Source organism: Nonomuraea sp. NPDC001699, from assembly GCF_053596455.1.
Genome location: NZ_JBSFGF010000005.1, coordinates 225,765 through 283,435 on the forward strand (window position 1 = coordinate 225,765; position 57,671 = coordinate 283,435).

43 protein-coding genes and 2 tRNA genes (2 of these 45 cut by a window edge) are annotated in these 57,671 nt (G+C 71.6%); 16 read left to right on the forward strand and 29 right to left on the reverse strand.

What is annotated here, in order from left to right; genetic code table 11:
* The 3 genes from ACWCSU_RS17630 to ACWCSU_RS17640 form a co-directional block, all read right to left on the reverse strand.
* On the reverse strand, positions 1 to 3,294 hold the beginning of the coding sequence (locus ACWCSU_RS17630) for a hemopexin repeat-containing protein (protein WP_449936037.1). It extends 9,846 nt beyond the left edge of the window; the window shows 3,294 of its 13,140 coding nt (coding positions 1–3,294); it begins with the start codon at positions 3,292 to 3,294; the stop codon falls past the left edge of the window.
* A 158-nt stretch (positions 3,295 to 3,452) separates the two neighbouring features.
* On the reverse strand, positions 3,453 to 4,562 hold the full coding sequence (locus ACWCSU_RS17635; protein ID WP_357702169.1) for a serine hydrolase domain-containing protein: 1,110 nt from the start codon (positions 4,560 to 4,562) through the stop codon (positions 3,453 to 3,455).
* 132 nt (positions 4,563 to 4,694) lie between these two features.
* Positions 4,695 to 5,543, reverse strand: a complete 849-nt coding sequence (locus tag ACWCSU_RS17640) for a helix-turn-helix transcriptional regulator (protein WP_357702167.1) — start codon at positions 5,541 to 5,543, stop codon at positions 4,695 to 4,697.
* A 104-nt stretch (positions 5,544 to 5,647) separates the two neighbouring features.
* Between ACWCSU_RS17640 and ACWCSU_RS17645 the strand changes: the two genes are divergently transcribed.
* A complete protein-coding gene (locus tag ACWCSU_RS17645; protein WP_449936039.1) occupies positions 5,648 to 6,421 on the forward strand; it encodes an alpha/beta fold hydrolase in 774 nt (257 codons plus the stop codon).
* A 74-nt stretch (positions 6,422 to 6,495) separates the two neighbouring features.
* Here ACWCSU_RS17645 and ACWCSU_RS17650 read toward each other — a convergent pair whose 3' ends face one another.
* The 3 genes from ACWCSU_RS17650 to ACWCSU_RS17660 all read right to left on the reverse strand — a co-directional run bounded on the left by ACWCSU_RS17650 (position 6,496) and on the right by ACWCSU_RS17660 (position 8,883).
* Positions 6,496 to 7,005, reverse strand: a complete 510-nt coding sequence (locus ACWCSU_RS17650; RefSeq protein ID WP_364084006.1) for an RICIN domain-containing protein — start codon at positions 7,003 to 7,005, stop codon at positions 6,496 to 6,498.
* A gap of 227 nt (positions 7,006 to 7,232) precedes the next feature.
* Positions 7,233 to 7,306: transfer RNA gene (locus ACWCSU_RS17655), tRNA-Thr, on the reverse strand.
* A 56-nt stretch (positions 7,307 to 7,362) separates the two neighbouring features.
* Positions 7,363 to 8,883 (reverse strand): alpha/beta hydrolase, encoded by a 1,521-nt coding sequence (locus ACWCSU_RS17660; RefSeq protein ID WP_449936041.1) that lies wholly within the window; start codon positions 8,881 to 8,883, stop codon positions 7,363 to 7,365.
* Positions 8,884 to 9,090: 207 nt separating this feature from the next.
* Here ACWCSU_RS17660 and ACWCSU_RS17665 point away from each other — a divergent pair, with 207 nt between their 5' ends.
* Positions 9,091 to 10,923 (forward strand): glycoside hydrolase family 15 protein, encoded by a 1,833-nt coding sequence (locus ACWCSU_RS17665; protein ID WP_449936043.1) that lies wholly within the window; start codon positions 9,091 to 9,093, stop codon positions 10,921 to 10,923.
* Between the two features lie 10 nt (positions 10,924 to 10,933).
* Here the strand turns inward: ACWCSU_RS17665 and ACWCSU_RS17670 are convergent, their stop codons facing one another.
* From ACWCSU_RS17670 to ACWCSU_RS17680, 3 genes are all read right to left on the reverse strand, one after another.
* Positions 10,934 to 12,301, reverse strand: a complete 1,368-nt coding sequence (locus ACWCSU_RS17670; protein ID WP_357702158.1) for an MFS transporter — start codon at positions 12,299 to 12,301, stop codon at positions 10,934 to 10,936.
* A 160-nt stretch (positions 12,302 to 12,461) separates the two neighbouring features.
* On the reverse strand, positions 12,462 to 12,980 hold the full coding sequence (locus ACWCSU_RS17675) for a hypothetical protein (RefSeq protein ID WP_364083946.1): 519 nt from the start codon (positions 12,978 to 12,980) through the stop codon (positions 12,462 to 12,464).
* Between the two features lie 85 nt (positions 12,981 to 13,065).
* Positions 13,066 to 13,560 carry a DUF1269 domain-containing protein gene (locus ACWCSU_RS17680; RefSeq protein WP_357702154.1) on the reverse strand — a complete coding sequence of 165 codons (495 nt, stop codon included), beginning with the start codon at positions 13,558 to 13,560 and terminating at the stop codon, positions 13,066 to 13,068.
* Between the two features lie 275 nt (positions 13,561 to 13,835).
* On the opposite strand from ACWCSU_RS17680, the gene ACWCSU_RS17685 reads away from it, so the two are divergent.
* The gene (locus ACWCSU_RS17685; protein ID WP_364083940.1) at positions 13,836 to 14,195 is read left to right on the forward strand and encodes a hypothetical protein; all 360 of its coding nucleotides are present in this window, start codon (positions 13,836 to 13,838) and stop codon (positions 14,193 to 14,195) included.
* A gap of 32 nt (positions 14,196 to 14,227) precedes the next feature.
* Here the strand turns inward: ACWCSU_RS17685 and ACWCSU_RS17690 are convergent, their stop codons facing one another.
* The 9 genes from ACWCSU_RS17690 to topA form a co-directional block, all read right to left on the reverse strand.
* Entirely contained in the window at positions 14,228 to 15,403 is a 1,176-nt protein-coding gene (locus ACWCSU_RS17690) for an AI-2E family transporter (RefSeq protein WP_449936048.1), read from the reverse strand.
* A 215-nt stretch (positions 15,404 to 15,618) separates the two neighbouring features.
* A complete protein-coding gene (locus ACWCSU_RS17695) occupies positions 15,619 to 16,479 on the reverse strand; it encodes a PSP1 domain-containing protein (RefSeq protein ID WP_449936409.1) in 861 nt (286 codons plus the stop codon).
* Positions 16,480 to 16,599: 120 nt separating this feature from the next.
* On the reverse strand, positions 16,600 to 17,631 hold the full coding sequence (locus tag ACWCSU_RS17700) for a permease-like cell division protein FtsX (RefSeq protein ID WP_449936050.1): 1,032 nt from the start codon (positions 17,629 to 17,631) through the stop codon (positions 16,600 to 16,602).
* Positions 17,632 to 17,639: 8 nt separating this feature from the next.
* Positions 17,640 to 18,167 (reverse strand): SigE family RNA polymerase sigma factor, encoded by a 528-nt coding sequence (locus tag ACWCSU_RS17705; RefSeq protein WP_449936051.1) that lies wholly within the window; start codon positions 18,165 to 18,167, stop codon positions 17,640 to 17,642.
* Between the two features lie 219 nt (positions 18,168 to 18,386).
* On the reverse strand, positions 18,387 to 19,565 hold the full coding sequence (locus ACWCSU_RS17710) for a DNA polymerase III subunit delta' (RefSeq protein ID WP_357702144.1): 1,179 nt from the start codon (positions 19,563 to 19,565) through the stop codon (positions 18,387 to 18,389).
* Between the two features lie 9 nt (positions 19,566 to 19,574).
* Positions 19,575 to 21,611, reverse strand: a complete 2,037-nt coding sequence (gene tmk, locus ACWCSU_RS17715) for a dTMP kinase (protein WP_449936053.1) — start codon at positions 21,609 to 21,611, stop codon at positions 19,575 to 19,577.
* Positions 21,612 to 21,750: 139 nt separating this feature from the next.
* Complete coding sequence (locus ACWCSU_RS17720; protein WP_449936054.1) at positions 21,751 to 22,326, reverse strand: helix-turn-helix transcriptional regulator; 576 nt, start codon at positions 22,324 to 22,326, stop codon at positions 21,751 to 21,753.
* 72 nt (positions 22,327 to 22,398) lie between these two features.
* Positions 22,399 to 23,619 carry a metallophosphoesterase gene (locus ACWCSU_RS17725; RefSeq protein WP_449936055.1) on the reverse strand — a complete coding sequence of 407 codons (1,221 nt, stop codon included), beginning with the start codon at positions 23,617 to 23,619 and terminating at the stop codon, positions 22,399 to 22,401.
* Positions 23,620 to 23,767: 148 nt separating this feature from the next.
* Complete coding sequence (topA, locus tag ACWCSU_RS17730) at positions 23,768 to 26,452, reverse strand: type I DNA topoisomerase (protein ID WP_449936056.1); 2,685 nt, start codon at positions 26,450 to 26,452, stop codon at positions 23,768 to 23,770.
* 189 nt (positions 26,453 to 26,641) lie between these two features.
* On the opposite strand from topA, the gene ACWCSU_RS17735 reads away from it, so the two are divergent.
* Positions 26,642 to 26,827, forward strand: coding sequence for a DUF5703 family protein (locus ACWCSU_RS17735; RefSeq protein ID WP_125641854.1), 186 nt, complete (start codon positions 26,642 to 26,644; stop codon positions 26,825 to 26,827).
* A gap of 120 nt (positions 26,828 to 26,947) precedes the next feature.
* Here the strand turns inward: ACWCSU_RS17735 and ACWCSU_RS17740 are convergent, their stop codons facing one another.
* Both ACWCSU_RS17740 and ACWCSU_RS17745 read right to left on the reverse strand, forming a co-directional pair.
* Complete coding sequence (locus tag ACWCSU_RS17740) at positions 26,948 to 29,080, reverse strand: chaplin family protein (protein WP_449936057.1); 2,133 nt, start codon at positions 29,078 to 29,080, stop codon at positions 26,948 to 26,950.
* Between the two features lie 208 nt (positions 29,081 to 29,288).
* On the reverse strand, positions 29,289 to 29,852 hold the full coding sequence (locus ACWCSU_RS17745) for a hypothetical protein (protein WP_449936412.1): 564 nt from the start codon (positions 29,850 to 29,852) through the stop codon (positions 29,289 to 29,291).
* Between the two features lie 369 nt (positions 29,853 to 30,221).
* Between ACWCSU_RS17745 and ACWCSU_RS17750 the strand changes: the two genes are divergently transcribed.
* The 6 genes from ACWCSU_RS17750 (at position 30,222) to ACWCSU_RS17775 (ending at position 38,169) form a co-directional block, all read left to right on the forward strand.
* Positions 30,222 to 30,307: transfer RNA gene (locus tag ACWCSU_RS17750), tRNA-Leu, on the forward strand.
* 848 nt (positions 30,308 to 31,155) lie between these two features.
* Positions 31,156 to 31,572 carry a hypothetical protein gene (locus ACWCSU_RS17755; RefSeq protein WP_449936058.1) on the forward strand — a complete coding sequence of 139 codons (417 nt, stop codon included), beginning with the start codon at positions 31,156 to 31,158 and terminating at the stop codon, positions 31,570 to 31,572.
* Between the two features lie 35 nt (positions 31,573 to 31,607).
* On the forward strand, positions 31,608 to 33,224 hold the full coding sequence (locus tag ACWCSU_RS17760; RefSeq protein WP_449936060.1) for an outer membrane protein assembly factor BamB family protein: 1,617 nt from the start codon (positions 31,608 to 31,610) through the stop codon (positions 33,222 to 33,224).
* Positions 33,221 to 34,078, forward strand: a complete 858-nt coding sequence (locus ACWCSU_RS17765) for a hypothetical protein (protein ID WP_449936061.1) — start codon at positions 33,221 to 33,223, stop codon at positions 34,076 to 34,078. The genes ACWCSU_RS17760 and ACWCSU_RS17765 overlap by 4 nt, the downstream gene beginning before the upstream one ends.
* Positions 34,060 to 36,483 carry an outer membrane protein assembly factor BamB family protein gene (locus ACWCSU_RS17770; protein ID WP_449936063.1) on the forward strand — a complete coding sequence of 808 codons (2,424 nt, stop codon included), beginning with the start codon at positions 34,060 to 34,062 and terminating at the stop codon, positions 36,481 to 36,483. Before ACWCSU_RS17765 ends, ACWCSU_RS17770 begins: the two co-directional genes overlap by 19 nt.
* A gap of 279 nt (positions 36,484 to 36,762) precedes the next feature.
* Positions 36,763 to 38,169, forward strand: coding sequence for an MDR family MFS transporter (locus tag ACWCSU_RS17775; RefSeq protein ID WP_449936065.1), 1,407 nt, complete (start codon positions 36,763 to 36,765; stop codon positions 38,167 to 38,169).
* Here ACWCSU_RS17775 and ACWCSU_RS17780 read toward each other — a convergent pair.
* From ACWCSU_RS17780 to ACWCSU_RS17790, 3 genes are all read right to left on the reverse strand, one after another.
* Positions 38,166 to 38,819, reverse strand: coding sequence for a response regulator transcription factor (locus ACWCSU_RS17780; RefSeq protein WP_364083877.1), 654 nt, complete (start codon positions 38,817 to 38,819; stop codon positions 38,166 to 38,168). The genes ACWCSU_RS17775 and ACWCSU_RS17780 overlap by 4 nt on opposite strands.
* Complete coding sequence (locus ACWCSU_RS17785; protein WP_449936067.1) at positions 38,804 to 40,135, reverse strand: sensor histidine kinase; 1,332 nt, start codon at positions 40,133 to 40,135, stop codon at positions 38,804 to 38,806. The genes ACWCSU_RS17780 and ACWCSU_RS17785 overlap by 16 nt, the downstream gene beginning before the upstream one ends.
* Before the next feature lie 154 nt (positions 40,136 to 40,289).
* The gene (locus tag ACWCSU_RS17790) at positions 40,290 to 41,195 is read right to left on the reverse strand and encodes a LysR family transcriptional regulator (protein WP_449936068.1); all 906 of its coding nucleotides are present in this window, start codon (positions 41,193 to 41,195) and stop codon (positions 40,290 to 40,292) included.
* Positions 41,196 to 41,306: 111 nt separating this feature from the next.
* Between ACWCSU_RS17790 and ACWCSU_RS17795 the strand changes: the two genes are divergently transcribed.
* From ACWCSU_RS17795 to ACWCSU_RS17810, 4 genes are all read left to right on the forward strand, one after another.
* Entirely contained in the window at positions 41,307 to 42,185 is an 879-nt protein-coding gene (locus ACWCSU_RS17795) for an NmrA family NAD(P)-binding protein (protein ID WP_357702113.1), read from the forward strand.
* A 79-nt stretch (positions 42,186 to 42,264) separates the two neighbouring features.
* Positions 42,265 to 42,924 (forward strand): TetR/AcrR family transcriptional regulator, encoded by a 660-nt coding sequence (locus ACWCSU_RS17800; RefSeq protein WP_357702111.1) that lies wholly within the window; start codon positions 42,265 to 42,267, stop codon positions 42,922 to 42,924.
* 9 nt (positions 42,925 to 42,933) lie between these two features.
* The gene (locus ACWCSU_RS17805) at positions 42,934 to 44,136 is read left to right on the forward strand and encodes a cytochrome P450 (RefSeq protein ID WP_357702109.1); all 1,203 of its coding nucleotides are present in this window, start codon (positions 42,934 to 42,936) and stop codon (positions 44,134 to 44,136) included.
* Positions 44,137 to 44,312: 176 nt separating this feature from the next.
* A complete protein-coding gene (locus ACWCSU_RS17810) occupies positions 44,313 to 45,092 on the forward strand; it encodes a hypothetical protein (RefSeq protein ID WP_449936072.1) in 780 nt (259 codons plus the stop codon).
* Between the two features lie 67 nt (positions 45,093 to 45,159).
* Here ACWCSU_RS17810 and ACWCSU_RS17815 read toward each other — a convergent pair whose 3' ends face one another.
* On the reverse strand, positions 45,160 to 45,375 hold the full coding sequence (locus tag ACWCSU_RS17815; protein WP_449936075.1) for an endo-1,4-beta-xylanase: 216 nt from the start codon (positions 45,373 to 45,375) through the stop codon (positions 45,160 to 45,162).
* Positions 45,376 to 45,562: 187 nt separating this feature from the next.
* Here ACWCSU_RS17815 and ACWCSU_RS17820 point away from each other — a divergent pair, with 187 nt between their 5' ends.
* Together ACWCSU_RS17820 and ACWCSU_RS17825 are read left to right on the forward strand one after the other, a co-directional pair.
* On the forward strand, positions 45,563 to 45,787 hold the full coding sequence (locus ACWCSU_RS17820; protein WP_449936077.1) for a hypothetical protein: 225 nt from the start codon (positions 45,563 to 45,565) through the stop codon (positions 45,785 to 45,787).
* Positions 45,787 to 47,925 (forward strand): peptidase domain-containing ABC transporter, encoded by a 2,139-nt coding sequence (locus tag ACWCSU_RS17825; RefSeq protein WP_449936078.1) that lies wholly within the window; start codon positions 45,787 to 45,789, stop codon positions 47,923 to 47,925. The genes ACWCSU_RS17820 and ACWCSU_RS17825 overlap by 1 nt, the downstream gene beginning before the upstream one ends.
* Positions 47,926 to 47,928: 3 nt before the next feature.
* Here the strand turns inward: ACWCSU_RS17825 and ACWCSU_RS17830 are convergent, their stop codons facing one another.
* The 5 genes from ACWCSU_RS17830 to ACWCSU_RS17850 form a co-directional block, all read right to left on the reverse strand.
* The gene (locus ACWCSU_RS17830) at positions 47,929 to 50,160 is read right to left on the reverse strand and encodes a polysaccharide lyase 8 family protein (RefSeq protein WP_449936079.1); all 2,232 of its coding nucleotides are present in this window, start codon (positions 50,158 to 50,160) and stop codon (positions 47,929 to 47,931) included.
* 46 nt (positions 50,161 to 50,206) lie between these two features.
* Positions 50,207 to 51,181 carry a zinc-binding dehydrogenase gene (locus tag ACWCSU_RS17835; protein ID WP_449936082.1) on the reverse strand — a complete coding sequence of 325 codons (975 nt, stop codon included), beginning with the start codon at positions 51,179 to 51,181 and terminating at the stop codon, positions 50,207 to 50,209.
* A gap of 90 nt (positions 51,182 to 51,271) precedes the next feature.
* The gene (locus ACWCSU_RS17840; RefSeq protein WP_449936083.1) at positions 51,272 to 54,058 is read right to left on the reverse strand and encodes a BTAD domain-containing putative transcriptional regulator; all 2,787 of its coding nucleotides are present in this window, start codon (positions 54,056 to 54,058) and stop codon (positions 51,272 to 51,274) included.
* A 90-nt stretch (positions 54,059 to 54,148) separates the two neighbouring features.
* Entirely contained in the window at positions 54,149 to 55,864 is a 1,716-nt protein-coding gene (locus tag ACWCSU_RS17845) for an acetolactate synthase large subunit (protein ID WP_449936085.1), read from the reverse strand.
* A gap of 94 nt (positions 55,865 to 55,958) precedes the next feature.
* Positions 55,959 to 57,671 carry the 3' portion of a BTAD domain-containing putative transcriptional regulator gene (locus ACWCSU_RS17850; RefSeq protein WP_449936086.1) on the reverse strand. It continues 1,563 nt past the right edge of the window, so only the last 1,713 of its 3,276 coding nucleotides appear in the window; the start codon falls outside the window, past its right edge; the stop codon is at positions 55,959 to 55,961.

Consider the following 57,671-nt stretch of genomic DNA (forward strand, 5'->3'; position numbering starts at 1 on the left):
GATCAGCGGCTTCGGCCGGGGGTCAGCCAGTTCGTACGTGGTCCCCGAGTACACCCAGTAGCCGCCGGGCGCGAACAGGTAGATGTTCCCGTCGCCGCTCCTGAGCACGGCGTCGATGGTCTCGACGTTCGGCGGCAGCGCCAGCGGCTCGGGGTACTTTCCGGTCAGGTCCTGGTCCTGGAAGGCGACGGCGACCTCGGTGGGGTCCATGCCGAGCTTCCCGGCCAGCGCCGCGAAGCGCCGGACTCGCCGGTAGACGGCCCGCAGGTGCGGGTCGGCGGGCACGGCGGTGACCTCGCCGCTCTCGTCCCCGGCCGCGAGGACCGGCGGGACCAGCACCTCCAGCGCCTCGGGCAGGCTGCCGGCCACCCCGGCGCAGATCGCCGCGACCGTCGCCTCCGGCACGCCGAACCCGTCGGCGAGCACGGAGGTCAGCGCCGTCTCCTGCGCCCGCGCCCCGCGCTCCAGCGCGGCGGTGATCTCCCTGACCGCCTCCGCGGTCCGCACCGCCACCGGGTGCAGCAGGAAGAAGACGTCCTTGGCGAAGTCCTCCAGGCCCGGCAGCGTGAACTCCAGCGCGTTCCCGACGTTGCGGAAGCGGTCCAGGGCCTCGCGGCGCACCGCGTGCGCGCCGTCGAGGTGCCCGGCCGCGACCAGCATCGCGGCCACCCGCCCCTGCTCCTCCTCGTCGAACCCGAGCTCCCCGAGCGCCTCCATGTCCAGCCTGTACGGCTTCTCGTCCCGTACGCACTCCTCGATCCGGGCCGCCACGACGGCCGTCTCCGCCGCCGTGAACCCGTCGCCCAGCGTCAGGCCGTCCAGGTCGGCGGCCACCCGGCCGTCGCGGAGGTAGGCGCCGTCGAGCGCGTCCAGCACCCGCTGCGCGACGGCCTCGTCCGCGACGTCGGCGAAGTCGTCGGCGGTGAAGGTGTACAGCTCCTCCTCCAGCGCCGCGATCTGCTGCCTGATCGCGTCCAGGACGAACCGCCGGTGCGGGTAGAACTCCGGCGCGAGCGCGAAGTCGTCGATCCTGAGCCCGGCCAGCGCCACTTTGTCCAGGTAGTTCCCGTCCGCGTCCAGGTAGCCGTTGAAGCGCAGGCTCTCGGCCAGCCGGACGGCGTTCAGCCGGCGCCCGGCGAAGATCTCGGGGTCGAGCGCCAGCGGCTCCCGGCCGAACTGCTCGATCCGGGCGCGCAGCTCGTCGAGCACGGCCGGGGCGACGTCGGTCAGGCCGGCGTTCAGCAGGAGGCGGCCGACGTTCTCCTCGTCGGCGAAGAAGCCGGGCGAGGACACCGCGCCGTCGGCGTCGATGTAGCCGTGGTGGATCAGGTTGTCGTACAGCTCGGCCTGCTGCTCCTCCGTCAGGCCGCCGAGCGTGGCCAGGTCCGACGGGTAGAACGACGAGGTGCCGTTCGACACGCTGTTGATCAGCTTGAACAGCGGCTCCCTGAAGGACTCGAAGTCCCGCTCCAGCCGCAGCCCGTGGTCGCTCACCGGCATGTCCTCGGTGACCAGCCGTCCGTCGGCGCGCAGCCGTCCGCAGAAGACGAGCTGGGCGTAGATCTTCCCGGCCGTCCGCTCGCCGAGCCCGAGCCCGGTGAAGTCGTCGGCGACGATCACCCCCAGCCCGGTCACCGCGTCGTACGCGGCCGCCTCGGCCTCGGCCGGGTCGAGCCGGAGCAGCCGGTCGTCCCGGGCCGAGACGACCCCGCGCCCGTGGCCGCCCAGGATGTCGTGGACGGCCTGCGCCGCCCGCTCCCCGAACCGGTCGCCGGCGAACAGGGCGGGCGCGCGGGCGACCGTCCCGAACCGCTGGTTGAGGCTCTCCAGGACGCCGACCTGGTCCGCGTCGTCGCGCGCCGCCGACCGGCCGCCCAGGATCTCGACCAGCTCGCGGCTGCCGAACCCGGCGGCCTGCGTCCAGCGGGCCAGGGCCTGCAACGTCTGCGCCAGCCACAGGCAGGAGCCCGGATCGGCACCCTCCAGGATGCGGTGGCAGTCGCCGGTGCCCGGCTCGACCGTGCCCAGCACGGAGAACGTGGAGTGGCGCAGCACCGACGGGTCGCTCTCCAGGACCTCCATCAGGTCGAACAGCTCGCCGGCCGAGATCCCGAGCGTCGAGACGAACCGCCCGGCCCGCTGGAGCAGCACGATCGCGGGCAGCCCGATCTCGCCCCGGTCGAACGGGCTCGGCTCCAGCGCGTCGTAACGTTCCCGGTAGCGCCGTACGACCTCGGCCAGGTCGCTCTCCGTCGTGCCGATGGAACGTGCCAGCCTGCGCCGGTACTCCTTGTTGTGCGGGGCCATGATGTCGCCCGAGACGCGCGGCAGGTCCTCCAGCCCGGCCGGGCGGATCGGCACGACGAGCCCGCACACGTCGTCGACGGCGAGGTCGTGGCCGCGCGCCAGGTGGACCACCACCGCGAGGGTCCGCAGCGCGGCCGCGTCCAGGACGCCGCCGCAGCAGGAGGTGAGCACGCGGTCGAGGTCGGTGGTGCTCAGGCCGGTCCTGCGGGCCAGCCGGACGAGCCTGCTCACCCGGTCGAACCAGTACGGCGGGACCGGCCCCGGCCTGCCGTCCACGACGGTGCCCAGCTTGGCGCCGTCCTCGGACATCGTCACCGGTGCGCCGCCGAGGTTGACGAAGAACTTCGCCGGCGGCCGGTCCGGGTCCTCCGCCTGCACGAGCAGTTCCCGCAGCTCCAGCGCGGTCAGCCCGGTGGCCTCGCGGAAGCGCCCGACGTTCTCCAGCACGTTCAGCCGGTCCTGGTCCGGCAGCCCGTAGAGGCGTTTGACCTGCGTCTCGCTCGTCGCGGCCGTCGTCGCGTTGGTGACGTCCTCCGGGGACAGGCCGAGATACAGCCGGGCCACCGTGCCGGGGTCGGCGTCCGGGGCGAAGAGGCGGTAGAGCTCGTCCGGGCCCAGCCGCAACCGGCCCAGGTGGTTCCTGAACCGCTCCTCCCGCAGCGAGAACGGCATCGAGAACGGGAAGGCCAGCCCGCGCATCACCTCGTACGGGTCCTGCCCGACGAGCTTCTCCAACACCTCCACGACGATGTCGAGGTAGGGCGACTCCGTGAACGTGTTCTCGGCGTCGAGCAGGATCTTCCGCAGATCCGGCCGGCGCTCCCGGTCGAGCAGGGACGGCTGCCGGAAGACGTTCTCGATGAGCCCCAGCAGGTCCACGAGGTAGGCGCCCGGCGAGAACACCGTACGGGCCTCGTCCTCCTGCCGGTGGTCGAGTTCGACGTCGAACAGCTGCTCGTAGTTCGGTATGGATTCGCCCCTGGCCACGTGTCCTCCTCTGAGGAGCTCCTGTGTTCCCGCCGGTCCTCGGACTCAGAGGCACGCGACCCTCCAGGAATACGCCTGCCGGGCGGCAGGTCCACCTCCGTGTCCGGAACCGGACAGTCGATCACCTGCCACCCGGGCTTGGGGGCGTCCTCGGGGGTCTAGTCGGCCGCTCCCCCGCCGAAGACCTCCTCGACCAGCCGCTGCACGGCCGTCTGGAACGCCGCCGCCTGGGACATCGCGGCGTCGTCCACGTAGGTCACCGAGGCGGTCAGGGTCGTGCCGCCGTCGGGCGTGCTGTACATCAGCGCCGCCGAGCCCGCGATGCCGCCGTTGTGGGTGATGACGGTGCCGCCTCCGGTCCCCGTGTCCTGGACGAACAGCCCCAGGCCGTAGCCGACCTTGGGGTGGACGTCGCGCATCTCGGCCAGCAGGTGGGACGGCAGCAGCCTGCCGCCCAGCAGGCCGGAGATGAAGGCGTGCAGGTCCTTGGTGGTCGAGATCATGTCGCCGCCGGTGGAGATCCAGGAGGGGTTCTGGCGGGTGACGTCGACCGTCTTCTCCTGGCCGTCCTCCTCGTACCGGTAGTAGGCGTGGGCGTGCGGCCCGGCGATCTCCGTGTCGGTGCCCGGCACGACGGTGTCCTTCAGCCCGAGCGGCTCCAGGACGCGCCGCCGCATCTCCTCGGCGAACGGCCGGCCGGTGACCTTCTCGATCAGCAGCCTGACCAGCACGTAGTTGGTGTTGGAGTAGCTCCAGTCCGTCCCCGGCTCGAAGCGGGCGGGCTTGGACAGCGCGAGCCGTACCAGCTCCTCCGGCTGGTAGGTCCTGAAGCGGTCGTCCACCCACTCCTTGCCCGACCAGACGATGCCCGGCACGACGGTCCCGTCCTCGTAGTACTCGCCGGTGAAGTTGAACACGCCGCTGGTGTGCTGGAGCAGCATCCGCACGGTGATCCGGCGGTCCAGGCCGTACTCGGGCAGGTGGTCGTCCACGAGGTCGTCCAGCGCGATCGTGCCGTCGGCCACGAGGCTCAGGGCGAGGGCGGCGGTGAAGGTCTTGGTGACGCTGCCGACCCGGAACCGACCATTCGTGGGCGGCTCGGCGAGATCGCCCAGCTCGCGCACCCCCGCGCTGCCGACCCACTCACCCCGCTCGTCGTTCACGCGCAACTGCATCCCGACAAAGCCGGAGTCCACGATCTCCTGGATGATCTTCTGCAGCTCCGGGCGCTCGGCCTGGCTGTTCACGGAAACGCCGTCGTTCGTCATGATTTATACGCCTTTCAGAGCTGTCGGGCCGCAATCCCCGAACCGGTGATGAACCAACCATCCCGGACCGCCCTGACGCCGGACCGTCATCGCCCTGACATGCGCGCTGACATGGCATTTTCCGGGCGGCGGCTAGCGATGGCTCCGGTGCGCGGTCTCCGGACCCACCACCCGCAGCAGCTCCAACGCCTCGAACGTCTTCGACCCCGGCGGCGGCGCGAAGATCAGCAGCCGCTGGTCCTCGTCCGGGGCCAGCAGCACCTCGTAGTCGAACTCCATCGCGCCGATGGCCGGATGCCGGATCCGCATGCGGCTGCTGCGGCGTACCGCGACCTCGTGACGCTCCCACAGCGAGACGAACTCCGGGCTGGCCCGGCGCAGACGCTCGACCAGCGCCCGGGCCGGCTCGTCGTTGCCACGGCGGACCACCGCCGCGCGCAGGTCGGCCACGTGCACACGGGAGCGCTCGGCGTGCTCCTCCTCCGGATACGCCTCGCGCCTGAGCGGATCGCTGAACCAGCGCCACACGATGTTGCGGTCGGGCTGCTCGACCGTGCAACTGCACCCGAACAACGACTCGGCCATGGCGTTCTGCGCCAGCACGTCACCGAGGTCGCTCAGCACCTGCGCCGGGGTGCCGACGAGGCGGTCGAGCAGGTAGAGCAGGCTCGGCTTGACGTGCTCGCCCGCCCGCGGCCCGGCCGGTGGACGGTGCCCGGCCAGCAGGTAGAGGTGGTCGCGTTCGTCGCCCGTCAGCCGCAGCGCCCGCGCCAGCGCGCCCAGCAACTGGGTGGACGGCTGCGGGCTGCGTGCCTGCTCCAACCGCATCAGGTAGTCGGCCGACATGCCCGCGAGCTGAGCCACCTCCTCCCGCCGCAGCCCAGGGGTACGGCGGCGCGGCCCCGACGGCAGCCCCACCTCGCCGGGCAGCAGCCGCTCCCGCGAGCGGCGAAGGAAATCGGCAAGCTCCTCGCGATCCATGCACCCCATCCTGCAACATCACGAAATATCGCAGTCTAGGACTCCTTGTCCTAGGGAGTCCGGTCCGCTCCTCATCCGGCACGCCGGCTGGCACGGTGACGTCCATGACCCACCACCTGACCGTCTCCGGAACCCGCGTCGCCTACCGCACCCTCGGCGACGGCCCCGCCCTGGTGCTCCTGCACGGCACCGGCCCGGGGTCGGTGACCTGGGACGGCGTCGCCGGCCACTTCACCGACCGCAACACCGTGATCCTCCCGGACCTCGGCGGCAGCGACCTCGCCGAGGACGACGGCGCCCCCCTGACCGTCGAGGGCCTGACCCGGCAGCTCGCAGCCGTCATCGAGCACTCCGGCAAGGCGCCCGTGGACCTGCTCGGCTTCTCCCTGGGCGCGGTGGTCGCGCTGTCCCTCGCCGCCACCCGTCCCGAACTGGTCCGCCGCCTGATCCCGATCTCAGGCTGGGCCCACACCGAGGACGCCTACCTCCGCACCGCCCTGCAGATCTGGCTGAGCCTGGCCGGCACCCCGGACGCCTTCGCCCGCTTCTCCATGCTGACCGCCTTCAGCCGCCGCCACCTCAACTCCCTCAGCCCCGAGGACCTGGAGAGCCGGGCGACGTACTTCCAGCCGCACCCCGGCCGCCTGCGCCAGATCGACCTCGGCCGCCGCGTGGACCTGCGCCACCTGCTCCCCCGCATCCAGGCCCCCACGCTGGTCGTCGGCGCCGCCCATGACGGCCTGATCCCGGTGGAGAACTCCCGCGAGCTCCACGCCGCCATCCCCGGCAGCTCCTACCTCGAACTCGACACCGGCCACGTCTCCAGCGCCGAACGCCTCGACGACTTCGTCAAGCTCGTCCGCGACTTCACCGCCTGACCCGGTTCCCCCGACGAAGACAGCGGGGGCCGGTCCGCACGCGCAGACCCAGCCCCCGCCGCCGACCCGTTCGCTCAGGCCAGCGTGTCCTTGATCTTGATCTGACCGCCGTCGATCACGAACCTCTGGTTGTCGTTGCCGGCCTGACACTCCCACTGGTAGATCCGGACCCCGTTGCCGCGGTCGTTGGTGACGTCGATGCACTTCGGCCGCGACGTCCCCAGCGTGTCCTTGATCTTGATCTGGCCCCCGTCGATCACGAACCTCTGGTTGTCGTTGTTGGCCTGGCACTCCCACTGGTAGATCCGGACCCCGTTGCCGCGGTGGTTGGTGGCGTCCACACACATCGGCCGCGACGTCCCCAGCGTGTCCTTGATCTTGATCTGGCCTCCGTCGATCACGAACTTCTGGTTGTTGTTGCCGGACTGACATTCCCATTGGTAGATCCGGACCCCGTTGCCGCGATCGTTGGTGACGTCGATGCACAAGGGGTTCGGAGCGGAGGCCGCGGCAGGCAGGACGAGACCCGCACTGACGGTGGTGACGAGAACGGCTCCGGACAGAAGACGGCGAACAAGCAGCATGATTGTCCCTCCGAGGGTGCGTTGAACAGGGCTAGAGCACCATGCCGCAACTCACCGTGTTGGATCAATCACCTTCCGTTGACAGTCTCCTATCCCCGCTCAACCAGGGAGCCGCCCAGCGCCGGGCGATGCCATCGACGGGCCTTGCCCGCTGCCTCGCAACGGCACTGCTGTACGGCCACGCAAAAGGCCCTCCCGGAACATCCGAGAGGGCCTTCAGAACTGGGAGCCGCCTTGGGGATTCGAACCCCAGACCCCTTCATTACGAGTGAAGTGCTCTGGCCGACTGAGCTAAGGCGGCGTGCCGTACGGCTTGAAGGAGTCTACAGGAGATCGAGGGGTTCTTGCTCCTCCTGATCACTGGATGCCGGGACAGATCACGCCATCTCCCGGCGGCACCCCCTCCACCAGATACCGATCGACGGCGTCGTCCACGCACGGCGAGCCGCCCCCGTACGCCGTGTGCCCGTCGCCGTCGTAACCGAGCAGCACGCCGGACCGGAGTTCCCCCGCCAATGCCCGAGCCCACCCGTACGGCGTCGCCGGGTCGCGTTTCGTGCCGACGACCAGGATCGGAGGAGCGCCCTCGGCGGTCAGCGGATGTGGCGAGAAGGTCGGCCGAGCCGGCCAGAAGGCGCACGGCAGCGACGACCACACGATGTACGGCCCGAACCGGGGCGCCTCCCTGGACGTCTCCGCCGCGTCCGTCGCGAAGGCCGCGGCCGTCGTCGGATACGGGCCGTCGACGCAGTTGACCGCCAGGCCGGCCTCCAGCTGGTTGGAGTAGGTGCCGTCGTCCTGCCTGCCCGCGAGCTGGTCGGCGTTCCGCAGCAGGAGAGAGCCGTCGCCCTTCAGCGCCCGGCGCAGCGCCTCGGTGAGCTCCGGCCAGGAGGCGCGGTCGTAGAGCGGCGTCAGCGCTCCGAGGGTGACCAGCGCCTCGCTGACCGGCCGCCCACCCCCTTCCAAGGGCCGGGCGTCGGCACGGCGGAGCAGGGCCCCGACCTCGTCCATCGCTGCTTCGACATCGCGTCCGGCGAACGGGCAGTCCCGGCCGCTCAGGCAGTCCTCGACGTATGCGCGCAGCGCCTTCTCGAACCCCACCGCCTGCTCCGCGTTCATCCGCACCCGCGAGCCAACCGGATCGAGGGCGCCGTCCAGCACGAGCGCCCGCACCTTGTCAGGGAACAGATCGGCATAGACAGCCCCGAGGAAGGTCCCGTACGACTTGCCGAGATAGGTGAGCTTCCGGTCGCCCAGGGCCTGACGCAGCCGGTCCAGGTCGCGGGCGACGTCCACGGTCCCGAGGTGGGGCAGCAGCCGGGCGGCGTGCTGCCGGCAGCCTGCCGCGAACCTCCGCGCCGCGGCCTCCAGTTCCCCTTGCTCCGCGGCGGTGTCGGGCGTGGTCTCCATGGCCACGAACGCGTCGAGCCGCTCGTCGTCGAGGCATTCGACCGGCGCCGACCGTCCCACCCCGCGGGGATCGAACCCCACGACGTCGAACCGCTCCCGCACCTTCGCGCTCACCGCGAGCCGGGCGGCCCTGGCGTACTCGACCCCGGAGGCCCCCGGCCCGCCGGGGTTCACCACCAGGGAGCCGAGCCGCGGCCCGCTCGCGGGCAGCCGGACGACCGCGAGCTCAAGCTGCTCACCGTCGGGCTCCCCGTGATCGAGCGGCACCCGCAACGCCGCGCACTCGAACCCGTCACCGCAATCGGACCAGCGGAGCCCTCGCACCGCCCGCTCCTCCCTGCCGCACCCGCCGGCGAGGAGCACCGCCGACACCGTGACCCCGGCCGCGACACCACGCGACACCGGCGCCCACCACGAACCGGACATAGGCAGCAGGGCGGAGGCCCGCCACGAGCGGTAGTCACGCACCCCACCACCCAACCACCGCCGGCACGGGACACGCCGCGGAACCCCCGGCGCTCACCAGGACGAGAAGGAACGGCCCTCCCCCGGATGACTTCACGTCAAGTCAGGAGTTAGCCTGAAAAGACTGCTCCGTTCCCCCCGGGCACGGTCGCTCAGGCGACACGTCCGGAGGCAGTCGTCCGGTATGTCCGGCGAACAACGGAGGCATCCATGAACGGCTACCCGCAGATCGCGGACCACGGCATGATCGGAGACCTGCAGACCGCCGCGCTCGTCTCCGGCGACGGCACCATCGACTGGTGGTGCACGCCCCGGTTCGACTCCCCGAGCCTCTTCGCGTCCATCCTCGACAGCGGGCGCGGTGGGCACTGCCGGCTGGCCGCCGACGTGGACCGGGCCGACGAGACGACCGTCCGGCAGCTCTACCTGCCGGACACCGCCATCCTCGTCACCCGTTTCATGGGCCCCGGCGGCGTCGGCGAGGTCGCCGACTACATGGAACCGAACACCTCCGCCACGCCTTCCGGCCGGCACCGCCTGGTGCGGCTCGCCCGGGTGGTCCGCGGGAGCCTGCCCTTCACGTTCACCTGCCGTCCCCGCTTCGACTACGGGCGGGCACCGCACACGCTCGCCCTCCACGACGAGCGATCAGCGGTCTTCCAGGGCCCTGGCACGAACCTGCACCTGCAGGCCGCCGGCCCCATCACCCTGCGCCCCGACGGCGAGGACGTCGTGGCGGACTTCACCCTCCAGGCCGGCCAGACGGCCGCGATCGTCCTGACCAGCGACAGCGACGGCGACCAGCCCGTGCCGCCCGTTACCCCCGACAGCGCGCGCGACAGCTTCGAGACCTGCCGTGACTTCTGGCACGACTGGCTGCGCGCGTCCCGGTACCGGGGTCGCTGGCGTGACATGGTGAACCGTTCGGCGATCACGCTCAAGCTCCTGACGTACGCGCCCACCGGCGCCCCGATCGCCGCCGCCACGATGGGACTGCCGGAGCAGATCGGCGGCGAGCGCAACTGGGACTACCGCTACACCTGGGTCCGCGACGCCTCCCTGTCCGTCCGCGCCCTGATCGACCTCGGTTTCGTCGAGGAGGCCCAGGCTTTCCGTACGTGGCTGCGTGAACGCCTGATCGTCGGCCGCGCCTCGGGTGAGCCGCTGCAGATCATGTACCGGATCGACGGAGATCCCCTGTTGACCGAGGAAGTGCTCGGCCACCTGGAGGGATACCGGCAGTCCCGGCCGGTACGGGCCGGGAACGCCGCCGCCGACCAGCTCCAGCTCGACATCTACGGTGAGGCCGCCGACGCCCTGGCCCAGGCCCAGGAGGTCGGCGGCATCCGCGGCTGGCGGTCCTTCGCCAAGCTGCTCGACTGGCTGGCCGACACCTGGGACCGTCCCGACGAAGGCATCTGGGAGACCCGTGGCGGGCGCCAGGAGTTCACCTACAGCCGCCTGATGACCTGGGTCGCCTTCGACCGCGGCATCCGGATGGCCACCGCCTACTCCCGTCCCGCCGACCTCGTCCGCTGGAGGAGTGTCCGGGACGCCGTCTTCGACCAGATCGTCGACCGTGGGTGGAACTCCGAGCGGCAGGCGTTCGTCCAGCACTACGGCACCGACGTGCTGGACGCGTCGCTGCTGCTCATGCCCCGGGTCGGGTTCATCTCCCCCCGCGACCCGGCCTGGCTGAGCACCCTGGACGCCATCGACAAGGAACTGGTCAGCGACAGCCTCGTCTATCGCTACGACCCGGCCGCGTCCCCCGACGGCCTGCGCGGATCGGAAGGCACCTTCAACCTGTGCAGCTTCCTCTACGTCGAGGCCCTGGCCCGCGCCGGACGGCTCCAGCAGGCCCGGTACGCCTTCGACAAGATGCTCACCTACGCCAACCACGTCGGCCTGTTCGCCGAGGAGATCGGCCCGTCGGGCGAGCAGCTCGGCAACTTCCCGCAGGCGTTCACCCATCTGGCGCTCATCGCGGCGGCCATCGCCCTCGACGAACAACTTGAGGGCGCCGCCCCGGACGGGCGGTGAACCTCATGGCCTACCGAGCGGGCAGCCGGATCGCGGCGCCCAGCCCCACCAGGGCGAAGATCGCAAGAGCGATCATGGCGAGCGCATAGGACCGGTTCCCCTCGGCCAGCCCGGAGATGAGGATCGTGCCCGCGATCGCCGTGCCGAACGACGAGCCGAGGTTGGACACGCTGCGCGACAGCCCGGAGATCTCGCCCTGTTGCTCCTCGGGAAAGCTGGACTGCACGACGTTGACCGACGGGGTCAGCATCACGCCCACGCCCAGCCCGATGAGCAGCAGCCCCGGCACGAAGGCGACGACCCTCGACGACGCCCCGACCAGGGCGAGCAGGACCGCGATCCCGGTCACGGTCATGGCGAAACCCGCCGAGATCAGGTTCTTCTGGGAGTGCTTCCTGGTGAGCCGCTCCGCCGCCAGCGACGTCAGCAGGACCCCCACGGTCGCCGACGTGAAGATGACGCCCGTCTGGATCGCGTTGTACCCGCGGACCTTCTGCAGGAAGACCGCGACGACGAAGGACGTCCCCATGAGCACCAGCCACTGCATGTTCTGGGTGACGAGGCCGAGATTGGACGTGCGGTTCCGGAAGAGCCGGGTCGAGAGCAGCGGCTCCTTCCCCGCGCGTTCCCGAGCGCGGATGTGCAGGAGGAACCAGACCAGGAACCCGGCCCCGACGACGAGGAACGCCACCATCAGCACGGCGTTCTTGCTCGCCTGGAGGATCCCGAACACCACGAAGAACATGCCGACGGCCGACAGGACCGCCCCGGCGCCGTCGAAGGGACGGGTCGGATCCGGCGCCACCGGGTCGGCGATCCGGCGGCTGAGGAAGACGATCACCGCGACGACCACCGCCTGGAAGACGAACGCGGCCCGCCAGGTGATCGCCGTCGCGATGAATCCGCCGATCAGCGGGCCCGCCGCCGCTCCCACCCCGCCCAGTCCGCTGATCAGGCCGAAGGCCCTGGCCCGCGACCGCAGATCGTCGAACGCCATCGTCGCGAGGATGTAGACGGGCGGGATCAGCAATGCGGTCCCGACGCCCTCAAGGACCGAGTTGCCGACGATCAGCACTGCCAGGCTGGGTGAAAAGGCGCTGGTCAGAGCGCCGATCCCGTACAGGGTGAGCCCTGCGAGGAAACACCTCTTGCGTCCCCAGCGGTCGGTCAGCTTGCTGCACGGGATCATCAGCACGGCCATGATCAGCAGGAACAGCGTGATCGTGCTCTGCACGCCCTCCACCGTGGTGTCCAGGTCCCGGCCGATGTCGTTGATCATCACGTTCATGTTCGAGCCGGCGAAGCTGCAGATGAACTGGGCCAGCGCCAGAGGGGCCAGAGGGCTCTTCGCGAAGGCGTCCGGGCCGGTGCCGGTCACGTTCCGCCCCGCCGGTGCAGCCCACCGCCCGGACCGGCGCGGAAACCCTCACGGACGGGATCGCCGCGGCACATCGTCCACCTCCCTCGATCCGAAACTCACTGGGACTTCCGCCCCGGGAAGCTCCCGGCACACCACGCGGCGGACCGGCCACCCCGGCTCAATGCTGGAACGCGGCCTTCAGCACCACGATGACCAGCCCGAGCAGCAGATTGACCACGCTCGTGACCAGGACCATCCGAGACGAGGCACCGATCCCCACGGCCGCCGCAGCCGACCAGCCGACCTGCCCGGCCACCGCGACCGCGATGGCCAGCCACGCCGTGCCCTGCGGTTCGAGACCCAGCAGCGGTCCGACGGCCACGGCGACGGCCGGCGGCACGGCCGCAGTGACGATCGGCCATTCCTCGGCGCAGGCCCGGCGGATGTCGGCCACGCTCATGCTCTGGAAGACCGCACGGGCGCCGAACAGGCGGGCGTGCACATGAGCGGCCCAGAACACCACGCTGGTCCCCAGCAGCAAGACGATCATCTCCAGGCGCGGGAACCTGCCGAGCGACGCGGTGCCCGCCACCACCGAGGCGGCGAGCAGTGATCCGTAGACGGCACCGGTGTAGTCCTTGTGGGCGCCGCCGGCCGGCGACCGATGACCGTCGGCCGGATCGGGCACCTTCCCCATGGCGACCTCTCTCGGTGGTGGCCGCGCGGTCAGCGAGGCTCGGCCGTGCGCGCCACGGATCCGTGGTGGCGCGAGACGGTTCCGTTCACCGGGCGCCGGTCCCCTCCATCATCTCGCGCAGCTGCGCTTCCTCCTCGCGGTTGAGCGAGGTCTGGATGACATGCCCGCCGTACGACTGGATCTGCGGGATCACCTTGTCCGGGGTGCTCTGCACGACCAGGACGAACAGCGCGGCGGTGCCGGGTTCCAGCGTGTCGGCGAGCTCCCTCATGAACTCGTCGTTGACGCCGGCGTCGGTCAGCGCTCCAGCGGCCGCTCCGGTGGCGGCGCCCAGCGCCATGCCGAACAGCGGCATGAAGAACAACAGCCCGATCAGGCCACCCCACACCGCTCCGCCGGCCGCCCCCATGCCGGTCGTCCCCTTGGTCTGGAGCAGCTTGATCGTGCCGTCGGCCCGGCGTTCGACGATGGCCATGTCCTCCATCGTGATCAGGTTCTGCCGTTGCAGGTCGGCGAGGCGATCACGTACGGCGATGGCGGTGGCGACGTCCGGGTAGGAGATCGCGATGAGGTGGCTCATGGGGCTGTTTCCTTCTGATCGGTTGCGTCGACGAACAGGTGGTCCAGAGGGCAGCACCCCACATCACGGCACGTACGGGGGCAACCTCTGCCAGACCCGCCCTCCCTGCTTCTGATCCCCCCTTTCCGATCGGGCGGCCACCGCGAGGAGGCAAAAGATTTCCATGGGGCAAATCTGTGCAGCCTTTCGGATTCGGCCCCCAGCACGCCGAGAAGGCATCGGCCAGGCAAACGGAAGCAGGGCCTTTTCATGCCCGTCGTCGAGGGTGAGCGGCCGTGGTCACGGGGACCATCCACTTCGCCCTCTTTCTGGTGAGGCGTGATGGAGAGGCGGGGGCTGCCATGGGCTGTTTGTTCGCGGTTTTTGCGGGGCTGTTTCCACGACTCGCCGTCTTCATCATCTGGGTGGCGCGGCCCGCGCTGGTGAGCGCCGCCTTCGACACCTGGATCTGGCCCCTGCTCGGCCTGATCTTCCTGCCGTTCACCACGTTGATGTACGTGATCCTCTACATCCCCGGTGTCGGACTCAGAGGAGTGGACTGGTTCTGGATCGCCGTGGCGGTCGTGCTGGACCTCGTCCACTGGGTCGGCACCGCGACCCAGCGTCGCCGGATCCCCGGCTATCCCCAGGGCTGACCGGCCCCCCGCTCCACCCGCCGGAGGGCACGTCACTTCGGCGGCGGCGCACCGTGCCCGCCCTTCGGCGGCGGCGCTTCCCCGGGTCCGCCCTTCGGCGGCGCCGCTTCGGCGGCCATGACCTCCCGGAACTCCTGACGCGTGGCGAACGTGTCGACCAGCGACAGCAGCATGGCCACCACCGGGATGGCCAGCAGCGCACCCATCGCGCCGAACAGCGACGCCCCCAGGATCACGGCGGCGAAGGACACCCCGGGATGGATGTCCACCGCCCGCGAACTGATCTTCGGCTCCAGCGTCAGGTTCTCCACCTGCTGGTACACGATGCCCCAGGCCAACGCGGCCACGCCGATCCAGGGCCGGGACGAGACCAGCCCCACCACCACCGGCAGGGCGATGGAGATGTAGGTGCCGATGGTGGGCACGAGCTGGGCGACCAGCCCCGTCCACGCCCCGAGCGCCAGCCAGGAGGGCATGCCGAGCAGCAGGAACACCAGGGCCGAGGCCGTGCCGTTGATGGTGGCCAGAATGAGCCGGGAGGAGACGTAGCCGCCGGTCTTGATCATGGACACGTCCCAGACGCTGATGAAGACCTGCTGGACCCGGCCGGGCAGCAGCTGCGCGAGCCACCGGCGCAGCCTCGGCCCGTCGGCCGAGAAGTAGAACGTCAGCAGCGCCAGGGTGAACAGGTTGAACACCGTTCCGGTTACCGTGCCCAGCAGACCCAGGATCCCGCCGAGCGCACCCTGCGCGTACTCGGCCGCCTGCTGCGGGGTGAGGTTGATGGAGTGGAGGATGTCGGAGATCTCGTAACGGGTGCCGAACCGGGTGTTGACCCAGTCGACGACGCCGGTGATGACCTCGGGCAGGGCCTTCAGCAAGACCGCGACCTGTTGCACGAACATGCTGCCGAACAGCACGAGGAAGATCACGAAGGCCAGGATGAACAGCGTCATCACCAGCAGTGTCGCCCTGCCCCGTGGCATGCGCCGCGACATGCGGCGCACGGCGGGCTCCATGGCCAGCGAGAGGAACCACGCCATCACCAGCATGGCGATCAGCGGACCCGCGTCGGTGAGCACGAACCGGAGGAAGAAGGCCACCGCGACGACGGCCGCCACGGCGAGCCCGGCCCGCCAGACGTTGGCAGGCGACAGCAGCACCTGCACCGCGGGCACGCCGCCGCTCGACTCCACCGGCTTCTTCATGGCTGGCTCTCCAGGCTCTGGAACCCACCTCCCGTGACTGCGCGCGGACGGCGGCCCTCGGCGCGTCCAGCCAGTGGCTTGAGCTGCGTCGTACACGGAAGCGACGCACCCAACGTACGACGGCCGACCGCTCCAGCCCGGCATCTACCGCCTGCTCGGCTTGTCCGCGGACGAGCCGAGCCGAGCATCACCTGGACCAGAACGGGATGAGTTGTCTAGCTTTCCTCCCCTTCGCCGGAAGACTGCTGATCGGCTGGTTCCTCCTGGGTGCCGTACATCGTGTCGTGCTGGATGCGAGGCGAACACACCGACGCGGACGGGCACGCGCAGCGCCTCCCGCCGTCGTCCAGGCGCACCGTCACCGTGTCGCCCGGGACGTTGTGCCCCGTCACGACCCCGTCGCCCTGAGGCGTGCTCACCCGGCTTCCCGCGCGAGGCATTCTGTACCGGCTCTCGACGTACAGCGGGTGCTCGTACTTCAGGCAGCACATGAGCCGCCCGCAAGCTCCCGCGATGCGCAGTGGATTGACCGGAAGGTCCTGGTCCTTCGCCATGCGCACGGACACCGGCTCGAAGTCCTTCAGGAAGGTGGCGCAGCACAGGTCACGGCCGCAGGGACCGATGCCGCCCTGCAACCGCGCCTCGTCCCGGGGGCCGATCTGCCGCAACTCGACCCTGGCCCGCAAGTTACGGGCCAGGTCGCGGACCAGGGCCCGGAAGTCGACCCGATGAGGGGCCGAGAAATAGACGGTGTAGACGTTGTCCTGGTCGAGATAGTCGATGCCGACGACCTTCATCGGCAGCCCATGTCGTTTGATCAGCTTCTTGGACACGCTGCGGGCCTCGGCCCTGCGGCGTTTGTTGGACTCGTCGCGCGAGAGGTGTTCCTCTTCCGCCGGCCCCGCGCACACGGGCAGACCGTCGATGTCCTCGCTCGTGTACTGCGGCGCCCACACACACTCCGCCACCTCGGGACCCGAGTCGGTCGGCACCAGCACCTTGTCGCCGACCTTGGGGGCGTGCCCGCCCGGATCGAGGTAGTAGAGCCTCCCGTAGCGCGTGAAGCTCACGGCCATGATCATTCCCATGGGCTAGAGCTCGCCTCCCTGACGGCCTCGGGGGTTGTTACGGCCTTCCGTTGCCACACTACGTGGGTCCACCCGGCGAACGTGAGGGGCACCGAGCCCGATCTTGAATCAGCCGCCCTCCCGGCACCACTTGTCCTTCGGCAGACTCACCCGGTAGCCGGTCAGGGTCAGCCTCTCGATCAGGCAACGCTGCACGACGACGGATGCGACGCCCCGCTGATGCCTCAGGGTCTTGACCAGCCCGCTCCAGTCGTCGAGCTCCGACCTCATGCGCAGCCGGTACGACTCCGGCATGTCCTCGACCCTGGTGGCGGCGACCAGGGCCTTGTTGTCCTCGTACTCGCGCTTGAAGTTCTCGTACGCCGACGTCTGGTCCTCGTAGAAGATGGACTTCACCTGCTTGGACGCCTTCAGCAGCGCGAGGACCTTGTCCTTCTGTCTCGTCGTGATCCCCTTTCCCTCCTTGATGACCTGCTCGCCGTCCGATGCTCGTTCGGCACCGCAGGTGGGCAGCGCCGTGCCGTCCTTGCAGAGGAAGACGCTGATCTGAGCCTCCGATGGCCGAAGGGAGACAGCAGCGGGCACCAGGTCGATGTCCTCGATCCCGGGGAGCCGGGCAAGTGCCTGCTTCACCTTCACCGGATCCGTGCCGGGCTCAAGTCGCAGCCGGAACGACGCATGCAGGTCGTCGGCCGTCACCGCGTCGAGCACCTGCTGATTGTGCGCGAAATCCTGTCGGAAAGCAGCGAGGACCGCCTCCCGGTCGAAGAACGTCACCGAGACGACGCCGGGCACCTCCTTCGCCGCCACCTCGATCGACTTCGCCTGCTCGGGTGTGACGTCCTGCCCCTTGCAGGACGGCGCCTTCCCACTGGCCGTCCTCGAACAGAGATAGATCGTCAACTCCGACGAATCGGACCGCCCATCGGTGGGAGCGGCCAGCGTCACCACGTGCTCGTCTCCTCGAACCCCCAGCCAGACGGCGGTCGTCGCCCCCGCGAGCACCACCGCCACGGCCGCGCTCACCAGCCGCAGGTCCATCCGGCTCCGGCGCCGCTCGGGCGCCCGCAGCGGCTTGAGCGCGCCCGTGTCGACCGTCGCGCCCGCCTCGACGAGCGCCTCCCGCAGTCTGTCTTCCATCGGGCTGTTCATGATTCCTCCCCAAGCGCCCGGCCGAGGGCGGCGAGCCCTCGCGCGATCGTGGACCTGGCCGTGCTCGCGTTGACGCCCATGGTCTCGGCGATCTCCTGGTCGGACAGATCGAAGTAGTAGCGCAGGGTCAGCGCCTCGCGCTGCCTGCGCGGCAGCTCCCGCAGGGCGAGCAGCACCTCGCGCCGTTCCTCGCCCAGCAGCGCGGCGCTCTCGGCCGACCAGACCGGCGGCTCGTAGGGCACCGCCCGCCGGAACACCGTCGCCCGTCTGCGCAGGACGGACCGGCACCCGTTGAGCACGGCGGACCGCACATAGGCCAGCGCCCTGTCGGCCTCCCGCAGGCGGGCCCGGCCGGCGTGCGTACGTGCGAACGCCTCCTGCACGACGTCTTCGGCGGTGGCCTGATCACCGACCATGATCAAGGCGAGCCGCACGAGGCCCACATGATGTTCGGCGAAGATCGACGCCACATCGACCCGCTGCCGCTCCAGGGCCTGTTGTTGGGAGAGCAGTTCGACTTCCACGCTACAGAGACGCCTCACGGGCTCGTCTGCTGCTCCGGTCACCCGGATATTTTCCGCCCGCACGAGATCTCCCGGCAGGTGAACCCTCAGACGACCCGGAACCGGGACATCGAGCAGTCCGGCGTGCGGCGCACCGCGTTCATGAGCATCGAGGGGTCGCCGTCACCACCGCCGTCGGATCACGAAGGCGAGCCGCCGCAGGCAGGGGCCGCGACCAGGTCAGGCCGCCGCACGCAGCGACAACATCATCGCCTCCACGGCCATCTGCGGGTTGACGTTGGCGCCCAGCCGTTCCCGGCACCGCATGATCGCGTCGATCCGCCGCAGCGTCTCCTCCGGCGTGGACGACTTGGCGAGCTGGTCGAGGTCGAACCGGATGTCGTCGTTGGCCAGCTCCACCCCCGCCCCGAACTGCATGGCCAGCACGTCACGGTAGAACGACACCAGCTCCAGCAGCGCGGCGTCGAGAGAGTCCCGCTTGATGCGGGTGGCCCGGGACTTCTGCCGGTCCTCCAGCTCCTTGAGGGCTCCGGCCCCGCCGCGCACCAGCCCCCGGTTGAGCCCCTTGCCCGTGGACCCCTCGCCGTAGAGCTTGCGCAGCTCGGATGTCTCGTTCTCGTTGAGCGCCGCCGTGGCCGCCGCGGCCTCTTCCTCGGCCGTCTTGACCAGGCGTTCGGCGGCGGAGATGCACTCGCCCACGCCGGTCAGCGAGCGCGGGATGCCCAGCACGGCCTCCCGCCGGCGACGGGAGCCCTCGTCGAGGGCCAGCGACCGCGCCCTGCTGATGTGCCCCTGCGCGGCCCGGGCGGCGAACGCGGCGGTCTCCCACGGCACGCTGTCACGCGTGGCCAGCACGTGCGCGACGGCCTCGGTGGACGGCGTGGCCAGCGTGACCTGGCGGCAGCGCGACCTGATGGTGATCATGAGGTCGTCGGGGGCAGGCGCGCACAGCAGCCAGACCGTGCGCGCCGGCGGCTCCTCGATGGCCTTGAGCAGGGCGTTGGCCGCCGACTCGGTGGCGCGGTCGGCGTCCTCGAACAGGATGACCCGCCAGCGGCCCTGGGTGGGGGCGCCCGCGGCCCGCAGGATGAGCTCGCGGGTCTGCTTGACGCTGTAGGACAGCCCCTCCGGACGGACGGACTCCAGGTCGGGGTGGGAGCCGATCAGCACCTGGTGGCACTGGTCGCAGTGGCCGCAACCGCCGTCGGGGCACAGCAGCGCGGCGGCGAAGGCGCGCGCCGCCTCCTCCCGGCCCGACCCCGGCGGGCCGGTGAACAGCCAGGCGTGCGTCATGCCGGCGCCGCGACCGCCCCTGACGGCCTCGCCGGCCGCCGCAGCGGCCCGCGACAACACCGAGATCGCCTGGTCCTGCCCGACGAGGTCATCGAAAACCGTCACGGGGTAAGGCTAGTCGCGGATGGCGGGCATCGTGCCCGTGGCGTCTTCGGACTCCCGGGGAACCGGGTCGGGCAGGATCTCGCGAATGCGGTCCTGGATCTGGCGGGTCAGCACCTCGGGCGCCATCGTGCCGTCGACCACGAGGTAGCGGCCTGGATCGGCGGCGGCCAGCGCGCGGAACTCCTTGCGCACCCGCTGGTGGAACTCCAGCGGCTCGGACTCGATCCGGTCGGCCGCCCCGCCCAGCCGGGTCAGCCCCACCTCGGGCGGCGTGTCGATGAGCACGGTCAGATGCGGTACGAGCCCGCCCGTCGCCCACGCGTTGATCTTGGAGACGTCTTCGGGATCGAGCGCCCGGCCGGCGCCCTGGTAGGCCAGCGACGAGTCGACGTAGCGGTCGCTGATCACCAGCGAGCCCCGGTAGAGCGCCGGGCGGATCACCTTCTCGACGTGCTCGGCCCGGTCGGCCGCGTAGAGCAGGGCCTCCGAACGGGCCGACAGGCCACGCTCGGCCGCGTCGAGCAGGATGGCCCGCAGCCGCATGCCGATCTTGGTCGAGCCGGGCTCCCGCGTCTGGACCACGTCGTAGCCCTGGTCGCGCAGCCAGATGGCGATCAGCCGCGACTGCGTCGTCTTGCCCGAGCCCTCGCCGCCCTCGAACGCCATGAACAGCCCCGGCACGTGCTCGGCCGGCTCGGCGGGGTAACGCTCGCCGCGCACCGCCGCGATCAGGTCGGCCGAGAGCGAGACGCCCTTCCTGTCGTCCATGTGGCGCAGCGCCAGGATACCGACGGCCACCGCGAGCACGCCGCCGATGACCAGCACCAGGTTGGTGCCGTCGAACCGGTAGGCGATCGCGCCCAGGCCGAACTCGTGGGCGCCGAACAGCGCCGCCAGCGGGTTGGCCACCGCCACCACGAGCAGCAGCGTCACCCGCGCGGTGGACTGCAGGAACGAGAACGTGCGCCCGCGCAGCGTGTCGTCGACCTCCAGCCCGATCAGGGTGTAGCCGATGATCCACGCGATGCCCGCGCACGCCCCGAGCAGCACCGTCAGCATGACCACGATGGGCAGGTTGTGGATCAGCGCGATGGCCACGAGCACCAGCCCGGCCACGGTGATGGCCAGGCCGAACAGCCGCCGCCGCGACAGCCCGTGCAGCAGCCTGAGGCCGACGAACATGCCCAGCGCCATGCCGACGAAGACCGCGCCGAACACGACGCCGTAGGCCGCGTCGCCGCCGCCGAGGGCCACCACGTAGATCTTGGCCACGCCGACCACGGCCCCACCCGCGGCGAACGCGCCCAGCATGCCGATGATCAGCCCGCGCACGAGCCGGTTGCCGCCCACGAACCGCCAGCCCTCGACGATCTGCTTGAGCACCGAGGGCGTCGAGATCGTGCCGTCGCGCCTGGGGATGCCGCGCAGCGTGAAGATCAGGAAGGCCGACACCAGGTAGGCCAGGGCATTGACGATAAGTGCCGGGGCGGTCGGGTCCATGCCGCCGAGCAGCGGCAGGACGCTGCGGCCCATGTCGCCGACCAGGGACAGCGCGGCGAACAGCAGGGCCGCGATCGGCGCGCTGCCGTAGGTGACCAGCAGGTTGAGCCGGTTGGCGGATTCGAGCTGGTCCTTGGGCACCAGGTTGGGCACCGTGGCGTCCTTGGCGGGGACCCAGAACAGGTTGACGCACTCGACCAGGACGGTCGCGACGATCACCCACTGGTACGTGCCGATGACGGGGATCGACAGCACGACCGCGAACCTGGCCAGGTCTGCCGTGAACATGGTCAGCCGCCGGTCGAACCGGTCGGCGAACACCCCGGCCAGCGGCCCGAGCAGCACCGCGGGCAACATCTTGGCGATGAACACGCCGCCCACGGCCAGCGACTGCATGCGGTAGTCGCCCTGGTTGAGGTTTCCGGCGAGGGCGGTCAGGGCCAGGATGTTGAGCCAGTCGCCGAGACTGCACACCGACATGGCCGTCCAGAGCCGGCGGAACGGCGCATGGGCCAGCACATTCGCGGCGCGCCTAGGGGCAGTCATGATTTCAGCGTATCCAGGTGTCGGCCGGACATGGGAAGACAAGAAGACAACGCGGAATTACCCGCTTGTCCGTGGCTGAGGGTATTACGGAGTCGGGTCTGCGCGCAGGTCGCGCACTCGGAACAGCCCACCGAAATCATCATCGATTCATTACTCCGGCCTCTTGTCTGATCTCCTCCACCAGAGGGGACCAGGCGGCACGGACGGCCGACGGCAGGGCCAGCTCGCCCCAGAGCTCGACGAGCAGCGCGCCGTCGACGTGGTCGAGCAGATCGGCGGGACCGCCCTCGCACAGCAGCGCCGAGTAGGCCGCCCGGCGTTGGCCGCGATCGGCCAGGTCGTAGACCCGGCCGCCGAACCGCAGGACCCCCAGCGCCGCGGCCACCGGCAGCCGCCGCAGCCGGCTCGGGACGTGGAAGCTACGACCGGCCGCCGTCTCCACGGCGAACTCGACCTTGGGCTCAAGCGCCAGCCGGAACCCGGCCGCGTCGAGGATGCGCCCGGCCGTCTCCAGCGTCGGCGACTTCCTGCCGTGCTCGTAGGCGGACAGTGTGGTGCGCGAGGTGCCACTCCTGCTGGCCAGCGCCTTCTGGTTCATGCTCGCCGCGTGGCGGGCCTGCCGGAACAGCAGCCCGCCGCGCCTGGCCCAGAACGCGACGTCGGGCGCGAGCGCGGCCGCCTGGCGCAAGGCACCTTCGGCGGGAGAGGAAACCATGATCACCTCCTGCGAGTATCCGGTCGGATACTACGCCAGGATGACACCACGTGGCCACCGCGTCGCGCAAAGTCAGGAGCGCAGCTCCAGCATAGTGATCTCCGGCGGCGCTCCGACCCGTACGGGCGGCCCCCAGAACCCGGCACCCCTGGTGACGTACACCTGCACGCCGTCGATCGTGGCCAGGCCGGACACGACGGGCTGTTGCAGGCCGACCACCAGGTTGAACGGCATGATCTGCCCGCCGTGCGTGTGCCCCGAGAGCTGCAGGTCGACGCCGAACCCGGCGGCCTGCTCCACCTGTACGGGCTGGTGCGCGAGCAGCACCGTGGACCGCCCCGGCTCACGTCCGCCGAGCGCCTTGCCGAAGTCGGGCCCGTCGCCCGTGGCCTCGCCGTTGAGGTCGTTCACCCCGGCCAGGTCCAGTACGGCGCCCTGGTGCGTGATCTCCACGCGCTCGTTGCGCAACGAACGGACGCCGAGCTGGTCGAGCTCCTCGACCCATTCCTGGGGGCCGTTCTGGGTGTAGTACTCGTGGTTGCCGGTCACGAAATATGCCCCGTAGCGGGACTCAAGGCTCTTCAGCGGTCTGGCCAGGGCGCCCAGTTGGGCGACGGACCCGTCCACCAGATCGCCGACGATGGCCACCACGTCGGGACGCAGGCCGTTGATCATCCTGACGATGCGCTCGGTGTGGCCGATGCCCGTGAGCGGGCCCAGGTGGATGTCGCTCACCACGGCGAAGCGCAGGCCGTTCAGCCTCGGGTCGAGCTTGGGCAGTGTGACCCGCACCGGCTCCAGGACGGGGTCGCCCAGGGCGCGGCTCACGCCGTAACCGACCGTGCCCAGCGCGCCGACCCCGGCCACCACCGCGGTGGTGCGTCCCAGGAAAAGCCGCCTGCTCATGGGCGGCTCGGCCGCGGGCGGCGCGGGGACGGCCGCCACCGCGGGAACCGGGCTCGCCATGACCGGGACCGGCTCCGCCGCCGCCACCGTCCTGCGCTCGCGCCTGCGGATGAGCACCGAGGCGACGGCCCGCGGCACCTCCAGCACGAGCAGGAACACCACGAGGTAGAACATCAACGCCACCCACAGGTAGCCCGGCCAGGCCAGCCAGTTGCCCAGCTCCATCCGCGTCCCCACGAACGTGGCCACCACGAGCAGGACCAGCCCGACCAGGCCCCAGGTCAGCGCCTTGCGGGCACGCCCGGGGCGGGTCGCGGAGCGCACCATGCGATGCCACAGATACAGGTGCGCCACCAGGACCAGAGCGACGAAGACCAGCACGATCACACGTCGATGCTACTGACGACTTGTCGCCGGCTTCTCCGCGGTGCCACTGACGATTCACCGCCCCCTTCGCGGTGCCGCCTACGACCCGGCCGCCGCCCCCTTCGCGGTGCCGCCTACGATCCGGCCGCCGGCTCCTTCGCGGTGCCACTCACGATTTGGCCGCCGGCTTCTTCGCGGTCGTCTTCTTCGCCGGCGCCTTCCGCGTGGTCTTCTTCGGCGCGGGCGCCCGCTCGCGGCGCTCGGCCAGCAGCTCGGCGGCCCGCTCGATGGTGATGTCCTCGACCGTGTCGCCCTTGCGCAGCGAGGCGTTCGTCTCGCCGTCGGTCACGTAGGGGCCGAAACGCCCCTCCTTGACCACCACGGGCTTCTTCGACGCCGGATCGTCGCCCAGCTCCCGCAGCGGCGCCGCCGCCGCGGCCCGCCGACCACGCTGCTTGGGCTGCGCGAACAGCTCCTTGGCCTGCTCGATCGTGACCGTCAGCAGGTCCTCTTCGGACGTGAGCGAGCGGGAATCGGTGCCCTTCTTGATGTACGGCCCGAACTTCCCGTTGTGCGCCACGACCTCCTCGCCGTCGAGCTCGCCCACGACCCGCGGGATCGCCAGCAGCTTGAGCGCGTCGTCGAGGGTGATCGTGTCCAGCGACATCGTCTTGAACAGGGAGCTGGTGCGCGGCTTGGGGGCGTCTGCCTTCTTCGTCCGCTTCTTCGGCGCCTCGTCCTCGGCCGGCTCGGGCAGGATCTCCGTCACGTACGGCCCGTAACGGCCGTCCTTGGCCACGATCGTGTGCCCGCTCACCGGGTCGCGCCCCAGCTCACGGTCGCCGGTGGGCCGCGAGAACAGCTCCTCGGCCTTCTCCGCCGTCAGCTCGTCGGGCGTGGTGTCCTCCGGGACGTTGACCCGCGCGCCGTCCCTGTCCAGGTACGGCCCGTAACGCCCGACCCGCAGGACGATGTCCGTGCCCCTGATCGGGAACGAGCTGATCTCCTTGGCGTCGATGTCGCCGAGGTCGGTGACCATCTCCTTCAGGCCCTCGTCGCCGTCGCCCGCGCCGTAGTAGAACCGCTGCAGCTCGGGCACCCGCTCGGCGCGGTCGTTGGCGATGTCGTCGAGCACCTTCTCCATCTCGGCCGTGAAGTCGTAGTCGACCAGGTTGCCGAAATGCTGCTCAAGCAGGTTGACCACGGCGAAGGCCAGGAACGACGGCACCAGCGCGGTGCCCTTCTTGAACACGTAGCCGCGGTCGAGGATCGTGCCCATGATCGACGCGTACGTCGAGGGCCGCCCGATCTCCCGGTCTTCCATCTCCTTGACCAGCGACGCCTCGGTGTAGCGGGCGGGCGGCTTGGTCGAGTGGCCGGCCACGTCGAGCCGCGACACGGTCAGCGCGTCGCCCTCGGCCAGGTTGGGCAGCCGCTTCTCGGAGTCGTCGCGGTCGGTCGAGGGGTCGTCGGCCCCCTCCACGTACGCCTTGAGGAAGCCGTAGAAGGTGATCGTCCGGCCGGAGGCGCTGAACTCGACGTTCTCGCCGGCGGCCGAACGGCCGCTGACCTTGACGCTGATCGACTCGCCGACCGCGTCCTTCATCTGCGAGGAGACCGTGCGCTGCCAGATCAGCTCGTAGAGGCGGAACATGTCGCCGGACAGCCCGGTCTCGCCCGGCGTGCGGAACTCCTCGCCGGAGGGCCGGATCGCCTCGTGGGCCTCCTGCGCGCTCTTGACCTTGCTGGTGTAGACGCGCGGCTTGTCGGGCACGTACGCGGCGCCGTAGAGCTTGATGGCCTGCGAGCGGGCGGCCGCGATGGCGGTCTCCGACAGCGTGATGCTGTCGGTACGCATGTAGGTGATGAACCCCTGCTCGTACAGCCGCTGGGCGACCTGCATCGTGTACTTGGCGGAGAAGCCCAGCTTCCGGCTGGCCTCCTGCTGCAACGTGGTCGTCCGGAACGGCGCGTACGGCTTGCGCGTGTACGGCTTGCGCTCGACGGACTTGACCGAGAACGACGTGCCCTGGAGCCTGCCGGCCAGCTCACCGGCGGCGGCCTCGGACAGGTGGAGCACGTCGGCCGTCTTGAGCTGCCCGGTGCTGGCGAAGTCGCGCCCCTGGGCCACCCTCTTGCCGTCGACCGAGCTCAGCGTCGCGGTGAAGTCACGCGGCCGCTCCTCGGGCTTGCCGGAGTCGAACAGCGCCTGCAGGTCCCAGTAGTGGGCCGAGGTGAACGCCATGCGCTCCCGCTCGCGCTCCACCACCAGCCGCGTCGCCACCGACTGCACCCGGCCGGCCGACAGCCGCGGCTTGACCTTCTTCCACAGGACCGGGCTGACCTCGTAGCCGTAGAGGCGGTCGAGGATGCGGCGGGTCTCCTGGGCGTCGACCAGGCGGAGGTTGAGATCGCGCGGGTTCGCGACGGCGTCGCGGATCGCCTGCGGCGTGATCTCGTGGAACACCATGCGGTGGACGGGCACGGTCGGCTTGAGTACCTCGCGCAGGTGCCAGGCGATCGCCTCGCCCTCACGGTCCTCGTCAGTGGCCAGGTAGAGTTCGTCGGCGCCCTTCAACAGCTGACGCAGCTTGCTGACCTGCGCCTTCTTGTCGGGGTTGACGACGTACAGCGGCTCGAACCCGTGCTCGACGTTCACGCCGAGGCGCGCCCAAGGCTCCTTCTTGAACGCCTCGGGGATGTCGTCGGCCCGCTCCGGCAGGTCACGGATGTGGCCGATGCTGGACTCCACCGTGTAGCCGGCGCCGAGGTATTTCTCGATCGTCTTCGCCTTGGCGGGCGACTCGACGATCACCAGGCGTGTTCCGCCGGAGCTGCCGTTCTTGGCTGGCACGCTGCTTCCTACCTCACTGTTCGCTTGCAATCCCCCTACCGGGAGTCGGCATAGATCTGAAAGGTAACCCGACTCGCGGAAATTTCCTTCCCCCGGGCTACCCACTAGCTTCCGGGTCCACCCACAAGCACGCAGAATAAGGCCCATCGAGCGGCATGGCGCCCTGACTCACCCTGGAGACTAATCGTTGTGCTCGACTACTCCTACATGGATATCTTCATTCCGCGCGACCTCACTCGCGAAGCCGCACGTCAACTGCTGACCGAACATGCAGAGTACGGCCAGTGGGAGCTCGCGCGGGTGCGGGTGCACCCCGACGGGAGCCGGCACGTACGGCTGCGCCGCAAGGTCATCCGTGTCCGCAGCACGCTCTGAGCCTGGACATGGCTTTGCCCGCCCCGGGCCGCGCCCCCGGAACGGGCAAAGCATCTATCGCCTACCACTCACGGCGGCGAGCGGTAGCGGTATCTGCGGTTACCTGTCTATGCCGTATATCTACTTACGGCCGAACCGGAACCGGCGAGCGGTCGCGAACAGCGTGGCCGAAGCGGCGAACATCGAGCCGAGCAGCAGCGCGAGCAGCGAGCTGGAGTTCATCCCGGTGAGACCGGCGGGCTGGGCGGCGCTCATCAGGCCCAGGTTGCCGACGGGCAGGCCACCGGTGGCGGAGGTCACGGCGCCGCCGACCGGGGTGGAGGTGAGCAGGTCAGTGGCCGGCGAGAGCGGCGACGAGGGGCGCGGCGGCGCCTTGCGCACGTTGTCGGCCCTGTCGGCGAGGTGACGCTTGCCGGGCCGGGTGGGCACCCGGTTCTGCGACGGCTTGGCCGGCACCTCCACGTTGCCGGGCGCGGCCTGCGTCGGAGCCTGCGCCTGGCCGGGGAGGCCGGGCAGCTCGGGAAGGGCGGGCAGGCCCAGCGTCTTGGAGGCGTCGTCCACGAGCGGCAGCGAGGAGAGGCCGCCGCCGACCGGCAGGCCCGAGCCCTGGAGCTGCTGCGTCACGTTGCCGGGAACCGGCAGGCCACCCACGTTCGGCACACCGCCGACGTCGGGCACGCCACCCACGTTCGGCACGCCGCCGACGTCGGGCAGCGCGGACCCGCCGCCGACGCTGTTGAGCGCGGGGACGGCGGGCACCGCGGGCAGCAGCCCGCTCTTGGCCGCGGCCGTGTGGCCGGTGGAGCGCAGGAACTGGTTGTAGCCGCCGCCCGGGTAGCCCGGCTTGCCGACGTGCGCACCGCCGAGGCAGCCCGCCGCGGCGTCGCCCAGCACGGCCACCGCGTTGCCGCAGACGTTGACCGGAGCCGTGATCGGCGCGACCACCTGGTTGCCGCTCAGCACGCCCGAACGCCCCGAGGTGTGGTTGCCGCCGCCGCCCACGCCGTCGTGCGGCCAGACGGTCGCGCTGCCCTTGCAGTGGGCGTTGGAGGCGCCGAGCACCGCGGCCGCGTTGCCGCAGACGTTGAGCGGCGCGGTGATCGGCGCGATCACCTGGTTGCCCGCTCCGACGCCCGACTGCCCGGAGGTGTGGTTGCCACCGGCGCCGCGGCCGCCGTTCTTGACCGACACGACACCCCTGCACCCGGCGAACGCCTTGCCGAACGCGGCCACCGCGTTCCCGCAGACGTTGACCGGAGCGGTGATCGGCGCGATCACCTGGTTGCCGCTCAGCACGCCCGAACGCCCGGAGGTCGTGTTCCCGCCCGCTCCCGAACCGGCGCGGGTGTTCAGCACCGTCGCGCCGCCCCGGCAGTTGGCCACCGCGTTGCCGACGGCGTTGCCGCAGGCCGTGATGGGCAGGTTGACCGGCGCGATCACCTGGTTGCCGCTGCCCGCGCCGTAGCGCCCGTCGGTGTCGTTGCCCGTGGAGCCCGGCGCGGCCATGTGGTGCAGCCAGCCGCCGCCCGAGTTGGTGACACTGGCGCCGCCCTGGCAGCCCGCGAACGCCCGTCCGAACACCGCCACCGCGTTGCCGCAGATGTTGACCGGCGCGTTGACCGGCGCGACCACCTGGTTGCCGCCCAGCGCGGAGGAGCGCCCGGACGTACGGTTGCCCCCCACGCCCACGCCGCCGTTGTGCACGGCGGCGCCGCCCTTGCAGCCCGCGGTCGCGTCGCCGAAGATGGCCAGCGCGTTGCCGCAGGCGTTGATCGGAGCCGTGATCGGCGCCGTGAGCTGGTTGCCGCCGATGAGGCTGGAGTCGCCCGAGGTCTGGTTGCCGCCGGCGCCGCCCTTGCCCTTGTTGTGGACGGTCGCGCCGCCCCGGCAGCCCGCGTCCGACCTGCCGAACAGGGAGATCGCGTTGCCGCAGGCGTTCAGCGGCGCGGTGATCGGCGCGTTGACCTGGTTGCCGCCGAGCACGCTGGAGTTTCCGGAGGTGCGGTTGGGGATGTCGCTCGGGCCGACGTTCTCGACCGAGGCGCCGCCCTGGGAACCGGCGGTCGAGTGGCCGGCCGCGCCGACGGCGTTGCCGCTGATGTCGATGGGCAGGTTGATCGGCAGGTTGACCTGGTTGCCGCCGCCGACGGAGGAGTCTCCCGAGGTGTCGGCGAGGGCCGCGCTGCTGCCGAACGACATGACCGCGACCGCCAGAAGGGCCGCAGGGGTGGATGCTCTAGCCCACGTACGCATGCTGAATGCTCCTAGTGGTTCTTGGGGGGATACCTGAAACGGTTCGCGGGCAGCCGAGGCCGTGCGAGGACGTGCGAGGTCGCGCACAGCGGTGACCTCGGATTCGCGAACAGGTTGACTGACGTCTCACCCGCCGACGGAGGGGAAATGACCACGCTCCGCCGCCGCTCTCCGGACGGGTCGTCCGGGGCGTGCCTGGATGGCGGGATCAGTCAGGTGAGAAGGAAGGGTCGTCCGCCGCTGTGCGGACGACGGGGGGCAGCACGCGCGCCATGACGGCGGGCTGGTACTGCAGCCGCGGGTCGACACCGGACCTCGCGACATCCCCCATACCGGGCCCGAACGGGCCACTGCCACCACCGTTGGGCACCAATCCGTTGGTGTCCAAGATCTTTCCGGCGGAGGATGGTGGTGGCAGACCAGGATCCTGCTGGCTGTTGAGACCGTCCACGGTGCGCCCCGCCATCGCCTCGGCGTTGTCCGACGCCGAGAGCTGAACGGGGACCGAAAGAGGAGCCGGGGCCGCGTCGGCGGCTCCTGTGGTGGCCGCGGTGGCATCCGCGGCCGCCGGAGCGGCGGACATCATGCCGAACACGACGGCGAGCAGCCACCCGGCCGCCACGAGGGCGCCCATCGTGACCGCTCGCACGACAACTCCGCGAGCGCCGGCCGCGAACCGCGCCATCCGGTCGGCCCGCTCGGCGGTCGTGCCCTGTTCCTGGAACGTCATGTCCTGTTCCGGGAACGTCGTGTCCTGATCCGGGAACGTCATGGGCACGCGGCGCACAGCGAGGGACGACGCCCCCGACTGTCCGACCTTCGTGCGTGCCACCTGATCTCCCAGCTTCCGGAACCGGCCTCACATCGTGAGGCCGGTCCGTGGACTCACCCCTCAACGATCCGTAACCGTAGCAGCACCCAAAGTTGCCGCAAGGGTTTTTCAGCAGAGACCCCGAAAAAGGCCAAGGACACGCGGGCCCGCTTCACGTGAGACACCTGGAAGGGTCATCCCGGGGGTGCGGCCGGGGGCGCCGGGCAGGTGTCGCCGGCCGCTGTGCCGATACTTGGTATGACTCACCCCCCAGAGTTTGCTAACCTTACGGAGCCGACGCGAGATGACGGTCCCGCGTGCAGGCACCAAGTCCGGGTGGCGGAATAGGCAGACGCGCTAGCTTGAGGTGCTAGTGCCCAGTGATGGGCATGGGGGTTCAAGTCCCCCCTCGGACACACACCGCACGCACATGTGGGGGCTCCGGCTGGATCCGGGCCTCCACATATTGCTTTTTCCGGGTAGTACATGAGCTTCAGGCCGAGCCGGACGTAGAGTTCCGCCTTGTCGTCGGGGTCCGCTTCGGAGACCAGCCGCACGAGATCCCCGACTTCTTCGATCATCGACCTGATCTCCGCGACGGTGACGCCTTGTGCAGCCGGGACAGCCTTCACTGTTCACCTATATCGTCCGGATCGCGCTGACCATGGTCGTGATCGTGGCGGCGCCCCTTGCGTTGATCTTGCACGCGTTGCCGATGACCGAGAGGCTTGCCCAGCTGTGGTGGCGGGCGCCGCGATCGCACCACACCACCTACCGATCTCCGCGCCACCGAACTGCTACCGGACGGCCCCTCCGCCACCAGCACACCACCGGGGTTCCCGACCGGACGCGCCGGCTACGGGCTCGCTCTCCGCGCCCTCGCCGACGACGCGCCACCCACTACCACCTGGGACGCACGTCCTTTGCTGCGCCGACCTCGACAGGCCTCCGCCCAGATGACGCCTCCGCACCCTGATACAGCATCCGCGCCCAGTTCGCCGACTGGAACACCGCCGAGCAGGCCGCCGCAACCGACCTCGGCCCGCGCTTGGACCACCTCCAGGACCGCAAGCTGATCGGCGAGTGGTGGTTCATCCGCAAGCCCCCATGCTGGCGGCTCCGGCTACGCCCGCTCGGCAACCTCGTCCCCGAAGCGAAGGCCTTTCGAGCGAAAGCTCCGATCCAGGGCCGTAACACCGTTGATGTGGGACTGCATAATCAAGGGGAGCCCATCTCGTCGGCAGCCTTTCGTACAGGAGGTGCGATGGATGTTGTGGCCGTGGCCAACCAGGTCATGCCGTACGTGATGTCGGCCATTGCGGCCTACGGGACCGCCGTGCTGACCAAGACGCAGGACCTGGCCGCCGACGAGTCCGTGAATCTGGGCAAGCGGCTGCTCGAACGTTTCACCAAGCGCGATGAGAGCCGGGCGCAGATCGAGGCCGCGGTGCAGGACGTGGCCGAGGTCCCCGACGACGAGGACTTCCCGGCGGCTCTGCGCGTACAGCTCAAGAAGGCGCTCGCCGTCGACCCCGTGCTGGCCGAGGACGTGGTCCAACTGCTCGGTTCGGCCCCCACGCCGTCGGTCAGCCAGAGCGTGGCCGGAAGCAGGATCGGGGGCGACAACATCCAGATCGGACAAGCACGTGACGTCCACATCGGGCGGCGATCCGAGACGTAGACACCATGACGGCTCAGGGGCGTCATCGCCGGTCCGTGCTCTGGCTGGCACTGCTGTGCGTCGGCTGCCTCGCGCTGCTGTCCCCGGCGCAGGCGGTGTCCCCGGCTCCGGTCAAGATCCCCAGTGGAGTGCGCTCGCTGCTGTGGAAGAGCACGTTCAAGGATGGTCTGTCCAACATTCTGCTGCTCGATGACGTTCTCGTCATCACGCACGGCAAGCGGGTGGAGGGCAGGAACGCCGTCACGGGCACGGTCGTGTGGGCGTTCGACACCTCCACGGTCGGCCAGTTCACGCCGCCCGAGGAGGCCATCGCCGCCACCGGGGACATCGTCTCCGTCTCGGCGCCGCTCGGGTCCAAGGACGAGGACGTGGAAGGCGACGGCAACGTTCTGTTCGCCTTCAACGGACGGGTCGGACGGGGGCTGTGGGCACTGGCCTCCGGGGCGCCCGGCGAGGGGCTGCCGCATCCCTTCTTCTCCCTGGTCGGCGCCGGCGGTGGACGGATCGTCATCAGCGTTCCGGCGATCAGCGCGATCAGAGGGCTGGACGCGGCGGACGGCGCACGGCGGTGGGACTCCCTCCTGACCCCCGGCTGCGCCTTCGAGGCCGGGGATGCCGACGACCGGGTGACCGGGGTGCTGATGCGGTGCGGCAAGCGATGGCGGCTTCGCGCGCTCGACTCGGGCAGCGGCGCGCCCCTCTGGGAGCATTCGGTGTTCCCGCTGGGCAATCCGCTGGTGGAGGTGGACGGCGGGGCGGTCGGGCTGGAGAGCGACAACGCCTTCGACCTCTTCGACACGTCGGGGCGGCGCCTGTATCAGCACATCGGGGAGACCATCTGCTCCTGCTCCTTCGTGGCGACCTCAGACACCGTCGTACTTGCCCGCTTTGAAGACGCCACCACCGACGCGCTGCTCGAAATCCTCGACCGGTCCTCGGGGCGCGTCGTCCTCACCCGCAAGGACGCGCGCTCCTACACGATGTTCGGCACCTCTGGCGGTAGACCGTATTGGGGGGAAGATCGCGCCCATGGCGGCGTGCTGATCCAGACGCTGGGCCCCGAGGGCGTCGTGACGCCCGTGGTCGCGTTCCCGGACGGGGATCCGCATGCCATGAACGACCAGGCGTTCCTGGTCGTCACCGGCGATGACAGCCCTCAGCTGAACGCCTACGGGCTCGGCCTGCCCGCCGAACCCGAACCCGGCGTCGTGGCGCGAGGCGGGGTGGCGCGCGCCGCGTGGCCGGACGCGTGTGCGCTCCTGCCGACGTCCGTGCTGGCCCGTGAGCTGCCGGGCGTGCACTTCCGCGCCGTTCCCCGGCGGGCGGCGCCCGAACTGGGCCTGAACACGCCCGTCGGCTGTGATCTGCTCCCCGAAGTACAGGGCGGGCGGCCGACGATCAGCGTCGACGTGGTGTGGGTGGGCACGACGCCCGGCGAGGCGAAGGAGCTGCTGGCGAACATGCCGTACGCCAGTCCCAAGAAGCTCGCGCCCGCTCCGGCCGACCAGCTCCTCACCGACGAGCAGTTGACGGACACGATCGCCCTGCGGGTCGGGAGCGCGGTGGTGCGGATCGACGGCGCGGGCGACCGCGACCTGACCGTACGGCTCGCGCGCCTGGCCGCCCGATCCCTCCGGGAGTTGCCGCCGTGACGCCGGCGCCCCCGCCCCCGGCCGCTCAGTCGCTGCAGGACTCGTCGGTCGGCGGCGACAACATCCAGATCGGGGCCGCCCGTGACGTCTCGATCGCCACCGGCACCAGGGTCCCACGGAAGTATCTGCTCGTCGTCCTGGTCGTGGTGCTTCTCGGAGCGGTGGCGGCGAGTGGCGTGCTGAAGAGCCTGTCCGACGCGGGCAAGGACCTCACGGGCGCCCCGGTCCTGTCCAGCAGGGTCACCTCAAGAATCAACGTGGGTGACGTCGTGGCCATGCGGGACGTCCTGACCTCGGGCAGCGACCTGGCGCTTCTCCAGCGTGGTCCGAACGATCGTCAGCTCCGGGACATGCTCGACCGCCACCACGCCGCCCGGGTGGGCTCGATGAACATCGTCATCGTCCTCCAGGGCAACCGGAACAGGCCCGTGCGGATCATAGACGTACGGCCCCATGTCATCACCTCGGGCGCGAAGCCGGCCGGCACCTGCATCCGGATTCCCTCGCAGGGCGACAGCTCGGAGTTCAAGCTCAAGGTCGACCTCGACAGGCAGCGGCCCGAGCAGGCGGACAGCTCTCGGTTCCTGCCGCACAGCGTGGATCTGGAGATGGACGAGCGCATGACCATCGACTTCACCGCAGAGGCCGACGACCGCTGGTACGAGTGGGACATCGAGGTCGTCTACGACGACGGGACCGGGACGGAGCTGAAGAGCACCTTCATCCGCGAACCGAGCGGAGAACCCTTCAGGGTCACCGGGCAGGCGAAGAAGTACGCGGTGGCCTACGGCGACAAGGCCATGAGCGGCTACCGCACCTCCAAGGAGCCATGGATATGCGGCGTCGGCGACTGAGGGCACCGGTCGTGCTCGCGCTGCTCCTGTGCGCCTTGGCTCTGTCGCCGGTCGGTCCGGGGGCGATCGGGAACGATCGCTTCACCACCGCCTGGCAGGTGGATGTCACCGTACCGAACGGGACGTTCGAGGCCGACGTGACGGCAGGCACCTTCCTCGCCCGCACCAACCAGGGGGTTCTCGCGTACGACACCGCCGACGGGAGCACCACGTGGGCGTACCGGCTGCTGACCGCCCGGGCCGTGAACTGGCAGCCGGGACCCGAGATGATCGCGGTCGCCTACGACCGGCCGCGGCTGAAGGACGCCGACCAGTTCCTGGTCGGGATCTCGGTGGCCGACGGCAAGGAGCGGTGGCGCAGGAATGGTCTGTCCTTTCCCCCTGGCTGGTACGCGACGTCCGTGGGCGAGGCGCGCCCGGCGGCCTTCGTGGCCGGAGATCGCAAGGGCCTGCGCGGTGTGGACGTCGAGACCGGCGCGGATCTGTGGCATTTCCTCGTGCCCGACGGCTGCAAGGCGACCACGACGACCGCCCGCGCCCGCTCTGCGCTGCTCGTCCTCACCTGCGGCGCGACCGCTCACGTGCTGCTGCTGGACGCGCTCACCGGTGCCACGCGCTGGAGCGTGTCCTTCCCGGCCGCGCCGCCGCCGTTCGTCCATTTCGCCGGCGACGCGGTCGTGGTCCGTCAGGATCATGCGATCACGGTGCTCGGCTCACGGGGCGAGACGGTCTCCAGGCAGACCGGCTGCTGGCCCGATTGCACGGTCGTCGGCAGAGGCGGCGAACTGTACGCCTTATATCGCAGCGGCAACGCGAGCACCCTGGCCGAGGTGGGCGGCCCCGCCTGGTCCAAACCCGCATACACGGGGCTGCTCAACGCCGGCCCCTATCTCGTGGGCTCCCGGACGCGTGAGCCCGGAAGCCTTCGGATGATCGACGTCATCGCCCCGGACACCGGGCGGTCCCGGTCGTACACGCTTTCCGTGCCCGGTCAGATCGTGGGGGCGGCCGGCGGACGGCTGTACACGTGGACCCGGTTGCACGGGGTCGGGCAGACCATGCGCGTCCGGTTCACCGCGTTCCGGCGCGTCCGCGCGCCGGCGGGGCCCTCGCCGCTGTCCGGCGTCGATCCGCACCGCTGGCCGGACGCCTGCGCGTTGCCGCCGGGGCCCGCCTTCACCGCCACCTCGGCGCAGAGCACGCTGGGGGACCTGTCGATGCCGCGTCCTGTGGCGTGCACGTACACGGGGGCGGACGGGACCACGCTGTCCGCGCGGGTCGTGTGGGTGGCTCCGAGTGTCGAGGAGGCCGACGAACTCCTGCGGACGCTGGCGGAGGCCGACGCGCTGGCCGGCGTGGCCGGTGTCGGGGATCGGGCGGCGAAGACGTCCGGTCTGGTCGTGTTCAGGGTCGGCACCGCCGTCGTGCGCGTCACGTCGGACCACGCAGCCGTGCGCGGACGCCTGACCGAGCTCGCCGGGTCCATGGCCGCCCGTCTGCGCGTTCCCGCCGCCGCTCAGGCGGTCCCCCGAGTTCCGGCCGAAGGCAGCGGGCCGATCACGCTCGTCCGGCTGCCGGGCACGCAGGTCACGGTGGAGCGGGACGTGCTGCCCGCGTACGTGATGAACCAGAACGCCTATGTCGGCGGCGAGCGTGTGGGCGGCAAGGTGGACGTGCTCTCGCCGGACCTCGCGCACACGGCCACCGGGACGGAACAGTGGCCCACGACCGGCCATCGCGACCACGTGACGATCACCGACGTCGCCACCGGGGACACGCACGTCGTTCCCACGGTCGCCGCGCCCAGGGGCACGTGGCTCCTGGTCTGGTCGCCGGACGGGCGGCGGTTGCTCATGACCGCCTCCAAGGACAACAACTCACTTGACGGGTTCGTCATCGTCGACATGGCGACGATGCATGCGCGTTTCACCCGAGTCGGCCATCCCGACCGTTACACCGGCCGTTTCGTCTGGGGAGACGCCCGGGGCACGACGGTGGCAGTCCAGAACAGGCCGGAGGACGACGGGCAACCGGCCCTGGACGTCACCTTGTTCACCCTCGACGGCAAGATCTCAAGGAAACTGCGACACGTCGGGCAGCTCTTCGGCGGCGTGAACTGGCTGTCACCGTCGGGGAACCGGTTCATGACCCACTGCCCGTCGCGCACGGACCAGACGTGCGTCTGGGAGAGCGCCGGCGGAGCACTGCTCACCCGGATCGGGATCGCCCCCAAGGACGTGATCTCCTGGTGGGACGAGGACCGACTGCTCGGCTGGCGCGACCAGAACACATACCAGCGGGCGGCCGTCCCCATCGACTTTCACAACGAGACGGGGCCGCAGGTCGCGGCGGCGCCCACCGGCTACTCGGTCGACAACCTCCAGCTCTTCTTCAGCCGCCCCTGACCGGCGATCGGCAGGTGGTGGGGTGAGGAAGCGGAGTTTCCATGCCTTTCCACGGCTGGGAGATACCGGTGTTGAGCTGCGGGTTCGTCCGGTGTGTGCTGTTCGTGGTGGTGGGTCGCGATGGCGGGGCGATGAGTTTCGTCGGTGGGGTTGGTCAGTATGGGGGTGACGAGGACTGCTGATGAGACCGGGAACCGCCAGGCCGGCCGTGACGATGCCAGGCCCGAATCCGATAGAGGTATCGTGTCCAGCCCACAGCTTGAGTCATCCACCACGGGTGTGAGCGCCGGCTCGCGCCGCACGCCGGCCGTGATCCGGTTGCTGGTGCTGGCGACGTTCGTGGTCGTGCTCAACGAGACGATCATGATCAACGCGATCCCGCGGTTGATGGACGCCATGCACATCACCGAGCAGACCGCTCAGTGGCTGTCCACGGCCTTCATGCTGACCATGGCCGGGGTCATCCCGATCACCGGCTGGTTCCTGCAACGGGTCACCACCCGCACGGCGTACACCACCGCCATGGGGCTGTTCCTGCTCGGCACGGCGCTGGCCGCCGTCGCGCCGGTGTTCGGGGTGCTGCTGGGGGCCCGGATCATCCAGGCGTCCGGCACGGCCGTGATGATGCCGTTGTTGATGACCACGCTGATGCAGGTCGTGCCCGAGAAGGACCGGGGGCGGGTGATGGGCAACGTCACCCTGGCGATCTCCGTCGCCCCGGCCATGGGCCCGGCGATCTCCGGCGTGATCCTGCACTTCGGGTCGTGGCGGCTGCTGTTCGCGGTGGTGCTGCCGATCGCCGGTCTGATCACGTGGAGCGGGTTGAGGCAGCTCAGGAACACCGGCGAGCCCGAGATCAGCACGATCGACTGGTTCAGCGTGGCCACGGCGGCGGCCGGCTTCGGCGGCCTGGTCTACGGGCTGAGCCGGTTCGAGGGCGGGGACTCGCGCGTGGCCGTCGCGATCACGGTGGCCGGGCTGGTCACCATCGCCGTCTTCGTCGTCCGGCAGCTCGCGCTGCAGAAGCGCGGCACGCCGCTGATGGACCTGCGCACGCTGCGCCATCGCACGTACACGGTCGCGCTCGTCCTGATGTCGGTGGCGTTCATGGCGATGCTCGGCTCGATGATCCTGCTGCCGCTCTACCTGCAGAACGTCCGGGCGCTCAGCCCGCTGGAGACCGGGCTCCTGGTGATGCCGGGCGGCCTGGCGATGGGCCTGCTCGGTCCGGCGGTCGGCCGGCTGTTCGACAACCACGGCGGCCGGGTGCTGGTCATCCCCGGCTCGATCGGGATCACGCTCGCGCTGGCCGGGTTCACCCAGGTCACGATGACGATGCCCTACTGGCAGCTCCTCGGCCTGCACGCGCTGCTCATGGTGAGCCTGGCGGCGACGTTCACCCCGGTCTTCACGCTCGGCCTCGGGGCGGTCCCACCGCACCTGTACTCGCACGGCAGCTCGATCCTGAGCACGCTCCAGCAGGTCGCCGCGGCCATCGGCACCGCGCTCGTGATCACCGTGATGAGCGCGCGGGCCGACACCCTGCGGGCCGAGGGCGTCACGCAGGCGCTGGCCAGCCTCGACGGCATGCGGCTCGCGTTCATCGTGGGCGCGGTCCTGTCGGTGGCGGTGGTGGTCACCGCGCTGCTCCTGCCGGCCCGGGCCGAACGCGCCGTCGAGCACTAGGGGGCGGTGGCGCCCAGGTAGGTGAGGACGGCCCGCACCCGGCGGTTGGTGTCGTCGTCGGCGGCGAGGCCGAGCTTGGCGAAGATCGTGGTCGTGTACTTGCTGATGGCGCCCTCGCTGAGGAACAGCCGGGCCGCGATCGCCGTGTTGGACAGGCCCTCGGCCATCAGTTCGAGCACCGAGCGCTCGCGTTCGGTGAGGGTGGCGAGGGGGTCGGCGTGCGCGGGGCGGCCGAGCAGCTTCGCCACCACCGTCGGGTCGAGGGCCGTGCCGCCGCCGGCGACGCGGGTGAGCGCGTCCATGAACTCGCCGGCGTCCAGCACGCGGTCCTTGAGCTGGTAGCCGACGCCGCCCTGGCCGTCGGCCAGGAGCTCGCGGGCGTAGAGCTGCTCCACGTGCTGGGAGAGGATCAGCACGGGCAGGCCGGGCACCTCGCGGCGGGCGGCGAGCGCGGCCTGGAGCCCCTCGTCGGAGAACGTCGGCGGCAGCCGTACGTCCACGACGGCCACGTCCGGACGGGTGGCGAGCAGCGCTTCGAGCGTGGCGGGGCCGGAGTCGACGGCCGCGACCACGGTGTGCCCGTACGCCTGGACGAGCCGGACGAGCCCGTCGCGGAGCAGGAAGAGATCTTCGGCTATGACAACGCGCACGGCACCGCCACTGAGACGCGGGTGGGTCCCCCGAGGGGGCTGTCGATCTCCAGAAGGCCGCCGAAGGCCGCCATCCGGCGCTTGATGCCGTCCAGCCCGGAGCCGGAGGACGCGGTCGCCCCGCCGGAACCGTCGTCGGTGACGGCCGCGGTGAGGGTCCGCGTGCGCGGCTCGTAGTCGAGCTCGACGGTCACGTGGGTGGCTCGGGCGTGTTTGGCCACGTTCGCCAGCAGCTCGGCGACGGCGAAGTAGACCGCGGACTCGACCGGGCGCTCGGGCCGCGCGGGCACGGAACTGCGTACGTCGACCTCGACGGGCGCGTCGAGCGCCAGGGCCCGTACGGCGTCGACCAGGCCGCGCTCGGTGAGCACCGGCGGGTTGATGCCGCGGACCAGCGACCGCAGCTCGGCCAGCGCCGCGATCGACGAGGCGCGGGCGTCGGCCAGGATCGCGCGGGCGGCGGCGGGGTCGGTCTCCAGGAGGTGTTCGGCGGCCTGCATGGACATGCCCATGCCGACCACCCGCGCCTGGGCGCCGTCGTGCAGGCCGCGCTCGATGCGTTCGAGCTCGGCGGCCTGGGTCTGAGTCAGGTCGGCGCGGATGGCCTCCAGCTCCTCCACCCGCCGCCCGAGCCGCGAGTACGGGATCGGGCCCAGGAAGCGGCGGCCCAGGAGACCGAGGACCCGCCACGCGAACGGCGCCGCGGCCAGGCCGGCGATGATCAGGGCGACGCCGTGACCCAGGAAGCCCGGCGTGAGCGTCAGGAGGACGCCGCCGGCGATCCCGGCCGGCGGCAGGGCCGCGACCGGCAGCACGCTCACCCCGGCGAGCAGGCACCACAGCCCGTCCCAGTGCAGCTGGGGATCGTGGAAGCGGGCGTTCATCCGGGCGCGGCGGCGGGCCTCCCGTTCGGACTTGTGGTACTCCTCGCCGTCCCACCAGTGGCCGGTGGCCATGCGGGTGACCGGCGCGGGGACGCGGTAGGCGACCTCGACGCGCAGGCCGAGCCAGCGCGCGGCGAGCCGGCGGGCGGCCTGGCTGAGGGTGCGGCTGGTCAGCGGGTGCACGCACCACAGGGCCACGGCGATCCACAGGATCACCACCAGCGTCTCCCCCAGGAGCGCCAGGGCAACGACGAACGGGGGGCCGGTCAGGTTCGCCGACCAGGAGTAGGCGAGCTTGGAGCCGCCGTAGCCGACGGCGACGCCGACGGTCGGCATCAGGCAGGTGAGCAGGACCAGGACGGCCGAACGGCAGAGCCCGAGCACGATCTCGGCGCCCCAGCGCAGGGGTCCGCCCCTCGTGGGCGACCTCACCTGCCAGCGTCCTTCGGCACGACGCCAATTGTGGCAGGCTGCCCTTTTTGGCGATGTCCGGGCACCTCCTCGACCGTCCGTGGTGGGCACGTCTGTCTTCTCCGGTTCCCGGGCGGTTCCGCCCGACCTCGGAGAACGTACGATCGTGCGCCGGTCACCCGGTATCCCGCCACGCCCCGTACGACGTGGGTCCAGCCCCACCCGAGGCGACGGCGACGGCGGCGCGGACGAACGCGGCCACGGCCGGTGAGCGGGAGCCCTGCGGCCACCCCACGGCGAGCACCGACGGCGACAGGTCGGCGACCTCCCGGTAGGCGACGCCCGGCCGGGGGTGCCGCCGCGCCACCGAGACCGGGACGAACCAGATGGCGCTGCCCAGCTCCACCAGGTTGCAGATCTGCGCCAGGTCCAGGCCGGTGCGCGGCGGGCGGCGGCCCGGGGGCGGTTCGGCGCCATCCCACTCGGCCAGGGTGCCGTCGGGCAGCGGCCGGCCGGCCAGGTCGGCCACGGACAGGCGGGGACGGGCGGCCAGCGGGTCGGCGGCCGACAGCGCGACCAGGCGGGGCTCGGTCAGCAGGGGCTCGGTGTCGAGGTCGCGGTCGTCGAAGGGGGTGACCAGCAGCGCGACGTCGGCCCGGCCGTCGCGCAGGGCCGGCGCCTGCTCGTTGCGCCCGCCCAGCAGCAGCTCGGCCGGGAGCGCGGCCTCCTCCTCGCGGTAGGCGGCGAGGATGCGGGGCAGCAGCCCGGCATCATAGTCGGCCTTGAGCGCCACCCGGAGCCCCGGCTCGGGACGGGCCGCGTGCCGGACCCGGCGGGCCGCCGCGGTGACCGCGTCGATGGCGATCCTGGCGTCGCGCAGGAAGATCTCGCCCGGCTGGGTGAGGGTGACCTGCCGCGTGGTGCGCTCCAGCAGGCGCACGCCCAGCCGGCGTTCCAGCTCGCGGATCGCGCGGGACAGCGGGGGCTGAGCCATGCCGAGCCGCGCGGCGGCCCGCCCGAAGTGCAGCTCCTCGGCCACGGCCACGAAGTAGCGGAGCTCGCGGACCTCCAGGTCATTCATATCGGCAGGGTATCAATGGTGATCGGATCGGTCCTTCAGGTTCGCCGCCGTGCTCGGTTGACTGGCCGTGCCCCCCACTACGACCCCGTCGTTTTCCCCCTGGAGTCCTCCATGATCGTCATCACCACGCCCACCGGCCGGATCGGCCGGCAGGTCCTCGACCTCGTCCTGGCCGCGGACGAGCCGGTCCGCGTCGTCGTACGGGACCCCGCCCGCCTTCCGGCGCCCGTCCGCGAGCGGGTGGAGGTCGTGCCGGGGTCGCACGGCGAGGCGCGCGTCGTCGAGGAGGCGTTCGCGGGCGCCGACGCCGTGTTCTGGGTCGTCCCGCCGAATCCGCGGGCCGCCGGCCTCGACGCCGCCTACCTGGACTTCACCCGGCCGGCGTGCGAGGCGTTCGTGAGCCGTGGCGTCGGCCGGGTGGTCGGGGTCTCGGCCCTGGGCCGCGGCCTGCCCCTGGACGCCGGTCTCGTGACGGCCTCGCTGGCCATGGACGACCTGATCACGGGCACGGGCGTGCACTACCGGGCCCTGACGCTGCCTTCGTTCATGGACAACCTGCTCGACCAGGCGGCGGTGATCAGGGACCAGGGCGTGTTCTTCTCCCCGGTGCACGGCGACCTCAAGGCCCCCGCCTGCGCCACCCGCGACATCGCGGCGGTGGCCGCCGGGCTGCTGCTCGACCGTGGCTGGACCGGGCGGGCCGACGTCCCCGTGCTCGGGCCGGAGGATCTGTCGGGCGAGGACATGGCGCGGATCATGTCCGACGTGCTGGGACGGCCGATCCGGCTGCGGCACGTGCCGGTGGCGGCGTTCAGGGCCATGATGGTCGAGCAGGGCAGGTCGGAGGCGATGGCTCAGGGGATGGCCGACATGATGGAGGCCAAGAACCGGGGCCTGGACAACGCCGAGCCGCGTACCCCGGAGGCCACCACGCCCACCGGTTTCCGCCAGTGGTGCGAGGACGAGCTCAGGCCCGTCGTCCTGGGCTGAACGTGCCCCTTGTACGCGGCACCGGCGCGGCGTAGCGTGACTGATGACCAGATTTCTTATCTAGTCACGAGGTGTGGCGATGGTCGAAAGGGCGGACCGGATCCTCGACGCCGCGGGCGAGCTGCTGCTGCGTCACGGGTACCGGAGGGTCACCGTCGAAGACATCGCGGGCCGCGCCGGAGTGGGCAAGGGCACCGTCTACCTGCACTGGCGGACCAAGAACGAGCTGTTCGAGGCGCTGCTCCTCCGGGAGTCCATCGAGGTCGTGGAGGAGTCCGCGGCGATGTTGCGGCGCGACCCCACCCAGGTGCTGCCCCACCGCTTCTCGCGGGCGGCCTTCGTCTCCATGAGCCGCAGGCCGCTGCTCCAGGCGCTGTTCACGACCGACTTCGAGCTGCTGGGCAAGCTGGCCAAGCATCCGCTGCGCAGCCACGACCTCCTCGCCTCCCAGCGGTTCCAGCAGGTGGCCGACCGGTACGGGCTGCTCAGGGCGGACATGCCGCACCCCCGGTACACGCTGAGCGCCGCGTCCACGGGCTTCTACCTGATCAACGGCGTCGACGCCACGGGGTCGGAGCTGAGCGTCGAGGAGCGGGCGGACGCGCTCGCCTTCACCGTGCGCCACGCCTTCGAGCCCGCCGAGGAGCCGTCCGCCGAGGTGCTGGAGGCGGCGGCGGCGGAGTACGTCGCGATTCTCGAGGAGCTGATCCCGCCCTACCGCAAGTGGATCTACGACTAAGGAGAGGCGATGTCCGACATCGTCGAACGGTACAAGATCTCCAAGCAGCACTTCTGGTTGCACGGGCCCCGATCGGGCCCGTCCGTCGAGTACGACGCCGCCGCCGGGATGTACAACGTCCACGGCTACCAGGAAGTGCACGACGTTCTCGGCGACCCCACCACGTTCTCCTCCGACACCATGCGGCTGGTCCCCAAGGGGCTGCTGCCGCAGGGCGACGAGATCTCGCTGGAGGGGTTCATCACCCAGATCGACCCGCCGGAGCACGGCAAGCTGCGCAAGCTGGTCAGCAGCGCGTTCACCCGCAAGGTCGTCGCGGACCTCGAACCGCGCATCGCCGCCGTCACCCACGAGCTGCTCGACGCGACCGAGGGCCGCGACCGCCTGGAGCTGGTGACCGACCTGGCCTACCCGCTCCCCGTCATCGTCATCGCCGAGCTGCTGGGGGTGCCGAGCAGCGACCGGGCCCTGTTCAGGAAGTGGGCCGACGGACTGTTCCAGCGCGACGCCAAGGTCTCGCTCGCCGAGCCCACGGAGGAACAGAGCGCGCAGGTGGCGAGCACCCTCAAACCGTGGCGGGAGATGACCGAGTACCTCGCCGGGCACTCCGCCGAGCGCCGGGCGCGGCCCCGCGCCGACCTGCTCACCAAGCTGGTCGAGGCCGAGGTGGACGGCGAGCGCCTGCCCGACGACCAGGTCGTCAACTTCGCGATGGTCCTGCTGCTCGCCGGGCACATCACCACGACGATGCTGCTCGGCAACACCGTGGTCTGCCTGGACGCCTTCCCCGACCAGCAGGACAAGGTGCGGGCCGACCGCTCCACGGTGCCGGCCGTGATCGAGGAGTCGCTGCGGCTCTTCACCCCGTTCTCCGCGCTGGGCCGGTCGACCACCCGCGAGGTCGAACTGGGCGGGGTGACGATACCGGCCGACAAGATGGTCATGCTCTGGCTCGGATCGGCCAACCGGGACCCCCGGCAGTTCCACGACCCCGAGGTCTTCGACGCCGGCCGCGATCCCAACCCGCATCTCGCCTTCGGCCGCGGCATCCACTTCTGCCTGGGCGCCCCCCTGGCCCGGCTGGAGGGACGGGTGGCGCTGAACATCCTGCTCGACCGGGTCGAGGTCCTGCGCACCGACCCCGACGACCCGGTGCTCTTCATCCCCACGCCGACCATGACGGGGGTGAGCCGGCTACCGCTCGTGCGGTGAGCCGCCGTCCGCGGAACGCACAGGCCGGGTGATGGCGGCGCGGGCGGTTCCCGTCCTCGGCAAGGGCGGGCTCAGGAGGCGGCAAAGTGCCGCGCGTTGCCGTGGGCGTCCTGCTCTGTGGGGGCCAAGGTGGCTTGTTCACCTTCGTCGCAGCACAAGAGGGGACGATCCTGGCTATGGGCGGCAAGCAGCGGAAGCTGGAGCTGAGCGGGCCGCAGATCGTGGGAAGCGCCCTGGCCGCGGTCACCGCCGCGGTCGCGGCCTCGTACCTGGGCACGGCGGGGACGGTGATCGGGGCCGCGATGATGAGCGTGGCCAGCACCGTCGTCGCCGACGTCTACACGCATTACCTCAAGCGCACCGGCGACAAGGTGAAGCGGCGCACGGCGGTCGCCCTGCGCGGCCACCCGGCCCTGCCCGACCCGCCCGCCACCCCTGACCCGCCGGGCCCGCCCGTCGCTCCCGCCGCGGCGCGGGCTGTCAGGGGGAAGGGGGGCAAGAGGCCGCGGTGGGCCAGGGTCTGCGGGGCGGCGGCGCTGGTGTTCACCGTCAGCATGGGGAGCATCGTGATCTACGAGCTCGTCGCGGACCGCACGGTGGCCGATCAGGTCGCCGGACGCACCTCGGGCGAGGCCGGCAGGGCGCCGGGCAGGAAGGACCGCCGGGATGGACGGGCGGTCGGCGAGCCGCGGCACGAACGTCCCGCCACCCGGCAGCCGAGCCCGACGCCGTCACCCGGGCCGTCCACAGGGCCGTCCGCGACGCCCAGCCCGTCGGCGCCCGCCACGGTCACGCCGACGCCGACGCCCGGCGGGACGGACACCACCGTCCCGTCCCCCGCGCCCACGCCGGACGCCGGCCCTTCGGAGCCCACCCCCACCTCCTTCCCCTCGCCGACCGGCCACGACCCGACCGACGCGCCCGACCAGAGCTTCCCCGACCTCCTCTTCCGCTGACCGTTCCGCCGCCCCTTTCGGTGGCCGGGGGCCCGGGGGGTAGGGGCCGGGGGTTAGGGCTTTGTGGTTAGGCGGGTTTGGGGGTCAGGCGGTCGTCCAGGAGGCAGGCGGCGCCTTCGCCGTCGAACCAGCCCGGCACCCACGAGTGGCGGTCGGGGCCGAGGTGGGTGAGCCAGATGGACTTCCGGAGCGGGCCGTCCTCCTCGATCACCTCGTTGACGACGTCCCAGGCCCGAACCTTGCCCTTGTGCGCGTCAAGCAGTCGATCCCAAGTGGCTTCCAAGTAGGCGTTCCTAGCCTTTGTCGTGACTTGAGTGGAGGGGCAGGTGGGCCATGGGGTGGCGGGTCAGGCAGACGACGGTCCGAGGCGGGGGGCGCCGGCCTTGAACGATCCGTACGGCACGACGCGCCCGATCCCGCGTCACGCCGCACCACACCCCCGCCACGCGGCCCCCCACCCACCCCAGCCGGTGCAGCCGACACAGCCGGTGCAGCCGGGCGGGCAGGACAAGAGCGGGCAGGACGGGCACGGGCTCTTCCGGGAGGAGGCGTTGCGGCATCGGGCGATGTCGCGGGTCACCCGGCTGCCACTGGTGATCAGCACCCCGTCGTTCCTGGCGTTGTGGCTGCTGGCGGCCGTGCTCCTCGTCATCGGCGTCCTGCTGACGATGGTCGCGGTCGAGGCGGTCGCCTGATGTTCCGCCGCGTCCCCGTACTGCTCCAGAACACCGACACCGAGTGCGGCGCCGCCTGCCTGGCCATGGTGCTGTGCCACCACGGGCAGCGCACCACCCTCCACCAGATCGCCGAGCAGCTCCGGGTCGGCCGGGACGGCCTGAGCGCCAAGGCCATCGTGGACGGCGCCCGCGAGCACGGCCTCAAGGCCCGCGCCTTCTCCCTGGCCCCCGAGGACCTGGCCCGCGTGCCGCTCCCCGCCGTCGCGCACTGGGAGTTCAACCACTTCATCGTGGTCGAACGCTGGTCCCCCGACCACGTGGACGTCGTCGACCCCGGGTACGGCCGCCGCAGGCTGACCGCGGAGGAGTTCGGCGCCGGGTTCACCGGCGTGCTGCTGGTGTTCGAGCCGGGCGAGGGCTTCCGGCGCGGCACGACCTCGGCGGCGGGGGCCTGGCGCAAGGAGTTCGTCCGGACCCTGTTCCGGCGGCGCAGGGGCCTGCTCGCGCAGCTCATCGCGGCCTCGTTGCTGCTGCAGCTGCTCGGGCTCGCCCTGCCGATGTTCTCGCAGCTCCTCCTGGACTCCATCGTGCCCAGGCGGGCGGTGGAGGTGCTGTCCCTGCTGGGCGTCTCCGTGCTGCTCGCGGGGGCGGCCCAGCTCGTGATCGGGTACCTGCGGGCGGCCCTGCTGGTCGCCGTACGGGCCCGTGCCGACCAGGAGCTCACCGAAAGTCTGGTGACCCACCTGGTGACGCTGCCGTACCGGTACTTCCAGCAGCGCGGCAGGGGCGACCTGGTGACCAGGGCGGGCAGCGTCTCGACGCTCGGCGACATCCTCACCGGGCAGGTCGTCGCGGCGCTGCTGGACGGCCCGCTGGCCGTGGGCTACCTGGCGCTGGTCTACCTCTGGGACCCGGTGTTCGGGCTCGCGCTGACCGGCGTGGCCGTGCTGCAGACGATCCTGCTGCTGGCCACGACGAGCCGGATCGCCACGCTCACCCGGCAGGAGCTGACGGCGCTGGCGGCGTCCCAGACCAGCCTCATCCAGACGATCACCGGCATCGAGACGCTGAAGGCGTCGGGCGCCGAGAAGCGGGCCGTGGACCAGTGGTCGTCCCACTTCGCCAAACAGCTCAACGCGGACGTGCGCGCCGGGCTCACCAGGGGGCTGCTGGAGTCGGCGCTGGCCGCGATCCGGGTGACGGCGCCGCTCGGGCTGCTGTGGCTGGGCGCCTGGCGGGTGCTCGACGGGCAGCTCACGGTGGGCGAGCTGGTCGCGCTGAACGCCATCGCGCTCGGCGCGCTGACCCCGCTCGGCTCACTGATGACCGGGTTGCAGAGCCTCCAGCAGGCGGGCGCGCACTTCGACCGGCTCTCCGACATCCTGGCCTCGGAGCCGGAGCCGAGCAACGGCATCGAGGTGCTGCGGCTGCGGGGCTCGGTCGAGCTGCGCGGGGTGAGCTTCCGCCACGACCCGCGCGCCCCCTGGACCGTGCGCGACGTCTCGGTCTCCATCCGGCCAGGGCAGAAGGTCGCCCTGGTGGGCTCGTCCGGCTCGGGCAAGAGCACGCTGGCCCGGCTGCTGCTCGCGCTGCACACCCCCGTGCTGGGCGAGATCCGTTACGACGGCGTCCCGGCCGCCGAGCTGAACCTGCGCACGCTGCGCCGCCAGTTCGGCGTGGTCACCCAGGACCCGTCCCTGTTCAGCGGCTCGATCAGGGAGAACATCGCGCTGAACGAGCCGGGCGCGTCGCTGGAGCGGGTGGTCGCCGCGGCCCGCCTGGCCGCGCTGCACGACGAGATCATGGACATGCCCATGGGGTACGAGACGATGCTCACCGACGGTGGCGGCCTGTCCGGCGGGCAGCGGCAGCGGCTCGCCCTGGCCCGTGCCGTCCTGTCGCGCCCGAAGGTGCTGCTGCTCGACGAGGCCACCAGCAACCTGGACAGCGCCACGGAGGCGGCCATCGAGGCGAACCTGAGCCGGCTCGTCCAGACCAGGATCGTGATCGCCCACCGGCTGAGCACGGTCAGGGACGCCGACGTGATCCTCGTGATCGACGCGGGCCGGGTGGTGGAACGCGGCACCCACGACGAGCTGACGGCCGTGGGCGGCAAGTACACCGAACTGGTCGCCGCCCAGGCCGTCATGTCCTGACGTTCATGCGAGCCGCACGCTCAGCGTGACGGAGGCGCCCTCCAGGCGGACCAGCGGCCCGAAGGTGAGCGTCAGCCGGTCGCCCGTCGCCGCGCCCACCACCGGCGGGTCGCCGCGCAGCACCTCGGCGACCGGCCGGTCCCAGGTCACGGTCAGCCCGTCCAGGTCGCGCCGGGGATCGGCCACGGTCACCGTGGCCGTGCCTTCGGCGTCCTCCCTGACCAGCACGGCGCAGGGCCCGGACGCGGCCAGCGGGCCGGCGACGCCGTCGTTCCAGAAGGCGGCCGCGGTGACGCCCAGCGCGTCCACCCGGACGGCCTGCTGCCGCGCGGTGTTGGCCAGCACGCGGGCCCACCCGGGATCGGCGGCCCTGGCGATCGTGCGTTCGCGGCTCGCGCCGGGCAGGAGCAGGTAGACGTAGTCCGCCTGGTCGGGGTCGATGCCGTGGTCGAGCCAGAGCGTGCGGTAGTCGCGGTTCCCGCGCCGCTCCCGGAGGGTGCGCAGGCCGTCCGGGACGACGTAGCCGCCGTGGCCGTCGAGGTGCGCCCAGCCCGCCCGGATGTCGACGGTCAGCGGGGCGGCGGTCCTGCGGTTGTCCACGATCGTCTCGACCGGCACGCCGTCCGCGCCGCTGATCCCCGCGCCGAGGCAGACCACCGCGTCGTCGAGGAAGAACCAGGACTTGAACGCCTCCATCGTGCTGTCGAGGCCGTTGAGGTGCTGGCCGACGACGGCGTACAAGCCGTCCGTGGCGCCGCCGACCCAGCGGCCGGGCGGGCAGGTGTCGCCCCAGGCCGGGCCGGCGCCGTCGGGCAGCCGCCGGGTCGAGACCGTCGTGCCGGGCAGCCGGTAGGGGTCGACGGTGGTCCAGAACGAGTCGGAGTACTGGTCGGCGTGGCCGTCGGCCCACCAGTAGAGCATGCCCGAGCCGGTGTGCCAGCCCCGCAGGTTCTCGCCGTTGCCGTGCTCGTAGTGGCCGATCCTGGACGAGGCCATGCTGAGCGCGGCGCACCAGCCCGGCCGGCGGTGCACGGCCCGCGCGCTCATCGGGAACAGCCGGTGGCCGACGGGCTCCGGCGCGGCGGGCACGGCGTCGTCGCCGAGGACGGCGGCCAGGCGGGCGTGGAAGCCCGGCTCGGCCTCCGCCAGCATGGGACGGCACGTCTCGCGTACGGCCCAGCCCTTGACCATCGCCTGCCAGCGGGCCCGGTCGGCGGCCGGGGCCACCTCGCCGAGCAGCAGGATCGCGTCGGCCAGCTCGCGCCCCCTGTCGTGGTCGCCGAACGGCTTCCTGCCGACCCCTCTGCCGCGCACCAGGTCCATGCAGAACCCGTCGCGGACGAACGGCGCGAACGACCGCTCCACCATGGCGAACACGGTCAGGTCGGCGACCTCCCACGGCGTGCCGCGCAGCACCGCGAACAACGTCGCCAGCCCGGCGAGCAGCGTCACCCCGTAGGCCCCCTGGTAGGGCACGGTCGAGTGCTGGACGAACGACCCGTCCCGGTAGAAGCCGTCACCCTCGGAGACCGTGCGGAACACCGGGGAGAGCGCCGAGACCGCCAGCCCCGCCTTGCCCGGGTCGGCCCTGAGCATGGCGCGCAGCAGCATCACCACGCACAGGTCCACCCGGTTGGCGGCGGTGCTGGTGCCGCTGTAGTCGCCCAGGCGGCTCTCGGGCACGAAGTGGTCGACGGCGTCCCGTAACGCGGCGCTCCGCCGCTCGCCCAGGTGCGGCCCGACCAGCACGGCGGCGTCGAGCAGCGCCTTCGGCACGCCGATCTCCCAGTGCCACCAGTTGCCGGCCGGGTCGGCGCCGTCGGCGTACACGTGGCGGCGGTAGTGGTCGATCCCGGCGGCGACGGCGGCGGCCAGGCCCGCGTCGCCGGTCAGCCCGGTCCCGGGCGACGCGTACGCGCGGGCCATGGCCAGCAGCCTTCGCGGCGTCGCGACGAACGACGGGAACGGCTGGTCCGGCCAGAGCGACGTGCCCGTGTACGCCATCGCCGCCCGGTGGCGGGCCGCCCGCCGCCCCGCCTCGGCCAGCCGCGTCCGGTACGGCTCCGCGCCCGCGTCGAACCCCGACCCCGCCGTCACCTCCCGCCACCGGCGGCGCAGCGTGACGAAGGAGTCGTCCGGCGTGTGGGCGGGCTCGACCCGGGCGAGCGCCCCCGCCACGCCGGCCACGGCGACCGCGCCCGCCTGGAGCAGAAGTCGCCTGGACGGCCGGTGCACGCCTCGATTATGACCCCATGGCCCGCCTGGATCGGGCCGCCGGCGGTCAGACCTCCAGCAGGGTCTTGCCGTTCACCGCGCGGGCCTCGATCGCCGCGTGCGCCTCGGCCGCCCGCTCCAGCGGGAACGTACGCCCCACGACCGCCCTGAGCCGCCCGGCCGCCGCCTCGGCGATCGCCCGTCCGGTCCGCTCGTTCCCGTCGCCGCTCAGGGCGGCCAGCTGCTCCAGGCCGATCACGGTGACGCCCCGCCGGGCGGCCTCCTCGGGATCGACCGTCGTGGTGCTGCCGCTGGACGCGCCGTGCACGGAGAACCGCCCGCCGCGCGCGGTCATCTCGAACGCCTGGCGGCCGAGGTCGCCGCCCACGCCGTCGAAGACCACGTCGGCCCCGCGCCCGCCGGTCGCGTCGAGCACCTCGTCGGTCCAGCCGGGACGCGAGTAGTCGACGGTGACCTCGGCGCCGAGCCCGGCCACCACCTCCAGCTTGGCCGCGCCGCCCGCCGCCCCGATGACCCGCGCGCCGGCCCCCCGCGCGAGCTGCACGAGCAGGCTGCCGAGCCCTCCGGCGGCGGCCTCGACGAGCACCCATTCGCCGGGCCGGATGGCGGCGTTGACGAACAGGCCCACGGCCGTGTTGCCGTCCACGAGCAGCGCCGTCGCGTCGGCCAGTTCGAGCTCGTCCGGCACCTCGACCAGGTCGGCGGCCCTGGCTACCACCAGTTCGGCGTTCCCGCCGCCGAAGCCCGGCGTACGGGTCACCACCCGCCGCCCCACCAGCCCGGGATCGACGCCCTCGCCCACGGAGACCACGAGCCCGCCCACGCCGCCGCCTGGCACGTACGGGAGCTCGGGCAGCGGCGGCCCCGGCGTGAACCCCCGCCTGAGCTGCGTCTCGATGAAATTGATCTCGGCGAAGGCGACCCGCACCACGACCTCGCCCGACCCGGCCACCGGGTCGGGGACGGTCTGCGTCTCCAGCACCTCGGGCCCGCCGAACCTCGTCACCCGCACAACTCTCATGCCCACTCCTCATCCGGAACAGCTTCCCTGCCAGGTTGCTACCTCAAGGCGACTTGAGGTCAACCCGTCCGGGCCGGCGGGAATCCCGGGTCAGTGGACGCGGCTCCTGATCAGCGTGTCGAGCAGGTCGTGCACCTGGGCGGGCGACAGGCCGGCCCCCTCGCGCAGGCACTCGGCCAGCTCGTCGGCGGGAAGCGCGTGGCGGATCAGCCGCTCCCGCTCGGCGCCGTCGGCCGGGTCCAGCTCCGGCGGCGAGAAGCCGACCCGGGCCCCGACCGCCTCGACCGCGCCGAGCAGGCGGGCGCCGTCGCGCGGCAGCCCGCCCGCGGCGAGCACCCCGGCCAGGGTGTGGGCCATGACCAGCCAGGACGTGACGTCCTTGTCCTCGTCGAGCATGCGCAGGATCGGCAGCCCGGACGCCAGCGGCCGGTCGGTACGGCCGGTCAGCAGGTCGATCTTCATCAGCAGCCAGGTCGAGGAGGCGGTGACGAAGCGGTGTCCCGTCCCGGTGGCCACCGCGATCGAGTCGGTCAGCCACTCGGCCGCCTCGCCCGTCTCCCGCGCGAACACCAGCAGCATGCCGAGCACCATCAGCGCCTCGGCGTGCAGCCACTCCATGCCCGCGACCTCGGCCAGGTCGAGCGCCGCCCGGGCGTCGGCCAGAGCGTTGGGCGCCCCGCACAGGCCGCCGAACAGCGCCCGGTAGGTGAGGGCCCGTCCCTCGGCGACCAGGTCGTCGGCCAGCCGGGCCATCTCGGCCGCCTCCCTGGCCCGCCGGCTCGCGGCGACGAAGTCGCCGGCCAGGTAGTGGAGGCCGGCCATGCCGATCAGCGCCTGGGAGCGCACGCCGGGCTCGGCGTCGGGGTAGAGCTCCATGGCGGCCGACAGGCTGGCCAGCCCCTCGGCGACGTGCCCCCTGCGGTACCAGAACCACGACAGCAGGCCGGTGAGCCGCAGCGCGTACCCGCCGTCGCCGGCCAGCATCGCCGAGGTGAACGCGGCCCGGTGCTCGGCCTGGTCGGCGAGGAGCACCTCCATCGCGGCGGCCGCCCCCTCGCCGCGGATCCTGGCGTCGGCGGCCTCGGCGCGGCCCAGCACCCAGGCCCGGTGCGCGGCCTGGGCCTCGGCCAGCTCGGCCGGGTCCTGCCGGGCGCGGGCGAACTCCTTGATCGTCTCCAGCATCCGGTAGCGGCGCGGCGAGGTGCCGGGCTCGACCGCGACCAGCGACTTGCGCACCAGCGCGCCCAGGCCACCCAGGACCGGCCGCCCGCACACCGCGGCCGCCGCGTCCAGGTCGAAGCCCGAGGCGAACGCGCCGAGCCGGTGGAACAGCTCGCGCTCGGCGGGTTCGAGCAGGTCGTAGCTCCACTCCACGGTACGGGCGAGCGTGCGGTGCCGCCGGGGGCCGGCGCCGTCGGTGAGCACGCTGAACCTGTCGTCCATCGAGGTGAGGATCTGCTCGACCGACAACATGCGGCACTGCCCGGCGGCCAGCTCGACCGCCAGGGGCAGCCCGTCGAGCCCCTGGCAGAGGCGTTCGGCGTTCGCCAGCTCCGCCGGGGTCGGCTCCCAGCCGGGCGCGGCGGCCCTGGCCCGGCTCAGGAACAGGTCGCGGGCGTCGGCCGTGGACAGCGGCGGCACGTCGTACAGGGCCTCGCCCGGCACGCCGAGCGTCTCGCGGCTGGTGGCGAGCACGCGTACGCCGCCCGCCCCGGCCAGCAGCTCGGCCACCGTGTCGCGGACGGCCGCCACGAGGTGCTCGCAGTTGTCGATCACGATCAGCGGGCTCCGGCCGCGCAGCGCGTACGCCAGGCGCTGCGCGGTGACCGGCCCGGTCAGCCCGAGCACCTGGGCGATGGCCCCGGCCACCAGCGAGGGGTCGGCCAGCCCGGCCAGCTCGACCAGCCACGGCCCGTCGGCGTCGTCCCTGGCCCGCGCGGTCTCCAGCGCCAGCCGGGTCTTCCCGATGCCCCCGGGCCCGCCGAGCGTGACCAGCCGGTGCTCGGCGAGCAGCGCGGCCACCTGCTCGACCTCGGCCGTCCTGCCGACAAGAGCGGTCACGGGGAAGGGCAGGTTGCCGCCGCTTTCCGGCAGCGGCGCGGCGCCCCCGGGCCGCAGCGTGTCGTCCTGGGCCAGCACCGCGGCCTCAAGCTCCCGCAGCCCCGGCCCCGGATCGATGCCCAGCTCCTCGGCCAGCACGCGGCGCGCCGACCGCAGCGCGGCCAGCGCGTCGCCCTGGCGGCCCGACCGGTACAGGGCCAGCACCAGCAGCTCCCAGCCGCGCTCGCTCATGGGCTGCTCGGCGGTGAGCTTCTCCAGCTCCGGCACCGCGACCGTGTGCCGTCCGAGCGCGAGCTGCGCGGCGTACAGGCTCTCCCGCGCCGACAGGAACAGCCCCTGGAGCCGCGCGATCTCCGGCACGGCGAACGCCGCGCCCGCGAACTCCCCGTACGGCTGGCCGCCCCACAGCTCGACGGCCTCGCCCAGCACGGCCAGCGCCGCGCTGTGGTCGCCCGCCTCCAGCAGGAGCTGTCCCTCGCCGACCTTGCGGGCGAACCGCTCGGCGTCCACGGCGTCGGGCTCGACGCGCAGCGTGTAGCCGTTGCCGACGCGGGCCAGCACGCTCTCCGGGGACCGGTTGGTCCGGCCGGGTTCGAGTGCCTTGCGCAGCCTGGTGATGTAGGAGTGCAGGGTGGGCATCGAGGCGGGCTCGCCCTCGTCCCAGGCGGCGTCGAGCACGCGTTCGGCCGAGACGACCTGGCCGCGCGCCGCGACCAGCACGGCGAGCACCGCGCGCTGCCTCGGGCCGCCGAGCGCGACCTCCACCCCGTCGATCTCGGCCACGATCGGCCCCAGCACCTTGACGCGCAGCGCCACTATCCACCTCGGTTCAGCGCCCCGGGCCGCCCCGGGTCAAGGAAGCTTAAATGAGGTTTACCGGTTATCGCCGCTTCGTAATGACTTGACTTATTCGTCATCTCCCCAGTTCGGAGCCAGGTTCCTGGCGATCCGGATGTCGTCGTTGCTCGTGCCGGCCGGGACCATGGGCCAGACCATGGCGTCCCGGTGCACGACGAAGTCCACCACCACCGGCAGGTCGTCCATGGCCATGGCCTTCTCGATGACGGCGTCCACGTCTTCGGGGCGTTCGCAGCGCAGGCCGTGGCAGCCGTACGCCTCGGCGAGGGCGACGAAGTCGGGGATGCGGCGGGCGGGACGCAGGTCGGTGTTGGAGTAGCGGCCGTCGTACAGGAGGGTCTGCCACTGGCGGACCATCCCGAGGCTGCCGTTGTTGATGACGGCCACCTTGATCGGCACGCCCTCCAGGGCGCACACGGCCAGCTCCTGGTTGGTCATCTGGAAGCAGCCGTCGCCGTCGATCGCCCACACCGTGCGGTCGGGGCAGCCGATCTTGGCGCCCATCGCCGCCGGGACCGCGAAGCCCATCGTGCCCGCGCCCCCGGAGTTGATGAACGAGCCCGGCCGCTCGTGGCCGATGAACTGGGCGGCCCACATCTGGTGTTGCCCCACGCCGGAGGTGTAGACGGCCTCCGGCCCGACCAGGGCGCTCAGCCGCTGCATGACGTACTGCGGGGCGAGCGCGCCCTCGAACGTCTCGTAGCCCAGCGGGTACGTGCGCCGGTACCCCTCCAGCGTGCGCAACCAGGCCGTACGCTCACCCGGCCGGCCGTCGAGGGCGGTGATCAGGTCGGCCAGCACCTCCTGGCAGTCGCCCACGACGGGCACGTCGGCGCGCCGGTTCTTGGAGATCTCGGCCGGGTCGACGTCGGCGTGCACGACCTTGGCGTGCGGCGCGAACGTGGCCAGGTCGCCGGTGACGCGCTCGTCGAACCGGGTGCCGAGCGCGATGATCAGGTCGGCCCGCTGGAGGGCCCCGACGGCCGGGACCGAGCCGTGCATGCCGGGCATGCCCATGTGCAGGGGGTGGCTGTCGGGGAACGTGCCGCGGGCCATGAGCGTGGTGACGACCGGGATGCCGGTCAGCTCGGCGAACCGCAGCAGCTCCGCGGACGCGCCCGCCTTGTGCACGCCGCCGCCGACGTACAGGACGGGCCGCCGGGCCTCGGCGATCAGCTCGGCGGCGGCCCTGATCTGCCGGGCGCTCGGCCGGGCGACCGGGCGGTAGCCGGGCAGCCGCATGACCGGCGGCCAGACGAAGGCGGTCTCGGCCTGGAGCGCGTCCTTGGTGATGTCCACCAGCACCGGCCCCGGACGTCCCGTGGAGGCGATGTGGAACGCCTCCATGATCGTACGGGGGATGTCGGCCGCGTCCGTGACCAGGAAGCTGTGCTTGGTGATCGACAGGGTGATGCCCGTGATGTCGGCCTCCTGGAAGGCGTCCGTGCCGATCTGCGAGCTGGGCACCTGGCCGGTGATCGCGACGATCGGCACCGAGTCCATGTAGGCGTCGGCGAGGGGCGTCACCAGGTTCGTGGCCCCCGGGCCGCTGGTCGCCATGCAGACCCCGACCTTGCCGGTGGCCTGCGCGTACCCCTCGGCCGCGTGCCCGGCGCCCTGCTCGTGCCGGACCAGCACGTGCCTGATCGAGGTCGAGCGGTAGAGCGGGTCGTAGGCGGGCAGTACGGCGCCGCCGGGGATGCCGAACACGATGTCCACGCCGACCCGTTCAAGCGCCCTCACCAGAGCCTGCGCGCCCGTCATCCCGTTCTCCCCTCCTGGCGATCAACTGGCGATCAACGGCGATCGACCGGCGATCCACCGGCGACCGGCGCACCAGTCGACCAGGAGGCCCTTGTCATCCGCTGGTGGCCAGTTGCAGGCGCTTGCGGCCGGGCCGCCGGGCCTCGGCCGCCCGTTCGCGCCACCAGGCCAGGCCGTTGCGGGCGGCCAGCCGTTCGAGCGCGCTCAGGTGCCGGACGGCGCTCTCGTGCCGGCCGGTCGCCTCGGCCAGCAGCGCGAGGTGCCAGTCCACCGGGCCCACCCAGGCGCAGGCGGACAGGACGCTGATCCGGCCGCTGAAGGGCAGCAGCGCCTCGTAGAGCGCGCGGCACTCGTGCACCCGGCCGAGCGCGACCGCGGCGGCGGCCCGCAGGCACAGGGTGGACGGGCGCGACCGGTCGAGCAGCGGCTGCCCGTTCAGCTTGCGGGCCTCGTCCAGGCGGCCGAGCGCGTGCAGGTGGAGGGTGGCGGCGGCCTGGTCGAGCGCGTAGTTCGCGCCGCGCAGGACGTCGATGAGCGGGCCCGCGGCGGCCATCGTGCCCCGGTGGTAGTCCAGGGCGAGGCGGCCGGCGGTGACGGCACGGGCGGCGTGCCAGATGCCGAGGCCGGTCGCCTGGTCGGCGGCGTCGGCGTACAGGTCCTCCGCCTCGTCGAAGTGGCCGCAGAGCACCAGCCGGCCCGCCCGCCACAGCGTGTGCTGGAAGCGCGGCCAGGGCAGCGGGAGGCGTTCGAGCAGGTCGTCGCAGCGGGCCGCGGCCAGGTCGGCGCCGGAGACGTCGAACAGTTCCAGCCGGTTGTGGGTGTCCATCATGCTGGCCAGGAGCTGGTACGCCGGTTCGCCGTCGGCCAGCTCGTGCAGCTCGGCGGCGAGGTCCACCAGCTCGTGCACGTGCAGGGGCCGGGGCAGCGACAGGTGCCTGGCGTTGAGCGCGCGCATCAGCAGCCGCCGGTCGCCCAGCCGCCTTGCCATGGCCACGGCCTGCGCGGACAGCCCCTCGGCCCGCGGGTCGCCGGAGGCGTCGTAGAGCTCCTGGGCCAGCCCGGCCAGCAGCATCGCCCGGTCGGGGCCGTCCGCCTCGGGCAGCTCGCGCAGCGCGTCCTCGAAGCGGCGGACGAGCAGCGGGTCGGCGGCGCCGTACGGGTCGCGCAGCGTCCAGATGGACGGCGTGTCGAACGAGGTCAGCGCCCGGACCCGCACCTGCGAGCCGCCCTGCGCGATGCGACCGGACGCCCGCACGGCCTCGTCCCTGACCCGGCGGGCCCTGGCCGGCTCGCCCGCCGCCAGCAGCGCGCCCACCTGCCGCAGCAGCAGCTCCACGTGCTCGGCCGGATCGCCGCCGCAGGCGTCGTGCGCGGTCACCGCGTGTCCCAGCCAGGACGCGGACTCGGCGTACCCCAGGCGCAGCTCGGCCTGCTCGGCGGCGGCCCGCGCCCACCGCACCGCCTCCTCGTACGCCACCGGCCCCGCCTGCACCGCGTGGTGGGCGATCACCGCGACGTCGGTCGCCGGGCGGGCGGACAGGGCGGCGGCGAGGTCGCGGTGCAGCGCGGCCTTGCGCAACGGCGGCAGGTCCCTGACCAGCGCCTCGCGCACCAGGTCGTGCACGAACGCCAGCCGGCCGCCCGTACGCGCCGCCAGCAGGCCGCCGCGCACGGCCCGGTCGAGCGGCCCGTACGCCTCCTCCCCCGCGACCCGGGCCACCACGGCCGGGTCGAACTCCCTGCCGATCAGCGCCGCGACCGCCAGCACGTCCGTGACCTCGGCGAGCGCGTCCAGGCGCAGGCGGAC

Bases quoted from the DNA above. Each gene is read 5' to 3' on its own strand.
- ACWCSU_RS17790 (WP_449936068.1), bottom strand. From the start codon at position 41,195: ATGAATGACCTGGAGGTCCGCGAGCTCCGCTACTTCGTGGCCGTGGCC.
- ACWCSU_RS17720 (WP_449936054.1), bottom strand. From the start codon at position 22,326: ATGGTTTCCTCTCCCGCCGAAGGTGCCTTGCGCCAGGCGGCCGCGCTC.
- ACWCSU_RS17835 (WP_449936082.1), bottom strand. From the start codon at position 51,181: ATGAGAGTTGTGCGGGTGACGAGGTTCGGCGGGCCCGAGGTGCTGGAG.
- ACWCSU_RS17825 (WP_449936078.1), top strand. From the start codon at position 45,787: ATGTTCCGCCGCGTCCCCGTACTGCTCCAGAACACCGACACCGAGTGC.
- ACWCSU_RS17810 (WP_449936072.1), top strand. From the start codon at position 44,313: ATGGGCGGCAAGCAGCGGAAGCTGGAGCTGAGCGGGCCGCAGATCGTG.
- ACWCSU_RS17755 (WP_449936058.1), top strand. From the start codon at position 31,156: ATGGATGTTGTGGCCGTGGCCAACCAGGTCATGCCGTACGTGATGTCG.
- ACWCSU_RS17640 (WP_357702167.1), bottom strand. From the start codon at position 5,543: ATGGATCGCGAGGAGCTTGCCGATTTCCTTCGCCGCTCGCGGGAGCGG.
- ACWCSU_RS17800 (WP_357702111.1), top strand. From the start codon at position 42,265: ATGGTCGAAAGGGCGGACCGGATCCTCGACGCCGCGGGCGAGCTGCTG.
- ACWCSU_RS17700 (WP_449936050.1), bottom strand. From the start codon at position 17,631: ATGGAAGACAGACTGCGGGAGGCGCTCGTCGAGGCGGGCGCGACGGTC.
- ACWCSU_RS17680 (WP_357702154.1), bottom strand. From the start codon at position 13,560: ATGAGCCACCTCATCGCGATCTCCTACCCGGACGTCGCCACCGCCATC.
- ACWCSU_RS17740 (WP_449936057.1), bottom strand. From the start codon at position 29,080: ATGCGTACGTGGGCTAGAGCATCCACCCCTGCGGCCCTTCTGGCGGTC.
- ACWCSU_RS17635 (WP_357702169.1), bottom strand. From the start codon at position 4,562: ATGACGAACGACGGCGTTTCCGTGAACAGCCAGGCCGAGCGCCCGGAG.
- ACWCSU_RS17845 (WP_449936085.1), bottom strand. From the start codon at position 55,864: ATGACGGGCGCGCAGGCTCTGGTGAGGGCGCTTGAACGGGTCGGCGTG.
- ACWCSU_RS17665 (WP_449936043.1), top strand. From the start codon at position 9,091: ATGAACGGCTACCCGCAGATCGCGGACCACGGCATGATCGGAGACCTG.
- ACWCSU_RS17650 (WP_364084006.1), bottom strand. From the start codon at position 7,005: ATGCTGCTTGTTCGCCGTCTTCTGTCCGGAGCCGTTCTCGTCACCACC.
- tmk (WP_449936053.1), bottom strand. From the start codon at position 21,611: ATGACTGCCCCTAGGCGCGCCGCGAATGTGCTGGCCCATGCGCCGTTC.
- ACWCSU_RS17690 (WP_449936048.1), bottom strand. From the start codon at position 15,403: ATGAAGAAGCCGGTGGAGTCGAGCGGCGGCGTGCCCGCGGTGCAGGTG.
- ACWCSU_RS17805 (WP_357702109.1), top strand. From the start codon at position 42,934: ATGTCCGACATCGTCGAACGGTACAAGATCTCCAAGCAGCACTTCTGG.
- ACWCSU_RS17695 (WP_449936409.1), bottom strand. From the start codon at position 16,479: ATGGCCGTGAGCTTCACGCGCTACGGGAGGCTCTACTACCTCGATCCG.
- ACWCSU_RS17770 (WP_449936063.1), top strand. From the start codon at position 34,060: ATGCGGCGTCGGCGACTGAGGGCACCGGTCGTGCTCGCGCTGCTCCTG.
- ACWCSU_RS17795 (WP_357702113.1), top strand. From the start codon at position 41,307: ATGATCGTCATCACCACGCCCACCGGCCGGATCGGCCGGCAGGTCCTC.
- ACWCSU_RS17745 (WP_449936412.1), bottom strand. From the start codon at position 29,852: ATGACGTTCCCGGATCAGGACACGACGTTCCCGGAACAGGACATGACG.
- ACWCSU_RS17675 (WP_364083946.1), bottom strand. From the start codon at position 12,980: ATGGGGAAGGTGCCCGATCCGGCCGACGGTCATCGGTCGCCGGCCGGC.
- ACWCSU_RS17645 (WP_449936039.1), top strand. From the start codon at position 5,648: ATGACCCACCACCTGACCGTCTCCGGAACCCGCGTCGCCTACCGCACC.